The sequence below is a fragment of the Stenotrophomonas sp. Steno-C15 genome, assembly GCF_056393265.1.
Genome location: NZ_JBWJPF010000006.1, coordinates 112,147 through 168,302, shown reverse-complemented (window position 1 = coordinate 168,302; position 56,156 = coordinate 112,147). Strand labels below are relative to the sequence as shown.

Genomic DNA, 56,156 nt, shown 5'->3' with positions numbered 1-56,156 from the left:
ACCGGTCAGAGCAGGCCTTCGCGCTTCACGGCCAGGTAGCGTTCCACCAGCGCGGCCGGCAGGGCATCGGCGGTCACGTCCAGAACCATCACCTTCTCGCTGCGCAGTGCCTCGTGCGCCTTCGCGCGCTGCTGCAGGTACAGCGCCGCGGCGCCGGCCTGCGCGGCGTCCTCCAGCGTATGCACCTCGCCTTCGAGCGCGCCGTCCAGCTCGTGCTCGCGTAGGCTGGCCACGCACACCAGGTGGCGGCGCTGCAGCAGGCGCACCGCGGCCAGGAGGTCCTCGATGTCTTCGTCGCGCACGTTGCTGACCAGCATCACCAGCGCACGGCGTCGCTGGCGCAGGGATACTTCGGTGGCGGCGGCCAGGTAATCGGTGGCTACCGGCTGCGGCTGCAGGTCGTAGCTGGCCCGCAGCAGATGCTCGACGGTGCCCATGCCGCGCTGTGGCTGCACCCACCGACGCTCGCCGCCGACGGCGAACAGGCCAGCCGCATCGCCCTGCCGCAACGCCAGATAGGCGACCACCAGCGAGGCGTTCAAGGCATGGTCGAAGTGCGAGAGTCCGCCTTCGCTGGCCAGCATGCGGCGGCCACTGTCGAGCATCAGCAGCAACTGCTGGTTCTTCTCGTCCTGGTACTCGCGGGAGATCAGCTTGCGTGCGCGGGCGGTGGCCTTCCAGTCGAGCTGGCGCAGGCTGTCGCCGACGCGGTACTCGCGCATCTGGTGGAAGTCAGTGCCTTCACCACGCCGGCGCTTCACGTGGGCGCCCACCAGGCGTGAGGCCTGATCGGCGCTGAACAGCGCGAAGCGGGTCAGCGGCACGAAGTTCGGATAGACGCGGACGTCCAGCAGAGGGGGCAGGGTGCGCTGCTGCCACCACAGGCGCCATGGCGAGCGGATGCGCAGCTGCACGCCCTCGAAGCGGAAGCGTCCGCGCTGCTGCGGCTGCAGGGTGTAGTGCAGCGCGCAGGCATGCCCGGGACGCAGCTGCACGCGCTGGGGCAGCGACTCCAGCGGCCAGCCACCCGGCACCAGATCGAATACCTGCACCCGCATCGGCTCTGTGGTCTGCAGGCGCAGGCCCACCTCGCGGCGCACGCCCAGGGCCAGCGCTTCGGGCAGCTCGCGCTGCACCTGTGGCGACGGTCGCCGGGCCTGCTGCCACAGGTCCAGCAACGCCAGCGTACCGATCACCGTGGCGACCAGTGCCCAGCTCCAGCGCGGCAACGCGCCGGCCAGCACCACGCCTCCCAGCGCAGCCCAGGCCAGCAGCAGGACCAGCAGCAGCGGCGCAGGCCTCATCGGCGCGGTGCTTCCACCTTGGCCAGCAGCGCACCCAGCACATCGTCGGCGTCCTGGCCTTCGATCTGCAGTTCCGGTGCCAGCGCGATACGGTGGCGCAGCGCCGGACGCGCGATGTCGCGCACGTCATCGGGGGTGACGAAGTCACGACCGGCCAGCACGGCCTGCGCGCGCGCAGCACGCACCAGTGCGATGCTGCCGCGCGGTCCAGCGCCCACGGCGATACCGGGCCATTGCCGGGTGGCGGCGACGATGCGCACGGCGTAGTCGATCACCTCGTCATCGACGGTGATCGCGGCCGTGGCCTGCTGCAGCTGCAGCAGTTCTCCGGCGCCCAGTACGCGCGGCACCCGGCTCAGATCGAAATCGCTGGCGGCGCGGCCACGGGTGATGGCCGTGACCATGCGTTTCTCGTCCTCCAGCTGCGGATAGTCGATCAGCACCTTCAACAGGAAGCGATCCAGCTGCGCTTCCGGCAGCGGGTAGGTGCCTTCCTGTTCCAGCGGGTTCTGCGTGGCCAGGGCCATGAACGGGGGCGCCAGGGTGAACGCCTTGCCTTCGATGGTCACCTGGCCCTCCTGCATCACTTCCAGCAGTGCGGACTGGGTCTTGGCCGGTGCCCGGTTGATCTCGTCGGCCAGCAGCAGGTTGGTGAACACCGGCCCGCGACGGATCTTGAAGCTCTCGCTCTTCGGATCGTAGACGGCGTGGCCGCTGACATCGCTGGGCATCAGGTCCGGCGTGAACTGCACGCGGCCATAGTCCAGTTCCAGTGCCTGCGCCAGTGCGCGCACCAGCAGTGTCTTGCCCAGTCCGGGCACGCCTTCGATCAGGACATGGCCGCCAGCGAGAAGGGCAACCAGGATCTGGTCAAGCACGTCAGCCTGGCCGATGAAGGCGTGGCCGACGGCCTGGCGGATGGCGTCGACGCGTTCGATCAGGCGGGCATTGGCGGCCGCCGGACGTTCGGGGACTTCGGTCATAGCAGGGATCTCATCTGGAGCAGCAAGCGGATGCGCTCGCGCAGGGCGGAGGAATCGTGCGGCGGAGGGGGAGTCAGGGCACTGGCAACGCGGCTGCGCGGCCACTGCAGCAGTTCGGCGATGGCCTGTTCGCGTGGCGCGCCTTCCAGCGCAGCAGCGAGTGGCGCGCGCAGGCGCAGGCGATGCACGAACAGGGCATGCACGGCCTGGTACAGGCGCACGCCCTGGCCGAAGCGCAGCAGCAGTTCGCCGCTGGCGCGCACATGTTCCAGCAGCGAGCGGCGCTCGATCACGGGCGATGGCAACAGGCTGCCGAACCGCTGCGAGCGCGCCCACAGCCAGGCCAGCAGTGCCATCAGCAGCGGTACCCACAGCGGCCAGCCCTGGTAGAACAGGCGCACCCACAGTGACGGCGGACGACTGGCATAGACCAGCCACATGGCGCCCTTGCCGTAATTGGGATCGAGCAGGTAGCGGGTCAGATCGCGGTGGGAACGGTCGTGCAGGCCGTCGCTGGTCTGGCCCTTGGCTGCGGCCATCCGCGCGGCCTGCGACTCCACTTCGCTGCGCATGAAATCCATGTCCGCCAGCACGCTCACCCGGCCCTGGCCGTGACGCAGGCGCGCGAACACCAGGTCGTGCCCGCTGCCCCACCGGCGTTCGGTCCGCGCCTCAGCGGCGAAGCCAAGCGTGAAGCGGCGGCCCTGGCAGAATTCCACGTGGCCGGGATCGTCCTGGACATGGAAGGGCTGGCAGTCGCTGCGCTGGTAAAGGCTGTCCACGCCGAGTGCATCCAGCAGCGGCCCCTGTGTGCTGCCGGCATCGTCCTCGGCCGGCGGCGGCGTGCGCAGCAGCAGATGGCCACCGCCGTCGACCCACGCCAACAGCGCCCTGGCGGCCGGCGCCGGCAGCTCGCTGCTGTCCTGCAGCAGCACCACCGTGTCCTGCGGCCCCAGCGCCATCTGCTGCAGGTCCAGCCGCGGCCGCGCATGCACCTCGATGCCATCGGCGCGCAGCGCCTGCCCGAGCACGTACAGCGGGTTGTAACGGGCCTCGCCCTGCGGTGGCAGCGTGACCGTTTCGGTGACCCGCTCATGGGTACGCATGAACAGGATCGCCAGTGGCACGCCGAGCAGCAGCAGCGTCCCCAGCAACAGTGACCAGAACAGGCGCGGGTTCATGCCTGCCACCCGTACTGCTGGCGCAGGGTCGTGGCCAGCGCATCGAAATCGCCGCGGCTGGGCAGGTGACCACCGTAGGCGGCGTATTGCCACATCCGCACGATGCGCGCGAACAGTTCACGGTCGACGCTGTCGGGCATGCGTCGCGAGGCACGCAGGCACTGCGATTCGGTGGCGCCCGGAGGCAGTGCGATGCCGGCACGCTCGCTGACCGTGCGCACGCTGGCCCGGTACAACAGGGCCAGCGCCTGGCGCGGCCGGCCCTGGTCCCACAGCAGACCAGCCTGGGTCGCCACGTCCGGCGGCAGCACCACCGGCAGCTCGACCTGTTCCTCGACCACGTGCGGCGCCGCTGCGGCCCGGCGGCGGCCCGAGCCGCGCAGCCACGGCAGCCACAACCGTGCAGTCAGCACCAGCACCAGAAGGAGGGCACCGAGCAGGCCCCACAGGCCCCATTCGGCCAATCGCGCCAGCCAGGCGATGCTGCTGCTGCGCGACGTGCGTTGGCTCTGGCTGCTGCCGTCGCGTTCCAGTTCCTTGCGTGCGTCCTTTTTCTCTTCCGCCTCTTCGATCGCTTTCCACTGCGTGACCTGGCGGGTCGGGCGCTGCAATGGATCCTCGTAGGCGCGGCTCACGGCCTGGCGGAAGCCCGCGGTATCCACCGGGGTGTCGCCGAAGATCATGGCGGGTGTATCGCCGGGGCTGATCTGCGGTGCCCGGCGCGCGTCGCTCTTGCGGTTGCTCGATGCGTCACCCTCCTGCGCGTGCACCGGCATGGAGGTGAGCGGCAGTGCCAGGCACAGCAGCAGCGCCAGCGACGAGGCAACCGGCAGCAGGCGTTCGCGCAGCCGGCGCAGGGCGATCTCCACGTCCCAGGCTTCCATCTGTGTACGTCGATTCAAGTACAGGCCGAACCCTGCACCGACGTAGAACGGTCCGATCAGTACGGAGGCCAGCCAGCAGGCCAGATTGAATCCCAGCTTCGCCCAGGCGGGCGTGTCCTTGCCGATCATGTCCCAAGCCGCGCGCCAGGAATCGGAGAGCAGCTCGAACGGGATGAACATGAACACCGCGCCGATCGCGCCTGCGACCAGTACGCCCTCGAACACCATGCAGGCGACGGTCAGCACCAGCGCCGGACCCGCCGCGCCGGCTGCGACCGCGCGCCGGCGCGGGCCACGCTGTTCGGCGGTGTTGCCCTCCAGCAGGTTGACCGGCAGGCACAGGCTGCGCAGCACGCTGAAGCGACGCCAGCCCAGGTAGCCCCAGAAACCACGGTTGCCCCACTGCCGCTGTGCCCGCAGGGCGGCCAGGGCGGTGACCGGCTCGCCGAACACACCGCGTGACAGCACATACAGCGGCGCGCGTTCGAACACGGGCTTGCACCACCACATCAGCAGCCAGGCCAGGCCGAATGCGTCCAGCCACCAGCCCAGTGCGTTGGCGATCACGAACAGTGGTGCGCTGGCCAGCAGCCAGTTGCCCCACACCGCACGCGCATGCCGGCGGGTCAGCGCGCTGCCCAGCTCCATCGCTTCCCAGCCGCTGCGTGCGCGCAGCACGACGTCCAGGCGATCAATGCGCATCGCCGCCTCCGCGTCCGCCACGCCACAACCACAGCAGCACGCCGGCCCACAGCACCCCGGCCACACTGAACTTGCCCCACGCCGGCACTTCGGCAATGGACGACCAGAACGCCTCCACGAACGCCGCGACCAGCAACATGAAGGCCACGCCCAGGCACAGCCGGGCACCGATGCGGCCACCTTCGACCAGTGCGTCCAGGCGGCTGCGGCGTCCGGGCGCCAGCAGCTTCATGCCCAGCTGCAGACCGGCGCCGCCTGCGATGACGATGGCGGTGAGCTCGAATGCACCGTGGCCGACCACGAAGCGCCAGAAGGGATCACCATGGCCGATGTGCTGCAGGTGGCCGGCCACCGCGCCGATGATGACGCCGTTGAACAACAGCACCAGCAGCGTGCCCAGCCCGGCCAGCAGGCCACTGGCGAAAGTGCGCAGGGCGATGCTGATGTTGTTCATGATGTAGTGGCCGAACATCATCCAGTCGGTACCGCTGTCGCGGCCCAGGCGTTCGGCAGCCGGGTCGTACATGCGTTCCATTTCGGCGATCTGGCGGTTGTCCATCACCTGGTGGATCAGGTCCGGGTACAGCTGCACCAGCACGAAGCAGCCCACCGCCGGCAGCGCGAACATCGCCAGGGCGGCCCACATGCTGCGTGCCTGGCTGCGCACCAGCAGCGGGAAATCGGCCACCAGGAATTCAAGCGCGCGCCGCCAGCGCGTGGGAGGCGTCCGGTACAGCACGCTGTGGCCCTGCTGCATCAGCTGTTGCAGGCGCTGCACCAACTGCGGGCTGTAGCCCCGCTCACGGGCCAGTGCCAGCTGCTGGCACAGCCGCCGGTAACGCTGTGGAAACGCAGTGTCGTCCAGCGTGGTGGCCGCGGGCTGGCGGCGGCGACGGCGGGAGGCGCCGGCACGCAGCAGCAGCCACTGCTCCAGGTCCAGCCATTCCTGCTGATGGCGGGCGACGAACTGTTCCTGCTTCATCGCCGTCCCAGCAACCAGTTGGCCATCGCATACAGGCGCAGCACGCTGACCTGGCCATGGGTGCCGGTCAATGGTTCGGCGATGGCGGCCAGTTCCTGCTGGCGGAGCGGTGCCAGCCGCGGGGCACGCTCGGCGAAGGCCAGCAGCGCCGCCTGTTCCTCCGGCCGCAGCGGCTGCGGCGGCGCCAGCACGCTGTCGATGGTGGCCGGCGGCGGCAGGTACAGCGCCGGCGCGTGCACCACCACGGTGCCGGCGACCAGATCGCCCAGGCGGCGGCCGTGCGCGTCGAACAGGCTGCTGAGCAGGCCCAGCGCGTAGGCGAACGGCAGCATGTCGACGGTCCGCAGCAGGTTGCGGGTGATCGCCGCCATCCAGCCCACCGGCGCGCCATCACGGGCCAGCACGCGCAGGCCCAGCGCGCGCTTGCCCGGGGTGCGGCCCCACAGCGCCTCGCAGACGATCGGATACGCCCAGTACACCAGGAACATCAGGGCCAGGTAGAGGCCGGTGCCGAATTCCTTCAACAGTGCCAGCGGGATCGACAGCGCGGCAAGAATCGCGAAACGAATGGCCAGATCGACCAGCCAGGCCAGCGCACGTGGCACCGGACCGGCGGCCGGCAGCTGCAGCGGCACGCCTTCCGGCGTCACCACCTCGCGGTAGGTGTCGAGCATCGGTGCGGCCATCAGAGCGACGGCCTTCGTTGTGGGCGCTGGAGTCCTCTCCGGCTGGCAACCACAGGCATGGGTGTCTCGACAGTTCCTGGTCGGGCCCAGACTTTAGCAGAGCGCGCCGGCAGTCGAGGGCCTCAGCCCAGGTATTCGTCCTTCAGCCGGACGTAGTGGTCGGCCGAGTAATGCAGCGACTCGATCTCCCTGTCGCTCAGCATGCGCGCCGGCCGGGCGGGATTGCCCAGCCAGAGTTCGCCTTCGCCGACCACCTTGCCCGGGCCCACCACTGCACCAGCACCGACGAAGCCGTGGCGCTCCACGCGCGCGCCATCGAGGATGCAGGCGCCCATTCCGATCAGGCTGTAATCGCCGATGCTGCAGGCATGGATGATGCAGCCGTGGCCGACTGTCACGCCTTCGCCGATCAGGGTCGGATGGCCGGCCTTGTTGTACGGGCTGTGATGGCTGACGTGGATGATGGTGCCGTCCTGCACGTTGGTGCGGGCGCCGATGCGGACGAAATTGACGTCGCCACGGATGACGGTACCCGGCCAGATCGAAACATCGTCGGCAAGCTCCACGTCACCAATGAGGGTACACGCCGGGTCGACGTATACGCGTGCGCCGAGCACCGGCATCTTGTCGCGGAAAGGGCGCAGCGGGGTCATCGGTGTCTCCGGAAATCAGGGCGATCGCGACGATGATACGCGGGCCGCTGCGCTCGCCGGGCATGGCCCGGCGCCACCGTCGATGCTGCGTTACGCCACGCGTCCGCGCCGTGCACGCTCCAGGTGCACCAGCAGCAGCGAGATCGCGGCCGGCGTCATGCCGGGGATGCGCTGCGCCTGGCCAATGGTCTGCGGACGCACACGTTCCAGCTTCTGCAGCACTTCGACCGACAGGCCACGCACGCTGGCGTAGTCGAAGCCTTCAGCGATCGGCGTGGCTTCGTGCCGCTGCTGGCGCGCGATCTCGTCGCGCTGGCGGTCCAGGTAGCCGGCGTATTTCACGCCGATCTCGACCTGCTCGGCCACCTTGCCATCGGCCACTGCCGGGCCGAGCGAGGGCACCTGCATCAGCTGCGCGTAATCCAGCTCGGGGCGCTTGATCAGGTCGAGCACATTGGTTTCGCGGCTGACAGTCACCCCCAGCGTGTCCTGCACTTCGCGGCCCAGGGCATTGGCCGGGGTCGCCCACAGCGCCCCCAGCCGCGCACGTTCGGCGGCTACGGCAGCTTGCTTGGCCTCGAACGCCATCCAGCGCCGATCATCGACCAGTCCCATGTCGCGGCCAACCGGAGTCAGGCGCTGGTCGGCGTTGTCCTCGCGCAGCTGCAGCCGGTACTCGGCGCGGCTGGTGAACATGCGGTACGGCTCGTTGGTGCCGTGGGTGATCAGATCATCCACCAGCACGCCCAGATACGCTTCGTCGCGGCGCGGGCACCAGCCATCCAGGCCGCGCACCTGGCGGGCCGCATTGAGGCCGGCCAGCAGGCCCTGCGCGGCCGCCTCTTCGTAACCGGTGGTGCCGTTGATCTGGCCAGCGAAGAACAGGCCGTTGACCAGCTTGGTTTCCAGCGAAGCCTTCAACCCGCGCGGATCGAAGAAGTCGTACTCGATGGCGTAGCCGGGGCGGGTGATGTGCGCGTTCTGGAAGCCCCGGATGCTGCGCACCATCTCCAGCTGCACGTCGAACGGCAGCGAGGTGGAGATGCCGTTGGGATAGATTTCGACGATGCCCAGCCCCTCAGGCTCGACGAAGATCTGGTGGCTGGCCTTTTCGGCGAAGCGCACCACCTTGTCCTCGATGGAGGGGCAGTAACGCGGGCCGATGCCTTCGATCTGGCCGCTGTACAGCGGCGAGCGATGCAGGGCGTCACGGATGATCTGGTGGGTCTGCTCGGTGGTATGGGTGATCCAGCAGCTGACCTGCTGCGGATGTTCGTCCACCGAGCCGAGGAAGGACATCACCGGCCGCGGCGTGTCACCGGGCTGCTCGTCCATCATGCTGTAATCCAGCGAGCGGCCGTCGATGCGCGGTGGCGTGCCGGTCTTCAGGCGATCGACCTGGAACGGGCGCTCGCGCAGGCGTGCGGCCAGCGTGGTGGCCGGCGGATCGCCCATGCGGCCGGCGGCGTACTGGGTCGGACCGACGTGGATCTTGCCGGCCAGGAAGGTGCCGGCGGTCAGCACCACCGCCTCCGCATCGAAGCGCAGGCCGGTCTGGGTGATGACGCCGCGCACGGCGTCGCCCTCGATGACCAGATCATCGACGGCCGCCTGGAACACGGTCAGGTTGGCCTGGCCCTCGACGAGGGCGCGGATCGCCATGCGGTACAGGTTGCGGTCGGCCTGGCAGCGGGTGGCGCGCACCGCCGGACCCTTGGAGGCATTGAGCGTGCGCCACTGGATGCCGGCGCGGTCGGCGGCATGCGCCATCGCCCCGCCAAGGGCGTCGATCTCCTTGACCAGATGGCCCTTGCCGATACCGCCGATGGCCGGATTGCAGCTCATCGCGCCCACCGTTTCGATGTTGTGGGTCAGCAGGAGGGTGCGCACGCCGGTGCGGGCCGCGGCCAGCGCGGCCTCGGTGCCGGCGTGGCCACCGCCGATGACGATGACGTCGTAACGATGGAAGGAGTGGGTCATGGGGGCGGAGTCGATGGGGGCGGACGCGGCCGGAGGCGGTGCCGGGGTGGCGATTTTAGCGCCATTCGGCAGGGCGACGCCCGGAGAAGCCAGGGCCGGACGAAATTGACCCTAAAGTTGGCAGGATTTTTGCAGATAACCCAATAGCACCCATCGTGGCTGGCGCCGAAGGCGCCCGTGACCGGAATTGGAACAGGGGCCGGTACAGGCGCACGATGGGGGAGCAGAGGGCCGGCAGTCGGGGGACTGTCCGGCCCTGTTTTTCTTCGCCGAAGGCATCCGCAAAAACAGACGGCCCCGCATTGCGGGGCCGTCTGCCTTCAGAGGTGCCGACATCCGACAGGGCCGGAACAGGGGGGATCCAGATGTTCCTGTCGGATATCGACGTAGAGCTTTCCGCGACGGCCCATACCGCTTCTTGTCACTTTGTGACGCGGGCCGTCACAACCGCTTTAGATTGCCGCTTGGACCGTGTGAAATGCAAGACGGTTCAGCGCTCAAGTGTGCGCTGCGTCGCACGATCCATGTTGCGCCAGGGGGAACCGTTCATCCTGGGCGCACTCGGTGCCGGCGCCGGGCGGGCCGGCGGTGCCGGGCGCTGCACGCTCGGCTGCGGCGGGCGTCGCATCGAGTCCATGTTCCGCCACGGTGAGCCGCCATTGTTCTCGCGCGGCGGACGCGGCGGACGGTTCTCGCCATTGCCCGGCGGGCGCGGTGGCGGGCGGTGATTGTGCGGTGGACGATAGATCGGACGCGAGTAGTACGGGTAGCCATAGCCGCCGTAATAGCCGCCATAGCCTCCGTAGTACGGGCCGTAGTTGTAGGGATAGCCGGCGGGGTAGCGGTACTCCACCGACGGCGCACCGTGGTAGTAGCTGCCGCTGCGGCCACCGCCGACATAGTCGTAGGTGGTGCAGCCGGTCAGGGCCAGCAACAGGCCACCGGCAAGCATCAGGCGCGTTTTCATGTGGGTCCCCCCAGAACGGGTGTGCAGTCAGCTTCGGGCGTGGGCATTGAATCGGCCCTTAATTCCACCACCCAGGATGAATGGCGGCGAAGGCCTGCATGCTGGCATGGCCTGTGCCGGGGTCGCCAGCACGAGGGCATACGTTAATCTTGCGTCATGAGCGATTCACTGTTGCCCCGTGCCGAAGATGTCCTGGCTGCCGCCGCGAGGATCGCGCCGCACGCAAGTGTGACGCCGGTGCTGCGCTCGCGCACCCTCGACACGCTTGCCGGCGCACGCCTGGCCTTCAAGGCCGAGCACCTGCAGCGGGGCGGCGCGTTCAAGTTCCGGGGCGCCTGCAACGCCGTCTGGTCGCTGTCGGACGAGCGCGCCGCACGAGGTGTGGTCACCCATTCATCGGGAAATCATGGCGCGGCCCTGGCGCTGGCGGCACGGACGCGAGGCATTCCCTGCCATGTGGTGGTGCCCGAGGGCGCCGTCGCCGCCAAGCTGGCCAACATCGCGCGCCATGGCGCCACGCTCTGGCGTTGCGCGCCGACCATTGCCGAGCGTGAGGCCACCTGCGCCAGGGTGCAGGCCGACACCGGTGCAACCCTGGTGCACCCGTATGCCGATCCGGCGGTGATGGCAGGGCAGGGCACCGCTGCGCTGGAGCTGCTGCACAGCGACGGGCCGTTCGACGTGCTGGTGGTGCCAGTGGGCGGTGGTGGTCTGGCCAGCGGTACTGCGCTGGCGCTGCAGCTGGCCGGCCCGCAGACCCGGCTGGTGCTGGCCGAACCGGCTGGTGCCGACGATACCGCCCGCTCACTTGCCGCCGGCGAGCGGCAGGGCGCGTTCACCCCCGATACCGTCTGCGATGGCCTGCGCACCCTGATCGGTGCGCCCAACTTCGCGCTGCTGCGTGCTGCCGGTGCGGAGGTCATCGTGGTCGACGACGCCGCCACCCTGGCTGCGATGCGCGTGCTGTGGGAGGTGCTCAAGCAGGTGGTTGAACCGTCTTCGGCGACGGTGCTGGCGGCGGTGCTGTCCCAGCCGGAACGGTTTGCCGGGCAGCGGGTGGGCCTGGTGCTGTCCGGTGGCAACGTCGATCTTCCCGCCCTGCGCTGGGGCATGCCTTGAGCCGCGGCCGGCACCGCGAGCGTACCGGCCTGTTCGGTTGGGCGTGGCGGCTGTTCGTGCTGCTGGTGATCTGGCTGCTGGGCGTGACCGCATGGATCGTCTGGGTGGGAGAGCGTGATCAGGCCGCCCAGGCCGATGCGATCATCGTGCTCGGTGCGGCCGCCTATGACGCCAAGCCGTCGCCGGTCTTCGAGGAGCGCATCCGTCATGGCCTGGACCTGTACGAGGCCCGGTATGCGCCGCTGCTGATCTTCACCGGGGGGTATGGCGGCAGCGGCGCCCGCTTCTCCGAATCGCAGGTGGCGCGGCGCTATGCGCTCAAGCACGGCGTTCCGGACGATGCGATCCTGATTGAAACCGCCTCGCGCAACACCGTGCAGAATCTGATCGAGGCCAAGCGGCTGATGGATCAGCGCAACCTGCACCGGGTGATCATCGTCAGCGATCCGCTGCACATGGCACGCGCGCTGCGCCTGAGCCGGGCGCTGGGCATCGATGCGCTGGCGTCATCGACGCCGAGCACCCGCTTCCGCAGCTTCCACACCAGCTGGCGTTTCCTGCTGCAGGAAATCTATTTCTTCCATCGCGATCTGGTGCGGCCACCGCTGAGTTCGCCGGCCAATACCTGAGCGGCTGCCGCCTGCCTTGGGTGGGTGCCGACCTTGGTCGGCGCATCACCCGTGATCGATCGATCAGGTCTGCTTGCGGCGGATCGGAATGGCCGACACCGGTACCGAGGCCACGTCGTGGCCGCCTTCGCGGATCGGCGCGCCCGGGTCCGGTGCCCAGGCATGGGCATAGATCACTTCCCAACTGCTGGGCAGCGTGCCATCGGCACGGCGCATCGGCTCGTAGGCGGCCGCCGCAGCGGCGAAGCGCCCGCGGCCGGTCAGCGTATGCCGACGGTCCACCCGCGCATTGGTCGCGCCCATCGCCCGCAGTTCGCGCATCAAGGCGGGCAGATCCTCGTAGGTCAGGGTGAACAGGTCGCGGTCCAGCACGGGGTCGCGGAAGCCGGCCATCATCAGCGCGTCGCCGAACTGTGCGATCTGCGCGAAACGGCTGACGTGCGGGCGATCATCGGCAGCAGCGAACGCTTCGTTGAGCTCGATCAGGGTTTCCGGCCCGAAAGTCGAGCACAACAGCAGGCCGCCGGGCTTGAGCACGCGGCGGAAGCCGGCGAACACTGCAGGCAGATCGTCCACCCATTGCAGGCAGAGATTGCTGAAGATCACATCCACACTGTTGTCGGCCAGCGGCAACGCCGCCGCATCGGCGCACAGGCGCTGGAAGGGCTTCCACCAGCCGGCCTGGCGCCTGGCCTGATCGAGCATCGGCAGGGCGATATCCAGCGCGATCACCTGTGCCTTCGGCCAGCGCTTTTTCATCAGTGCGCTGGCATGGCCGGTACCGGCACCGATGTCCAGCACCACCTCGGGCCTGCGTGCCTCCAGGTAGTCCAGCGATTCCACCAGCCGTGACTGCACTTCGCGCTGCAGGGCAGCGGCGGCGTCATAGCTGCTGGCGGCGCGGGAGAACGCACGGCGCACATGGCGGGGATCGAAGTGGGACGGCATTGCAGGATCTCTCAGAACGTACCGGGGTAGGCGCCGCCATCGATCAGCAGGTTCTGCCCGGTGATGTAGCCGGCCTGTGCGCTGCACAGGAAAGCGCAGGACGCGCCGAATTCGTCGGCGGTGCCGAAGCGGCCGGCGGGGATCTGCTGGCGGCGGCGCTCGGCGATCTCTCCGGCATCGCCATCCTTGCCCGCGCTGTGGGCGAAGTTGGCGCGCAGGCGATCAGTGTCGAACTGGCCAGGCAGCAGATTGTTGAGGGTGACGTTGTGGGCGACCGTGCGCCGCGACAGACCGGCGACGAAGCCGGTCAAGCCACTGCGCGCGCCGTTGGACAACGCCAGGGTATCGATCGGCGCCTTCACCGCCGACGAGGTGATGTTGACGATACGGCCGAAGCCGCGTTCGATCATCGCGTCCACGGTGGCGCGGATCAGCGCGATCGGGGCCAGCATGTTGGCGTCCAGTGCAGCGATCCAGTCGTCACGCTCGAAGCTGCGGAAATCGCCCGGCGGCGGCCCGCCCGCGTTGTTGACCAGGATGTCCACCTGCGGGCAGGCGGCCAACGCAGCGGCACGTCCGGCTTCTGTGCTGACGTCGGCAGCGACCGCGTGCACCTCGCCGGCGCCGGGCAGTGCGCGCAGATGCTCGGCGGCGGCCTGCAGGGCTGCCTCGCCGCGCGCAACGATCACCACGTTCACGCCTTCGCGCGCCAGGGCGCGCGCGCATCCCAGGCCCAGCCCCTTGCTTGCACCGCAGACCAGGGCCCAGCGGCCCTTGATACCCAGATCCATGCGTCAGCCCTGCGCAGTTCGAAGGAACGTCATTGTCCGTCATCCGCCGGTGTCAGGCCGGCAACGAAGCGTTGCAGGACGGCGGCCACTTCGTCGGCGTGGCCGAGGAAGGGGGCGTGGCCGCCGTGAGCGATGGTCAGCGCCTGTCCGCCGGGCGCGAGCGCCGCTGCAGCCTGTATGGCGGCCGGTGGCACCAGCCTGTCGCGTTGACCGGCGATCCACAGGCTGGGCTTGCCCAGTGCCGGCAGGGCGCCGCGCAGGTCGGTGCTTTCCAGCAGCTGCAGACCCTCCCGCAGGGCGCGTGCGGTCGGTGCACCGCGTTCCACCAGGCGCTGGCGCAGGGTGCGCAGTTCCTCGCGGGCGTGCGCCGAACCCATTACATCCAGGGCCAGGAATCGTTCCAGCGTGCCACCGAAATCGCCGGCCAGCTCACGGCCGAACTGCTCGAACACGGCCGGCTCCACCGCATGCGGCCAGTCGTCGCCGCGCACGAAGCGGGGCGTGGCAGCGATCATCGCCAGTCCCCGCACTTTCGGCAGGGTCGCCGCGGCATGCAGTGCGAACAGCCCGCCCAGCGACCACCCGCACCACACCGCCGGTGGCGTGGCGGCGGCGATCGCGTTGACCACGAAGGGCAGGCGCAACGGCGTGGTGTCCTCGCGGCTGTGGCCGTGTCCGGGAAGATCGACCAGGTGCAGGGTGAACTGCTGCGCCAGGCGCTGGACCAGCGGCGCGAACACACCGCCCTGCAGGGCCCAGCCGTGGATCAGTACCAGGTCCGGCCCCTGGCCGGCGACTTCGATATGCATGCGGAAACCAGCCGAACCTCAAGCCAGGGCCGGCAACGGCGGTGGCGCGGCCTCGCGCGGCGTGATCGAGAGGCGATCACGCGCGCTGGCGATGGCCTCGACCAGCCCCCGCACCTGGTCTGCCGTGTGCAGGGCAGAGAGGGTGACGCGCAGGCGTGCCTTGCCCTCTGGAACGGTCGGCGGGCGAATCGCTCCGACCAGCCATCCCGCCTGCTCCAGCGCCTTGGACAGCGCCAGTGCGGTGTGGTCATCGCCGCACAGCAGGGGCTGGATCGGTGTCTCCGATGCCATCAGGTCCAGCCCGTGGCGGCGCGCTTCGCCGCGGAACAGTGCGATCAGGTCGACCAGCTTGGTGCGGCGCCAGTTGTCGCGGCGTGCCAGGCGCACTGCTTCCAGTGCCGCCGCCGCCAGCGCCGGCGGCATCGCGGTGGTGTAGATGTAGGGGCGGGCGGTTTCGGCCAGATGCTCGATCAGGTCTTCGCGGCCCAGCACCACCGCGCCGGCGCTGCCCAGCGCCTTGCCCAGGGTGACCAGTTGCAACGGCACGTCGTTCACGCCCAGACCGGCGGCCGCCACCGTGCCCCGGCCATCGCCGACCACGCCAACGCCATGTGCATCGTCCACATAGAACAGTGCCTGCTGCAGGCGCGCGACCAGTGACAGTGCGCGCAGCGGCGCGACGTCGCCGTCCATGCTGAAGACACCATCGGTGGCCAGCATCGCTGCGCCATCGGCTGCGTGCCTGAGCTGGCGCATGGCCCCTTCCGCATCCAGGTGCGGATAGCGGCGCAGGCGTGCGCCCGCCAGCCGCGTGGCATCGAGCAGACTGGCGTGATTGAGCTTGTCCTGCACGCAGACGTCGTTCTCTTCGCTCAGCAGCGCCTGCTGCACCGCCAGGTTGGCGGAAAAACCGCTGCCGAACAGCAGTGCGCGCGGGTAGCCCAGCCACTCGGCCATTTCGCGTTCCAGAGCATCGTGCATCGCGTGGTGGCCGCAGACCAGGTGCGATGCGCCGGCCCCGGCGCCTTCGCGGGCGGCCGCGTCCTGCAATGCATTGACCACGCTGAACTGCTGGGCCAGGCCCAGATAGTCGTTGCTGCAGAAGCCGGTCAGCCAGCGGCCTTCCACTTCCAGGCAGACGCCATCGCGGCGGGTGACCGTGCGCCGTGGGCGGCGACGACCTTGGGCATCGCGCAGCGCGCGCTGGTCCTGGATGCGGGCGGTGAGGTCGGGGCGGGCCATGGCGGCGGGAGGCGGCGACGGGGCGGCTAGGGTAGCGCGTTGCCGCGACGCCTGCTCGGGCCCCGTCTCAGGCTGCGTGAGCGCAGCCGCAGCCGGGTGCAACGCTGCCGATATCGGCATGTACGGTACCGCCGTGGTCGTGGCCCTCGGCGTCCACCTGCACCGCCATCGGCTGCAGGCCCAGCCGCGCGAACAATGCCAGATCGCGCTCGCTTTCCGGGTTGCCGGTGGTCAGCAGCCTGTCGCCATAGAAGATGGAGTTGGCGCCGGCCAGGAAGCACAGCGCCTGCAGTTCGTCGCTCATCGCCTCGCGGCCGGCCGACAGGCGCACCATCGAACGCGGCATGGCAATGCGTGCCACCGCGATCATGCGCACGAACTCGAACGGGTCCAGTTCGGCACTGCCGTGCAGCGGCGTACCGGCCACCTGCACCAGTCTGTTGATCGGCACCGAATCCGGATGGGCCGGCAGCGTGGCCAGGGCCAGCAGCAGTCCCACGCGCTGCGCCCGCGTCTCGCCCATGCCGACGATGCCGCCGCAGCAGGTCTTCAGGCCTGCATCCCGCACGTGTTCCAGCGTGTCCAGGCGGTCCTGGTACTGGCGGGTATGGATGACCGAGTCGTAATAGTCCGGCGCGGTGTCGAGGTTATGGTTGTAGTAGTCCAGGCCGGCGTCCTTCAGTGCCCGTGCCTGGTCGCCACTGAGCATGCCCAGCGTGGCGCAGGTCTCCAGGCCCAGTGCCTTCACCCCGGCGATCATCGCGGCCACTTTCGGGATGTCGCGATCCTTCGGCGACCGCCAGGCCGCGCCCATGCAGAAGCGCGACGCACCGGCAGCCTTGGCCTGGCGCGCCTTGGCCAGCACCGCTTCGGTGTCCATCAGCTTCTGTGCGTTGACGCCGGTGCTGTAGCGCTGGGCCTGCGGGCAGTACGCGCAGTCCTCCGGGCAGCCGCCGGTCTTCACCGACAGCAGCGTGGAGACCTGCACCCGGGCGGGGTCGAAGTGCTCGCGATGGACCGCAGCGGCGCGGAACAACAGGTCGGTGAGGGGGAGTTCGAACAGCGCCTGCAGTTCATCGTGTTGCCAGTCGTGGCGGATGGCAGTGGCCATGGCGGGACCCGGGTACGAGTGGAGCGAGGGCGGCAGTGTGGAGGGGGGTGGAAAGGCTGTCAACTCTGTAGTGTATTTAGTGGTTTACAGTGCGCCGGTTGATCAGGCCGACGCGGATGGCCGCGTTTCACCGCTTCCTGCAAGGCTTGCGGCCACAGTGACTACTGCCCAGCGGAAGCGCTTGCGCGCAGACTCTGTCCCATGACCGATCTCCATCGACTTCGCGGCCGCATCAGCGCGCTGGTCCTCAGTGAGGCCTGGCGCCGCCGCGCCGCACTCTGGGGCGGTGCCGTGGCCGTGGCGCTGGTGGCCATTCTGTTCGCCAAGGCCAGCGACGCGGCGTTCCATCTGTTCCAGCGCATCACCACCCATTCGCCGTGGTGGGCGCTGCTGCTGACGCCAGGCATCTTCGCGCTGCTGGCATGGCTGACCAGCGGTGTACTGAAGCCTACCCGCGGCAGCGGCATTCCCCAGGTCATCGCTGCGCTGGACAAGCCGGATGCCTCGTTCCGCGCGACGAATCTTTCACCGGCGGTATCGGCCGGCAAGCTGCTGCTGACGTCACTGTCGTTGTTGGGCGGTGCTTCGGTCGGCCGCGAAGGTCCGACCGTGCACGTGGGTGCAAGCCTGATGTACCTGTTCGGTCGTTGGTTTGGTTTCAAGGACCCGCGTGAGCTGTCGCACTTCCTGCTGGCGGGCGGCGCCGCAGGCATCGCGGCAGCATTCAATACCCCGTTGGCAGGCATCGTGTTCGCCATCGAGGAACTCAGCGGCCGCTTCGAGCACCGGTTCTCGGGCACGCTGCTGACGGCGGTGATCGTCGGTGGTGTGGTATCGCTGGGTCTGCTGGGCAACTACACCTACTTCGGCCATGTTTCGGCGCGGCTTCCGCTGGGCCAGGGCTGGCTGGCGATCCTGCTGTGCGGTGTGGTGGCGGGATTGCTGGGAGGACTGTTCGCGCGCGCCGTACTGGCGAGCGCGGCAGGCCGTCCGCGCTGGCTGGGGCAACTGCGCCAGCGCCATCCCGTGCTGTTGGCCGCCGGCTGCGGCCTGGTGGTGGTGGCGCTGGCGATGCTGTTTGGTGAAGGTGCGTTCGGCACCGGCTACGAACAGGCACGCAGTCTGGTGCAGGGTCACGCGCTGGTGGGTCATGAGTTCGGGCTGATGAAGCTGCTGGCCAACCTGGCCTCCTATGTGGCCGGTATCCCCGGGGGCCTGTTCTCGCCTGCGCTCGCGGTCGGTGCCGGGTTGGGCCACAACCTGGCCGTGCTGATGCCCGGCGTGGATCCACGCGCGTTCGTGCTGCTCGGCATGTGTGCGTATCTGACCGGCGTCACCCAGGCCCCACTGACCTCCGCCGTCATCTCGCTGGAACTGACGGACAGCGGTGACCTGCTGCTGCCGATTCTGGCCACGGTACTGATTGCCCGCGGGGTATCCGGTCTGGTGTGCCGGGTGCCGATCTATCGTGGCCTGGCCGAGCTGCTGATGGTGCCAGGCCCATCGGCCGATGCCACGTCCGTCGATCCCGGTCGAAAGTAGGTGATCCGCGTACGTGCCCGGCAGATGCTGCCAGGGAGAGGCGACCGGCAGCCACCCTGGCAGGCCATGCAGTAGGGGCATGGTGGGTCATGCCCGTCGGCACACGATGACGGGCATTTCACCGACCCATGTCTGGTCCGTCCGCCGATGGCGTCGCTGCCTGCCATGCGCGAGCCTGCGGCATGCGCATCGTCCACCGCATCGTCGCCGGGCCCCCGTTGCAACGGCTGCTGCGCCTGCTGATTCCACTACGCTGCCTGGTCTGCAATGACCCGGGTCACGACGAGCTGGATCTCTGTCCGGCCTGCTACGCCGGACTGCCGTGGTCGGGTCGCGCCTGCCTGCGCTGCGCGCTGCCGCTGCCGGATGCGGCCCTGATCGTCTGCGGCAGCTGCCGCGAGGAGGCACCACCGCAGCTGGCCACGCACGCGAGCCTGCTGTACCTGCCGCCGGTGGACCAGCTGCTGGTGCGCTACAAGTTCCATCAGGACCTGGCGGCCGGACGCCTGCTCGCGCAGCTGATGCAACGCGCGCCGCCGCCCTGGTCGTGCGCGCCGCTGGTGCCGGTGCCATTGCATGATCGGCGCCTGCGCCAGCGTGGTTACAACCAGGCCGCCGAACTATGCCGGTTGCTGCCGATGCCGGTCTGGCAGGGCCTGTACCGTCGCCGGCATACGGCACCACAGTCCGAACGCACGGCCGAACAGCGCAGGGACAACCTGTTCGACGCCTTCGATGCACATGCGCCGGTGCCGCCGCGGCTGACCGTGGTCGATGATGTGATGACCACCGGCAGCACCGTGATGGAAATCGCTGAGACACTGCGCTGCGTGGGTGCCGCAGAGGTGCGCGTGTGGGTCTGCGCACGGGTTCCGTGATCGCCCTCTTCATCGCCAGGGGCTAGGATGAAGCCGATTCCGGATCGAAGGAGTGGTCATGAATTCCCCCTTGTCTCCCCTGTTGTCGGCGGTCGGTCGCAGCTGGTGGATCCTGCTGCTGTATGGCCTGGTCGCACTCGGCTTCGGCATCATCGCGATCGGCTGGCCGCTGTCGGCGGCGACGGCCCTGGCCTGGACGCTGGGCGTGATGGCCATCATCGAAGGTGTCATCAGCCTGTTCGCGCTGATCAGCGGTGGCAGCGGTGTCTCGCGTGGCTGGCTGGCGCTGTACGCCATCGCCTCGCTCGGCTTCGGCATTCTGGCGGTGATCAATCCGCTGGCCACCGCCAGCGTGCTGGTGCTGTTCCTGGCAGCGTGGCTGCTGGTGGCCGGCATCTACCGCATCGTGTACGCAATCCGCGTGCGCAGGCAGATCCAGGGCGAGTGGTTGCTGATACTCAGTGGTGTGCTGGCGGTGGTGCTGGGCCTGCTGTTTGCGGCCAATCCCTACGCGGGCGTGGCCGTGACCACGCTGTGGATCGGCATCGGCAGCCTGCTGTATGGGCTGCTGCAGGTGCTGGTGGCATTCAAGCTGAGGAAGCTGAAGTGAGGCGGGCGGGTTCGTTTCTGCTGGTCGCGGTGCTGGGCCTGGCCGGTTGCATGCCCGGCGCAACAGCGGATGCGGAGGCTGGCAGGGATCATGCGCCGCGTCCGGGCGTGGATGTGCGTCTGAGCGCAGTCGATGCTGCCGGCAATGGCACACCGGTGCAGTGGCAGGGTGAAACACTCGCGCTGCGCGAGCCGCCGATCGCCGGCAGTGCCGACATTGCCGATGTGCGTTACGTGCTGGACCAGAGCCAGCAGCCTGGCCTGCAGATCCGCTATCGCAAGGAGGCACAGCAGCGCATCCACGATGGCACGGCCGCACTGGTGGGGAAGCGGGTGGCGATCAGCGTGGATGGCCGCTTGCTGACGGTGGCGACGGTGAGTGGTCCGTTCGGCGAATCGATGATGTTGAGTGGCCTGCCCAGCGTGGCCGAGGCGCAGGAACTGGCATGGCACATCACCGGCCAGCGGGTGCCGGCGCCCTGAACCCTGCTCAGCGCTGCCTGGTCGCGAATCTGGCCTCGATTTCCTCCAGCGACCTGCCCTTGGTTTCCGGCAGCCAGAACGCAGCCACCAGGAAGAACACGAATGTGCATGCCGCCCAGAACAGGAACATGCTGGCGTAGCCATAGTGGCCCACGGTCGGCAGGAAGATCGCGGCGATGGTGGTGGACACGAACTGATTGATCAGCAGCGCGATGCTCATGCCATTGGAGCGGATCCGGTTGGGCATCAGCTCGGACAGTGCCAGCCATACGCAGACGCCAGGGCCCACCGCGAAGAAGGCAACGAACACGAGGATGCAGGCGGCCACCGCCCAGCCGTGGGCCGGCGTTGGCACCGGCCCGATCCGCGCCTGCTCGATGCGCAGTGGTGCGTGCGCTGCGCCGGCCGGGTCTGCGAACGGATTCAGGTGCAGGGTGCGGAAGAAGGCGCCGATGACGCTGTCCGGCTGCACGGTGCCGGCACGGTCGATGCGCAGCTCGCGATCGATCAGGTTGTCACTGCGCAGTGCGCGCACGTTGGTGAAATCGCCATAGGCGTAGGAGATGGTCAACTGCATCGGACGGCCTTCGCTGTCGATGCCGTCAGTGAGGCGTTGCCACTGCGCCTCGTCCAATACCAGATGCAGGCCATCGCCGCTGGCTGCGGCCTGCAGCTGCGGCTGCACATCGGCGCGGCCGCGTTCGGCCTGGAAAAACAGGGTGGCGGCGGCCAGCAGCGCCACGCAGATACCGCCGCTGCCGAGCATCAGCAGGAACTTGCGGCCCTTGCGATCCACCAGCAGCAGCGCGACCACGGTCATCACCGCATTGAGCAGCTTGATCGCCACGTCGGCGCCATTGGCCACCGAACCGGACAGGCCCGCCTGGTTGAGGATGTTCACCGCATAGGCGAGCACCGAGTTGATGCCGGTGGCCTGGGTGCAGGCCAGGACCACGCAGGCCAGCACGAACGGCACCACGTAGCGGCGGCTGAGCAGCGGATCACGCCTGCCGTTCGTGCCACTGGAATCCGGTGCCTGGATGCGCGCGAGCGTGGGCTCGACCTCGGCGGCAGGCAGCACCCGCTGCAGGCTGCGACGGGCGTCGTCCACCCGACCACGGCGGACCAGCCAGCGCGGTGACTCCGACAGCCAGAAAATGCCGGCACAGAACACCAGGCCCGGCGTCAGGCAGCTCCAGAAGATGGTCCGCCACGCATGGTCCTTCACGGCGAACAGTTCCTGCGCCTGCTGTGCCAGCGGCAGCGAGCGCACGGTTTCGGCAGCGGCATCCACGGCCTGGGCGTGGTACAGGCCGATCAGCGCCGCCAGCACCAGTCCGATGGTCAGCAGCAGCTGGAACATCGCTGCACCCCGGCCACGCCGCTCCGGACTGAGCACCTCGGCCAGGTACAGGGGTACCACCACTCCGATCAGGCCGCCGCTGATGCCCTGCAGCAGTCGGCCCAGCAGCAGCGGCGTGTAGCCCGAAGCGAGCGCCATGATGGGAATGGAGGCGGTGAACAGAACGCCAGCCAGCAGCATCGCGCCGCGGCGTCCGATCAGATCGGCCACCATGCCGGCAAACAAAGAGGACAGCACACTGCCCAGCAGAACGGCTGCAACGACGAATCCCAGCTGCTGGCTGCTGAGCTGCCAGGCCTGGCTGGCGGTCGCTTCCAGATAGGGCAGGGCACCGGCAATGATGCCGATATCGATGCCGTACAGCAGGCCGCCGAGGCCGCCGATGAAGAGCAGATAGCGTACGGGCCAGCGCGGAGCGGTGCTTGCAGTCATCGGCAGTTCCTGTGGTAGCGCCGGGCCCTGCCCGGCGGCGGTTCTTCGCAGATTGCGTTCTGTGGCGCCGCGCGATGCGTGGCTCTACGGCAGGGATGTTGCTCAGTGCAGCTCGACCACCCGGCCACCCACCACCACCTGCTGCAGGCGCAGTCCAGCGTCCAGCACCACCAGATCGGCGCGGGCGTCGGGCGCGATGCGACCGCGATCGCCCAGGCCCAGGTAGTCGGCCGGGAACGTGGAAACGCGCTGCGAGGCGTCGGCCAGATCCAGCCCCACACGCACCAGGTTGCGCAGTGCCTGGTCCATGGTCAGCGCGCTGCCGGCCAGCGAACCGGTCGCCAGCCGCACGCAACCGCCACACTTGTGCACGCGCTGTTCGCCCAGCGCGTACTCGCCATCCGGCATGCCGGTGGCGGCCGTAGCGTCGGTCACCGCGTACAGGCGCGGAATCGCGCGCGCGGCCAGGCGGATCACGCCGGGATGGATGTGCTGCAGGTCGGGAATGATCTCGGCGTAACGTGCATGGGCGAGCGCCGCCGCCGCGATGCCCGGGCGATAGTGATCGACGCCGGTCATTCCGTTGAACAGATGGGTGAAGCCGGATGCACCCGCCTGCAGAGCGGCTACACCTTCTTCGTAAGTACCCGCGCTGTGGCCGAGCTGCACACGGATGCCCATCGCCGAAAGCGCAGGAATCAGCGCCGTGTGTTCGCCGATCTCCGGCGCCAGCGTCATCACCCGGATCGGTGCCAGCGCATGCAGATGCTGCACCAGCGCCAGCGTCGCCTCGATCGTACGGTTGGGCTGCGCGCCCAGGCGCTGAGGGCTGATGAACGGCCCTTCCAGATGCACGCCGGCGATGCATGCGGCCTCGTCGTCCGGTGCTGCCATGGTGGCGGCCACGCCCTGCAGGGCGTACTCGATCTCGTCCAGGCCGGCGGTCATGGTGGTCGCCAGCAGGGTGGTGGTACCAAAGCGCAGGTGGGTGCGGGCGATGGTGCGGGCAACGTCGCCGCCCTGCATCAGATCAACGCCGGCAGCGCCATGCACATGCAGATCGATGAAACCGGGAAGGATCACCTGCAGCTGCGGGTCATCACCGCCGCTGTGGTCGTCCACCTGCAGCTGGCGCACATGCGAGTCGAAGTGGACATGCCCACGTCGCCACCCCAGCGGGGTGAGGATGCGGCCATGCAGGGAACGGGTGTCGGTCATGCGGGCGGCTCGGCGATGATCACTTCGATGCCCAGCCGCTGCAGGCCCTCGCGGGTTGCGTCGTCGATGCCGGCGTCGGTGATGACGGTATGGATCTGATCCAGGCGGGCGATGCGATGCAGGCTGACACGGCCGAACTTGGAGGCGTCGGTCAGCACGACGATGCGCCGCGCGCGCTCGACCATGCGGTGGTTGAGGCGCGCTTCCGCCTCATCGTGGGTGGTCAGGCCGAACTGCAGGTCCAACCCGTCCACGCCCAGGAACAGGGTGTCGAAGCTGTAGGAATTGAGGCTGGCCTCGGCCTGGCTGCCCTGCAGCGACAACGACTGCTGACGCAGCAGCCCGCCCGTCAGCAGCACATTGATGCCGGCAGCATTGGCCAGTTCCCACGCGATGTTCAGGCCATTGGTCATCACCGTCACATCGCGGCGGCCACGCAGATGGCGGGCCAGCGTCATGGTGGTCGAACCGGAGTCGATGATGATGTTGTCACCGGCCTGCACCAGGTTCGCCGCGCAGGCGCCGATGGACTCCTTCAGGGGCAGATTCAGCGCATCCTTTTCATGGATGTCCTGCTCCTGCGGAGGCGTGCGCACCAGATTGGCGCCACCGTGGGTGCGGTTGGCCAGGCCCTGCGACTCGAAGTGGGTCAGGTCGGCGCGGATCGTCACCGCGGACACGCCGAAGCGCTCGACCAGATCGGCCACCTGCACCGAGCCGTGCTCGATCAGCAGCTGCAGGATCTGTTGCCGGCGGGAGCGGGTGTTGCGCATGGCGGAGTCTCGGGTCTGCTGTGAGGGGTAGAGATTAGCCGTTCGCAGCAATGCCGGCAGCGGATCGTGTGTCCTGACCGCGCTTGCCTGCCTGGTTGGCACTGCAGGCGCGGGCATACTCGCCCAGGCACTGGCCGATGCGGTGCTGCACCAGGGCCGTCGGCGTGTTGGCCAGGCGGCCGTCACGCACGGCGCGGTACTGCTCCGGCAGGTACTGGCTCAGCAGCACCAACGGTGGCGTGTGCTGCTCCAGGTTGGAGAACAGCGTCTGCACGGCGCGCAGCAGTGCCGGCTCGCCCCAGTAGTAGCGGCAGCGGTCACTGAAGGAATAACTGCGCAACAGGCGCAGTGTCGCCTGGTCACCCTGGTAGTAGGGTTGCCAGTACTTCGGCTGCGCCACCATCACCTCCTCCAGCACCTGTGGCAGGCGCGAGCACTGCGCAGCCGGCAGCAGCGCCTGTTCGATCGCTGCCAACGCGAACAGCGCCTCACGATAGGCGAAGGTGGCGGCGGGGCCGACCTTGAGGATCGCGAAATGATCGCGGACCAGCGCATGCAGTCCGCTTTCGCGCTGGTAGTCGGTGGAGTGCGCCTCGAACACGATGCGCGGCTGCTGCTCGAGGAAGTCGGCCAGCGCGTTGGCGGCGACCGGGTCGTACTCGTGCACGCTGCTGTGATCGAAGTCAACGCCCGGCTGCACCACCATCGCGATCACGCGCTGCCAGGCATCGCGCAGTTCGGGGGTATCGAATGCCTGCTGGTGGATGGCCAGGGTCTGCGCGGCGGCTGCCGGTGTGGTCACCTGCAGGCCGCCGGCCAGCGAGGCTTCGCCGCCGGGAACGGGCACTTCGGTGCCGATCACGTACACCGGCGCCGGCAGGCCGAGTCGGGCAGCCGTGCGCTCGGCGATCGTCGCTAGTTCCGACGAACGCGCGGCCACGGTGGCATCAGGCAGCGGCACCGGATCGTCGGCGCAGGACATGCTGCAGTCCAGATGGATCTTGTGGAAGCCGGCGGCCACGTAGGCTTCGATCAGCACGCGCGCGTGGGCCATCGCTTCGGCGGCGGGGCGCTTCTGCCAGGCGTTCGGACCGAGGTGGTCGCCGCCCAGGATCAGCCGCGTGCGCGGAAACCCTTCCTCATCTGCAAGCGTGCCGACATAGTCGCGGTACTGCGGCGGGGTCATGCCGGTGTAGCCGCCGAACTGGTCGACCTGGTTGGAGGTGGCTTCGACCAGCAGCACCGTGTCGTGTGCCAGTGCCACGTGCATGGCCGCGCGCAGCACCTGTTCGTTGCTGCAGCAGACGCTGTACAGGCCCACATTGTGGCCGGCGCGGTGGGAGGCAAGCAGGGTCTGCAACGGGGACATGGTCATGCTCCGGACAATCAGGAAAACGAGGGTTGGCAGGCAAGCAGCGCGGCACCGCGCGCGCCACCGGCATCGCCAAAGCGCGGGGGCACGATCGGCGGCACCTGCACGCCGTTGAACAGATGGGCAGCGATTGCCGCCGGCAGCTGCTGGTACAGCGGGGTGTACTGCGAGAGGCCGCCGCCGAGCACGATCACATGCGGGTCCAGGGCCAGCACCAGCGCAGCGAGGCTGTGGCCGAGCAGGTCGCGGTGGATGTCCAGCGCGCTGCGTGCGCGCGCATCGCCGCCTTCGGCCATCGCGATCACCGCACTGGCATCGACGGCCGCACCGCCCAGGTGGCGTTCGATCATCGCCAGGCCGCTGCCGGATACATAGCGCTCAACGCAGCCCTGCAGGCCGCATGCGCAGTCGATCAACGGCAGGCCGTGACGCTGCAGCAGGTGGCCCGGCACGCTCCAGTGGCCCCACTCCCCGGCCAGGCCGTTGAAGCCGGACAGCAGGCGGCCCTGCAGGCAGAAGCCGCCACCGGCGCCGGTGCCGAGGATCGCGCCGAACATGCTGGGGTAGCCGTCGGCTGCGCCGCCATGGGCTTCGGACAAGGCGAAGCACTGCAGGTCGTTGCCGAAATGGAGCGGACGCTGCAGGCGTGCCTGCAGGTCGGCCGCCACACTGTGGCCGGTCAGCGCCGGCACGTTGGCACTCAGCTGGCGGCCCGTGCGGCGGTCACGCACGCCGGGCAGCGCGATGCCGATGGCCGCATCGTTGCGGCCCAGTGCGGCGTCGGCGTCGGCGACCAGCGCCACCACCGACCGCAGAAAGCCATCGTAGTCACCCTGCGGAGTGGCCACCCGGCGGCGCCAGGTGACCTGCATCGCCGCATCGCACGCCACCAGCTCGATCTTGGTGCCGCCGATATCGATGCCGTAGCAGGCATGGGCGATCAACTCAGCCATGGTGGATGGTGACACCCTTGACCACGCGGTTCACCGTGCCGTCGGGGAACGGATTGTCCGGGGTCAGCCCCAGCGCGGCCGAGCGCTGCAGTGCGAACAGCTGGCCGAAGGCCAGCCACACCGGCGCCAGCCAGGGATCATCCAGAACCGACTCCAGGACGGGTACGGCGAGGGTGTAGTCATCGTCGGCACCGATGTCCGAATGCGGGCCGATGGCCAGCACCTGGCCGGCCACGCCGTCGCGGCGCAGCTCGTCCAGCAGATCCTGCTCGTAGCGGCGTGCAAGCGGCTGCACGCTGCGCAGCACGATCACCAGGGTGCTGCCATCCAGCGTGGATTTCGGGCCGTGGCGGAAACCGAGCGGCGTGTTGGCCAGCGCCAGCACGCGGCCGGCGGTCAGCTCCAGCACCTTCAGCGCGCACTCGCGCGCCAGCGCTTCCAGCGGACCGCTGCCCAGGTAGATGATGCGGTTGAAGGGGCGCTGTGCCAGCGCGGCCACCGGTGCATCCCACTGCGCCTGGCCTTCGCGGGCCAGCGCAGCGAGCTGCGTCAGGCGCGCCACCCGCGTCTGCCACGGTGAACGGTCGAACACGGTCAGCGCGGCCAGCAGCATGCAGGTCAGGCTGCTGGTCATCGCAAAGGCGCGGTCGCAGCTGGCTGACGGCATCAACAGGGTGCAGGTATCGGCACGGCCGGCACCGCGCCGGGCCAGTTCGCCATCAGCGTTGCAGGTGATGTCGAGGAAGCGTGCGTCATCCACGTCGCTGCGCACACGGTCCACCGCTGCCACGCTTTCCGGGCTGGAGCCACTGCGGCCGAACGAAACCAGCAGGGTGGGGCGGTCGCGTTGCAGATACAGCGCCGGATGGGTCAGCAGGCTGGTGGTATGCACCACACGGACGTCAGCGGCCCACTGCGCGTTGATCGCATCGGCCACCATCTCGGCGATGAAGCCGGAACTACCGGCGCCAGTGAACAACACGCGCTGATCGGGATTGTCGAGGCGGTCGCCCAGGAAGGCCTGCAGGCGTTCGCGGGCCTGCAGCAGATCCTGTGCAAGCGCGTCCCACAGTGCTGGCTGCTGGGCGATTTCAGTAGCGGTATCGGCTCCGCCCCGGCGCTGCCAGGCGGACACATCGGAAAGCAGGGTGACGTCCATTCGGAGGTTCCAGTTGGGCCATCGCACGATCTGTGTTTTCTTTCGAAATGTCAAATACCGAAAGCAAAAAGAAAGATAAAGAGCGCTTGGCGTTTCTGACAGACCGCAATCGTCCCAAACGAAAGGAATCGAATAATGCCGTATCGCACCAAGCTTAACAGGGGAGTGCAAGCGATTACACAAAGTACTGCGCCGCATCACCTTTCGTTTCAGTCGAACTTATCTTACTTTTTGCTTTCCATTTGTTGACATCTTTCGAATCCCTGCCCTAGAGTCGGCCCAACCGCTTTCGAAACGCCCGGTGAACGGGTTGGGAGTCCGCGTGGAAATCTGCATTCGTCGCTCGCCGCTGATGCTGGCCCTGTTGCCGGTGCTGCTGCTGGCGTCCATGTCGGCCCACGCCGAACCCATCGGCAACCTGCGCTCGGTCACCGCCAGCAAGGCGGGCACGCCCGCCTGGGACCTGCAAACCGACACCGGCGCGCGTGTGCGCATCGAACTGCCGGCTGCCGACATTGTCCGTGTGCAGGCGGGGCGCAAGGGGGTACTGACCGGAGCCGGCGACAAGGCCGCGCCGATCGTGCTGCCCCAGCCCAGTGCCGACGTGCAGGCACAGCTGGAAGAAGATGCGCAGGAGATCCGTCTGCGCACCGGCGCACTCGTGCTGCACGTACAGCGCCAGCCGCTGCGCCTGCGGTTGGAGCGTCTGGACAATGGCCAGCCCACTGCGTTGTGGCAGGAGCTGCAGCCGCTGGACCTGGATGCTGCACAGAGCGTGCAGGTACTCTCGTCGCAGCCCGACGAAGGATTCTTCGGCGGCGGCCAGCAGAATGGCCGTTACCAGTTCAAGGGACGCGAGCTTGAGGTGTCCTACTCCGGCGGCTGGGAAGAGGGTGATCGACCGAGCCCGGCGCCGATGCTGCTGAGCAGCCGCGGCTGGGGCATGTTGCGCAATACGTGGAGCGACGGCAGCTACGACCTGCGCCAGCCCGATCAGTCCACCCTGCTGCATCGCGAAGATCGTTTCGACGCCTACTACTTCGTCGGTGCCGATCTGCCGGCATTGATCGAGCGCTACACGCAGCTGACCGGCCGTCCCAACATGGTCGCGCGCTGGGCGCTGTCCTATGGCGATGCCGATTGCTACAACGACGGCGACAACGCGAAGAAGCCAGGCACCGTGCCCGAGGGCTGGAGCGATGGCCCGACCGGCACCACGCCTGACGTGGTCGACAGCGTGGCCAAGCAGTACCGGGCACACGACATGCCCGGTGGCTGGATCCTGCCCAACGACGGCTATGGCTGCGGCTACAAGCAGTTGCCCGAGACGGTGAAGGGTCTGGCCGGATACGGCTTCCGCACCGGCCTGTGGACGGAGAACGGTGTCGACAAGATCGCCTGGGAAGTAGGCAAGGCCGGCAGCCGTGTACAGAAGCTGGATGTGGCCTGGACCGGCAAGGGCTATCAGTTCGCGATGGACGCCAACCGCCAGGCGTTCAATGGCATCGTCGACAATTCCGATTCGCGTCCCTTCCTGTGGACGGTGATGGGCTGGGCCGGCATCCAGCGCTACGCGGTTGCCTGGACCGGTGACCAGAGCAGCAGCTGGGATTACATCCGCTGGCACGTGCCGACCCTGGTCGGCTCGGGATTGTCCGGCATGGCCTATGCCAGTGGCGATGTCGATGCGATCTTCGGCGGCAGCGCCGAGACCTACACCCGCGACCTGCAGTGGAAGGCCTTCACTCCGGTACTGATGGGCATGAGTGGCTGGTCGTCGAACGCGCGCAAGCACCCGTGGTGGTACGACGAACCCTACCGCAGCATCAACCGCGATTATCTGAAACTGAAGATGCGGCTGACGCCGTACATGTACGGGCTGGTGCACGACGCCGCGCAGACCGGCGCGCCGCCGGTGCGTGGGTTGATGTGGGATTACCCGCGCGATCCGCACGCGCAGGACGAAACCTACAAGTATCAGTTCCTGCTGGGCCGCGATCTGCTGATCGCACCGGTCTACCGCAGCCAGGCGGCCAGCCGCGGCTGGCGGCGCGACATCCATCTGCCGGCCGGTGGATGGATCGACTACTGGGATGGCCGCCGCGTGCAGGCCGGCGCCGAGGGCCGTCAGCTCGACCGCCAGGTCGACCTTGCCACGCTGCCGGTGTTCGTGCGCGCCGGGGCCATCCTGCCGATGTATCCGTCGATGCTGTTCGATGGCGAGAAGCCGCTGGACGAGGTCACCTTCGATCTCTATCCGCAGGGCGAATCGCAGTACACGCTGTACGAAGACGACGGCAACACCCGCCGCTACCAGCAGGGCGAATCGAGCACGCAGCAGATCCGCGTGCAGGCGCCGGCACAGGGCAGTGGCCCGGTCCAGGTGCAGATCGCGGCCGTGCAGGGCACCTACCAGGGCCAGCTGGCGCAGCGTCGCTACGGCCTGCGCGTGTTGAGCCGGCAGGCCCCGCGCGCAGTGCAGGCCGGCGCCCGTGTGCTGCCCGCGCTCGCCGACGCGGCAGCCTTCAACGGTGCCGACGAAGGCTGGTATTTCGATGCCCGTGAGCGTGGCGGCACCGTCCATGTGCGTACCGCCACGCAGGATATCCGCCAGCCACTGCAGGTGCAGCTGGACTTCGCCGTGACCGCCGCCGCTGCGGACGATGCTTATCCGGCCGCGCCGGTGCTCGGCCGCGAGCTGCCGGCCGACAGCCTGCTGGTGGTCAACCGCCCAGCGGAAGAGCCTGGCCATCCGCTGGAGAACGCGTTCGACGATGACCCGGCCACCTGGTTCCGCAGCGTGCGCAACCAGGCCGTGCGCACCGGCGCCCACGAATGGGTGGTCGGCTTCGGTGAGCGCCGGATGATCGACGGCATCGAGCTGGCGCCACGCAACGACAAGAACTGGAAGCATGGCCAGGTTCGCGACTACGAGGTGTACCTGGGCGACAGCAATGGCGAATGGGGCGAGCCGATCGCCCGGGGCCGGCTGCAGTTGAAGGAAGGAATGCAGCGCATCGACTTCCCCGCACACGCCGGTCGCCTGCTGCGTTTTCGGGTGCTGAGCGTGCAGAACCCCGAAGGTGACGGCGCCAGCAGCACCGACCCGATGGTCACTGCGGCACAGGGCAGCGCCCGCGCGTTCGACGCGTTGCAGCCACGCGATGTCGGCCCGATCGCGCTGTCCACCTTCCACATCCTCGAGCACCAGGAACCGGAGCGACCGGCCCGGCAGCGCTATCTCTCCGAGCTGCCGGTGCCGGCCGCGCTGGCCAGCCAGATGCGCGCCGACCAGGCGTTCCGTGGCGAGGCCGGCATGCGCATGAACGGCCTGCAGTTCCGCCGTGGCCTGGGAGTGGGCGCGAACAGCCGCATCGACCTGCGTCTGCAGGGCGGCTGGCGCCTGCTGCGTGCGGATCTGGGCATCGATGATGCCTGCCGCAGCGCAGGCGGCCTGCAGTTCCAGGTCTGGGGCGACAACCGTCTGCTCTACGACAGCGGCCTGGTGAAGGCGCCCGGCGTGGTCAAGCCGGAGCTGGACATCCGTGGCCTTACCACCCTGAGCCTGCGCACGCTGGGTGCGCAGGGCAGTCAACCCGCCCAGGTCTGTGCCAACTGGGCCAACGCCGTGCTGATCGGCCAGGAGGGCGACTCCGCCAGCATCGTCGCCCCATGACCCCTTCGTAACACCGCTCCTCCCCCGCCCATACCGACTGCGGCCTGCTGGCCGTGGCCCGGGAGCGTTTTGCCCGCTGATCCACATTCGCGCCGCACCCCTGCCAGGAGAGAACCCCGATGTTGCCCGCACGCTATCGCCGCCCCCCCTGTCGCACGATCGCTCCGCTGACGCTGGCCATTGCCGGCGCGCTGCTGTCGGTCGCCCTGCCTGCCGCTGCGCAGGACAGCAAGGACAACGCCACCGACCTGGCCCGCATCGAGGTCACCGGCTCCAACATCCGCCGTACCGATGTGGAAACCGCTTCGCCGGTCCAGGTCATCAGCAAGCAGGACATCCAGAACATGGGTGCGCGTACGCTGCTGCAGGTGCTCGACAACCTGCCGGCTGCCCGCCCGGCGCAGCAGGATTCGCGCTCGCTGTTCACCGGCTCCGACGGTGCCTCGCAGGCCAATCTGCGTGGGTTGGGCGCACAGGGCACGCTGGTGCTGCTGAACGGTCGTCGCCTGTCGTACTACGGCGCACCCGCCGGCTTCCAGACCCAGTTCGTCAACATCGATGCGATCCCGGCTGCCGCCATCGAACGCATGGAAGTGCTCACCGATGGTGCTTCGGCGGTGTACGGCACCGACGCCGTGGCCGGTGTGATCAACGTGATCACCAAACGCAACTTCCAGGGCGCGGAGATCAACTTCACCAACGATACGTCATCGCGCATCGACTCCTACGGTGAGCGCCAGGCCAGCATCACCGCCGGCTTCGGCGACCTGGCCGAGAACCGCTTCAACATCTACGGTGCGGTCAATATGTACCGCCGTGACGCGATCCCGCTGCGTGATTTCTACGACAAGCGTCCCGAGCAGTACTACGTCAACAATCCCAATTACCTGACGAACCTGCGCCTGGGCGTGGGCAGCAAGCCGGGTGAGTTCAACCCGGGCAGTTACTTCGCCTTCGATCCGGTCACCGGCCGCCGCGTGCAGGAGGCCGCACCCGGGTGCAAGAACGTGCTGCAGGGCGAGGCCGCCGGTCCGCGTTGTGTCTGGGAGACCTGGATGAACAACGAGATCGACGCCGGCGCCAAGTCCGAGCGCAACACCGCCTACCTCAATGGCACCTTCCTGGTGGGCGACTCGACCGAAATCTTCGCCGAGGCGACCTACACCGACATCGATCTGCGTGCCAATGGCGGTACACCCCGCAGCTATGGCACCACCACCGGTAACCCGACCAGCTGGTTCTCCCGCGATACCGGCACTACGGTCAACCAGTTCCTGTATCCCTACCTGGGGCCGAACAACGAGTACAACCACGCCAGCCCTGAACTGAAGGCGATGATGGGCGGCGTAGTTGGCCTGCAGTACCTGCTGCAGGATGCCGGCGCCAACTACTTCGGCCAGCGCAACACCGACAAGAGCTACCGCGTGCTGACCGGTGCACGTGGCAACATGGGTGACTGGAACTGGGAAACTGCTTTCGCCACCGCCGGCACGCACTCCACCACCTACCAGACCATCAACGTCAACCTGAAGGGCTTCGAGAAGGCCTTCGGCCCCTACTCGGTGGATCCGGGTACCGGGCGGGTGATCATTTCCGACCATCCGGCATACAAGTTCGGTGAGATCAGCGAAGCCAACGCAGCGCTGATCCGCGAGGCGTTCCCGACCTTCGACATCCAGTCCTGGACGCGCCTGCACACCCTGGACGGCAAGATCGAAGGCCCGCTGTTCCAGCTGCCGGCCGGTGAGATGCGCGCCGCGTTCGGCTTCAATGCCAGCCGCGAAACCTTCTACACGCCGGGCAATGCCGACGCAGCCGCCGGCCTGATCACCCAGCAGGGCGGCTCGTGGTTCGACGGTGCGCGCAACACCTATGCACTGTTCGCCGAAACGGTGGCGCCGATCACCGACAAGCTGGAACTGGATGCCGCGGTCCGCGTGGACAAATACCCGAACTTCAGCGCCAACGTCGCACCGAAGATCGGCTTCAAGTACCAGGCATTCGATCAACTGATGCTGCGCGGCACCTATTCGACCGGCTTCCGTGCGCCGAGCCTGGCCGAGTCCGGCAGCGGTGGCGTGTTCGCCCAGCTCGGTGGCTACCGCGATGAGGTGCGCTGCGCCGAGACCAACGCGATCGCCGACCTGTTGCGGCAGTCGCAGCGCGCCGGTGACGTGGACCTGGGCAAGAGCCTGGCCAACGTCGATTGCAGCCGCACCGTGGCCCGCATGACCCAGCCCAACCAGGACCTGAAGCCGGAGAAGGCCAAGATCGCCACCCTGGGCTTCGTCTACGAGCCGGCCAGCTGGCTGTCGGTGTCGGCCGACTACTGGTTCATCTACCGCAACAACGAGATCGTCGCCCCGGATTTCAGCCGTGATACCGACATCATCTCCTCCACCCGTTCGCCGATCACTGATGCCGATCGTGCAAACCTGGCCCAGCTGGCGGCGATGTGCGCCGACCCGGCCAGCGGTGTGAGCTGCCCCTCGGTCCTGCCCGGCTACAGCGTGGGCAACGTGGCCAGCGTGGTCGGCCAGTACAAGAACCGCGGCAAGACCCTGGTCGACGGCTTCGACGTGGACGCACGCAGCCGCTTCTCGCTGGGCGAGTGGGGCGGGCTGAACGTGGGCCTGGCCGCCACCATCGCCAATCGCAACCGCTACTACATGGATGAGGAAAGCGGCTGGTACTACGGCGACGTGGTGGGCTACTACAACAACCCGCGCCTGCGCGCCACGCTCAACGCCGACTGGACCTACAAGCAGGTGACCACCAGCATGTTCGTCAACTATGTGGGCGGTACCAAGTGGGCCCGTGACCGCGTGGATGAAGTGGATAACAACAAGGAGACCTGCACCGCCGGCTACCTGGCGCTGCAGGCCAGCAAGTGCGACGGCGCGCCGTCCTGGTGGACCGCCAACCTGAGCGTCACCTGGCGCCCCGATGACGCCTGGAACCTGAGCTTCACCGTCAAGAACCTGTTCGACCGGCTGCCGTTCTACGATCCGAACAGCTTCCTGGGTGACTCCAGCGACTACGCGACGATCTTCGGCCGTGGTTACAGTGTGACCGTCGGTTATCGATTCAAGTAAGCAGGTTCGAGTGATCCAGCGCGCCGGTTGCGGCCGGCGCGCTTCCAAGAGGAGAGATGTTTGCCATGAAACGCAGGGAGTTCATCGCGGCCAGTGCCGCCGTCGCCGCCAGCAGCCTGTTGCCACAGACCCCGGCCTGGGCGCGCGGGCGCACGCTCCGCCTGGCCATGATCGGTACCGGCATGCGCGGCCAGGTGCTGTTGAAGGAGCTGGTGCGCCGCGACGATGTCGAGGTCATTGCACTGTGCGACATCGAGCCGATCATGCTGGGTCGTGCCGTGGACATGGTGACCAAGGCCGGCAAGCCTGCGCCGAGGACCTACGGCCAGGATCGCGACAGCAACGCCTGGAAGCGCCTTCTGGAACAGAAGGGCATCGATGGCGTGATCATCGCTACGCCGTGGGAATACCACGCGCCGATGGCGATCGCCGCCATGCAGGCGGGCGTGGCCGTAGGCTGCGAGGTGGTGGCCGGCATCACCCTGCAGGACCACTGGGATGTGCTGAAGACCCAGCTCACGACCGGCACGCCGTACATGCTGCTGGAGAACGTCTGCTACCGCCGCGATGTGATGGCCGCCCTGCAGATGGTGCGACAGGGCCTGTTCGGCGAGCTGGTGCATCTGCAGGCCGGCTACCAGCACGACCTGCGCGGGGTGAAGTTCAACTCCGGTGATCCCAGCCAGCCTTACGACAGCGGCGTGGAGTTCGGTCTCAAGGGCTGGAGCGAGGCACGTTGGCGCACCGAGCATTCGGTGGAGCGCAACGGCGAGCTCTACCCCAGCCACAGCATCGGCCCATGCGCGATGTACACCGGCATCAACCGCGGCAACCGCTTTACCCATATCAACGCTTTCGCGACCAAGGCACGCGGCCTGCACGAGTACACCGTGGCCAAGAGCGGTGGCACCACCCACCCCAGCACCCAAGTGAAGTTCAAGCTGGGTGACATCGTGACCACCACGCTTGCCTGCGAGAACGGTGAGACCATCCTGCTGCAGCACGACACCTCTCTGCCCCGACCGTACTCGATGGGCTTCCGCGTGCAGGGCACCAAGGGTCTGTGGATGGACGTCAACCACTCGATCCACATTGAAGGCCGCAGCCCGCCGCACCAGTGGGAAGAGTTCAAGACCTACCAGGATCAGTACGAGCACCCGCTGTGGAAGCAGCATGCCGACACCGCGGCCAGCGCCGGTCACGGCGGCATGGACTGGTTCGTCATCCATGCGTTCGTCGAGGCACTGAAGGCCAAGGCGCCGATGCCGATCGACATCTACGATGCAGTGACCTGGAGCGCGATCACCCCGCTGTCCGAGCAGTCCATTGCCAATGGCTTCCAGACGCTGGAGTTCCCTGACTTCACCGCTGGCGCGTGGAAGCAGCGCAAGCCGATCTTCGCCTTCGACGGCACGTACTGATCCGTACACCCACGGTAGCGCCGGGCCATGCCCGGCGTTGCTATGTGGACCGGTGTGCTCGCCCCTGTGGCGCTGGGCCTGCCCTCGGCGGCTGCCGGCTTCCAGTTCTTAGCGTGGAAGATCAGCGGCCTGCTGATTCCGGGGCCGTGCTGGTGGGCCAACAACCGGTGGCCTGAGCAGGAAAAGATGGCGCGCCCGGAGGGATTCGAACCCCCGACCAATGGCTTCGGAAGCCACTACTCTATCCGGCTGAGCTACGGGCGCGTTGTAGAACCCACCGGTTGTCCGGTGGTAGGGCGGAATTCTAGCGGAGTCCACGATAAAAATCTGCCCCTGATTGCGCTGCTGGATTTCGAGCACAGAAGAACGGGCAATGTGGAACCGATGGCCGAAGCGCCCGGCCGCTCGCCCATCCGCAGGGAGGCCGACAATGAAGCCCGCTGGATCAGTCGAGAATCGCCTGATGAGATGATGGGACTCACGCTCAAGGTTGCCGGGTCCATGCGACAGGGGCATCGCCATACGCGCTCTGGCCGGTTCCTGAGTGCTCGCAATGCGGCTCGCAGTCGAACCCCGGCCCGGTATGGAGCACTTACCCGGTCGAGATGCCCCCAGCTTGGCCATGTCAGATGGCCTCGCCATCTGCAACTCCAGGCAGTTGGCGCAGCAGGCACCTAGCCGAGAATATAGCGGGCAGGGGATTCTGGAAGGCGCTTCCTCAGCAGGAACACAGTGAGACTCGTAACGGCCAGGCACAACACTGCACCGGATAGTACGAGCGCCAAACCGCTTGTTGACCATGGCCAGGAATCCTTCAATAGCGAAAGAATCGAGGGCAGGAACAACATATGGATCAAGTAAATGGCGTACGAGTTGCGTCCAAGCCAGGTGAGCACGCCGCCCTTGTGCAGGAGCGTCTGCGCATCGGCGAGGCGGATGGCCAATGCGAATAGTGCTCCTGAATACAGGAAATTCGAGACCTTGAGCTGCGAGAATGGGAAAGATCCGCCAATTGTCGCAAGCCAGTATTTACTCTCCAGCAGTCCAGCGGCGAAGGCAAGAAGCACAGCGCCAATGATGATGCGGAGCGGAATCCGTGAAGCATCGCGTCGCCACCCGGCTACCAGTCCGAGATGGTAGAAGGGGTACCAGACAAAGAAGGGCAGAGCATGAGCGGGAAAGCCCGATAGCCTGGTATTGGGTTCGATGGTCTGAAAATAATATGTGTATGCGATTCCCATAAGAGAAATGGAAATAATCACGATCCAGTGCGTTGTGAGACTCTTTAGACTCAGCAGCAAAGGAGTTAGAAGAGTGAACTGGCACAGGACTATTACGAAGTAGCCGATTCCTATTCCCGTTCCGAATACATAGCCTTTGAGCATCGTGATTGGATCTATCCCTTCACGGAACGCTCCAACGCCCAGATAGATCGTGGTCCAGACCAGATACGGCGGCAGTATTCGCAGCAATCGGGAAGAATAGAATTCTCTGATGCAGGTAATCTGCCCCTTCGGAGCAAAGAAACCTGCGGCTGCAAAAAAAAATGGGACTGCGAAGTTGGTCAGCTGTCTGATCCACATTTCCTGGGTGGCGGCGCCGGATCCTGCAGTGCCGCCTGGGAATCCGCTGCACGCATGAATCGTAACGACTGCGGCAATGGCGAGCCCTTTCCAGTTATCCCAATATGCTGATCTCATGAATCATCCTTCAAAGGAACTGCGGGACGTCGCCAGTTGGTCAGTCATGTGGTTGCAATTCAATAACGGACAAAAGGGCTGCAACGCTATCATTCCCCGATGACGTCATGAATCAATGGCGCTATCTGCGCCGCTGCAAGACGTGCAGCCGACATGCTGGGATGATGCGAGTCAAAAAGTATGGCGTTACCGCCGGGCGCGAAGTTGCATATATCGCGTTGGCAAAAGAGCCTTTGAGGGGAATACAATGTTGCCGACTTCGACAGCGTGCTCTCAAGTTCTTTCATCCCTTCGAGTTGGATGACGTGTTCGGCGCTCCCGCCGCGTGCAAGATAAGTTGGCAAGTCAGTGCGCTGGCTGATCATCGGAAACGGTCCAATTACAATGACATGCTTTCCGACACTCCTGAGGAACGACGCCGTTCTGGCAAGCTCGTGCTGCCTGGTCGCCGAGCGTGACACCGGTGATTCGAAGTATGCCGATAGAATTACGACGCCGGTTGACTTGTCATCGGCGAGGCTTTTGGCAACTTGCTTGTTCCAGTCACTGCACTGAGGGCGGTTACTCGTACCCACGCCGTTGGAGCTGGGCGGGCAGGATGAATAGGTGAGCTGCCTGACGGAAAAGCCCTGCTCACTGATAGCTTTCGCCATCTCTACACCATGGCTATCTCCCCACACTGCCACCTTGAGGCCGTTCTTGGGACCAAGCACGCAGGCTGAAGAATAGTCAGGGAGGCCTCCGTCGAAATGGCACCGAGCCCGGTCTGGACTGTAGTCGTTCCTGGCGGCGTCAAACGCGACCGTCGAGGCAGGTAGCCGGCCCGGCCATCCTCCGAGAGAGGAATAGATTGCCGAGACGAACAACAAGATCGCGGTCGAGGAAGCTGCGCCTACGAAAAGCGTTCTGCTGCCGATCTTCGTGCGATCGCGGGTGGGCGATTCAACAAACCGCCACGTGAGCCATGCAAGCAGGGACGACAGAAGGATGACGATTGCCTTGCCCAAGCTGCTTTCGAGCCAGCCCACGTTCCTAAACAGGGTGATTACTGGCCAATGCCAGAGGTACAGGGAGTAGGAAATGTGGCCAATAAAGACCAGCGGCCTTGTGCTGAGCAATCGTCCAGCGAAGCTGCTGGGCCCAGCATAGATCAGCATGGCCGCGCCTGCGGTTGGCGCGATGGCCGCATAGCCGGGGAAGGGAGTCGACTTGTCATAGACAAACACTGGAACCATGGTCAGCGCCAGTCCTATGGCGCCGATCAATCCAGAAGCCCGCGTTGGAGCAGGATTGTCTCGGGTCGAGATGTAGATGGCCAGTGCCGAACCCACCAGAAGCTCCCACGCGCGCGTAGGCAGGAGATAGAAGGCTGCCGAGGGCGATCGCGGTGTGAGATAGATGCAGGCGCCCAGTGAAAGACCGATCGCTATCAGCGTTATCGCCAGTCGATATCGACGCGCATACTTGACGGTCACAAAGAGTGCGAGGGGCGCGATCAGATAAAATTGCTCCTCGACACCCAGCGACCACATGTGCAGGAGCGGCTTGGCCTCGGAGACAGGGGAGAAGTATCCCGACTGCAGCCAGAAATTGATGTTTGCGACAAATAGCAGGGAAGACGCGACGTCGCGTCCGAACGGCTCGAACTCGCTGGGAAGCAGGATGAAAGGTGCGCAGATGATCGTGAAGAACACCACGACTGCAAGAGCAGGAAATATTCTTCTGATGCGCCGTTCGTAGAACGATAGAACACTGTAGGTGTTGTTATCAAAATCTCTCAGCAGGATTCCTGTAATCAGGAAGCCGCTGATCACGAAAAAAATATCCACACCGACGTACCCGCCGGTGATGAGCGGTATGCCTGTGTGATAAAGGAGCACGGGCAGGATAGCGATCGATCTTAGGCCATCGATATCTGCGCGGTACTTTTGCATCTGATTTCCCTGGTCGCCAACTGGGTGTTCTAGGAGAGCTGCTGCGTGAGCCGTCGAGCTTTCGCTCCGTCGGGGGCGGAATCATTCACATCTTTCGTTCTTCGCAGCGCCGGCTGCCAGGCATACAAGCGCAATGCCCAGTGTTGTATACACATTGTTGAGGGCCGATACGGAAAGGCCACTTGCCAGAACGATGAGAATGACGCAGAGCCGCTGATGGCGTTTGGCGTTCTTCATCACACCGATGAGGTAGATGAACGTCAGGGCGGTTACTGCAAGGCCATGATCGTAGATCACCCGCATATTAAAGCTATGCAGGATGACGGAATAGCAACTCCCGTTGCCGCTAAAACTGAAGAGCGATTGATAGTAGGAGAGTGACGAGCACACGTGTGCGGGAAGTGGAGAAATCCTATCGGCACCAAGTAGATAGTCCGTTGTGTCCCAGTTTCTTATCGACTCAAGGAACATCATCAGAAACCGAAATCTATCGATCGACTCGATTCCACCTTGTGAGCGATTCTCGAAAATCAGGAATGCAAACACGACTGCTGCGGTGCCGGCGATCATTCCGCCGACGACTTTTGCAGAGTTACGGGACCTGAAGTCGAACGCGAACAGAACGGCCAAGGCGGCAGCGATTGCAGCGGAGCGAGATCCGGAGAGGATGACCACGGCCAGCAGTGTGCCAGTCTGCAATCCGCTGATCTTTACACCTGAAACATGGGCGCTGAAGTAGACGAGTGACAAGAAGATGATTTCGAAGTTGTTCTCTGTCATCAGAACGGGCCGATCAATTCCGATGACCCGCTTTGCTAGATAGACACTGAAGAACATGAAAAGGCAAAGGTTCAGCAGTCGCCTGAAATCTTCCGATTTCATGGGGCCAGGTGCCCACGCGAACGGTGCGAGCAGGATCAAGTACCAGACGAATTTGTACGCCTGCGCAAAGTCCAACGGATTTGTATTCCGCAAGCCAACGGCAAGCGCCGCACCGGCGACAAGGTAGCCAATCCAGAAGAGCTGCTGAGCAAAGAGCCGATCCTTACGTGCGCCATACACCCACAGCAGGGCAGCAGACGATGCCGCGAAAACCAAGTCCAGCATGGGCTCGCCAACCGTCACGCCGGACAGTCGAGGTAGCCACGCTGTTGTCACGATGAGAATCGTTCCAAGGTAGAGCAGCGAAATTGGATACGGCCGGCGTTTGATGGTGAATGCGCTGGAAATACTCATTCTTGGAATTCACTGCTGCTTGGGCCCTTCTGCTTCAGAGAGCGAATGGCGACAGAGACAATAGAGCGGTAAAGCGATCTTGGTAGCATGAATCGCAACCAATGACGGAGCGCCACCTTGGGCGGCACTTTCGCGACAGTCACACTTTGTACCAGATCCTTCAGGACAACCAGGAAACGATGCTTGGGCTGATAATAGGAGAGCACTGTAGCTCGATATCCGATGATCTCCGCCGGTGTCATCATATGGGCGTGCTGGTTCAACCACTGGGCAGGTGCCGCTGATCCCGCATGGCGCGACGTACGTCCTACCTCGCTGATGTCCGTCCAGACGATCAAGGGTTGCTCCAGCATGCGGAACTTGGTCCCATCCACGTCCACTCTGAGGCAGAAATCAAGGTCTTGACCCTTGCGAAGCTCAGGATTGAACTTGATCCGCTTCGCGAGGCTGCTGTCCATGACGATCGTTGAGGTCTGCACGAACTGATTTGCGATGAACAGATAGCTGGCCATCGACTCATCCTCCCGGATCGGGCGGTCGGGACGTATCCACATGCGCTCGGGAACTCCACGGTCCACCTTGGCGTAAGAATAAAGCGCCGGATAGGGCGACCGACGCAGATACGCGTGGAAGAGCTCCAACTTCTCGGGTACAAAGAAGTCGTCGGAATCAAGAAATGCGATGTAAAGTCCGACTGCGGCCTCGATTCCCGTATTGCGCGCGGCCCCCCCTCCCCCGTTGGGCCGCTGTATTACACGGAAACGCCGATCCGCAAGCTGGTCTACCAACCTGGTCAGCGCGTCGACATCCTTTGATCCATCATCGACGATGATGCATTCGAAATCGGAGAACGTCTGCCCCTGAACCGAAAGCAGCGTCGGGAGAATGGTTGATGAGCGATTGTAGGTGGGAATCACAATCGAAAAGAAGGGGGACATGCGTGTCTCTCATCGGCTGCTACCCGAGCCATGGGAAGTGGAGAAAGCAGAACTGCCGTGCGACTATTTTGAAGCCAGCTTGGAATGATCTGTCAGCGCGATCCACAGCGAGTGAGGCGTTGTAACGGCATATCGGACGAACAACTCCTTCGGTCGCGTGGCCAAGCGATGAACCCACTCCAGGTTGTTGCGTTGCATCCAGGCAGGAGCGCGAGGATAGTCACCGGTCACGTAGTTGAAGCACCCTCCGCAGGTGATGATCCATCGCGGCTTCAGTTTGTCGCGCCAACGAACGCAGAATTCCTGCTCCTTGGGCTTCCCCAGGCCGACCCAGAGGATATCCGCGCCGGAAGCGTTGATTGCGTCGACAACTTCCTGTTCTTCGTCCGGGGTGAAGAACCCATTGCGACGGCCAGAAATCTTCATGCCCTTGTACTGCTCTTGCAGAATGCTGGTGCATGATGAATTGACGCGCTCCTCGGATCCCAGAAGATAGAACCCAAAGCCGGTATTCTCGAATGCCCTCGAAAAATCGTGGAGCATGTCAGTTGTGGCACTGCGCTCAGGGATGGCATTGAGCTTCAATCGCTTGGACAGGGACACCAGAAATCCTCCATCGGCATGAATGATGTCGGCCTCCTGTACAAGTGAGCCAAATCTGCGATCGGTGCGTGCCAATGACAATGCGTGGCCATTAGCATCGAACACCAGCTGCGCAGGGCGCGATCGATGCGCGCAGTCGTAAAGCGCCATGTCCACCAGGTCCTGCCGTGACGCGCAAATGATGTTGAAGTCGCCAAACCGCACGGTATCGAACGTGGGCCGCTTCAGGGGAACTGTCGGTGCCGGGATGCTGGTTGCCATTGCCGCCTTTCGTCGAACTGATTAGTAGAAGTAGGGATTGGATTGCCCGATGGCGAACTTCGCTTGCCTGATCCGGCCTATGACGAAGTCCAGGAACGGGCCGCGGCGCGGCTCCATGATGTGCGTGCGCAGCTGTCGGTACTCCTTCGAAAAGACGATCCGATTGCTGGAATGCCACTGCTTGTGTGCCGAGGAGAAGTGCATGATCGCCGGTGACTCGAGGAATGACATGGACCAGCCAGGTGCGAGCTCTCCAGCCAGTTCCTTGTGCCTGAGCAGCATTGATACCTGGCAGTTGTACGTGGGATCAAGCTCGCGCCACCGTCCCCTGAGCACGGCATTCAATGCGTCCTGGTCCGGCATCCTCAGCAAGTCCGTGTTGGCGCGTAGATACGCCAGAACTTTGTCCTTGGTGCCATCAGCACGCCATTCTGCGCAGTTCAGGAGCAAGACGCCGGAATTGAAATAACGATCACCGTCCGCCAGCCCCAATCGACTTCCATCATAGAAGGGATTGATGACCGCCCCCGCCAGAACACCTTCCAGGTCGATGTTGAACAGGTCGCTAAGACTGTGTCTTACAAGAACGTCGCAGTCGAGGTACAGGACCTTATCCGCGTCGAGCAGTTCTGGAATCAATAGCCGGTAATACATGCCTCTGGAAATGTGCGTCACTTCCAGTAGGTCGCCGAACTGAGCGGGATCAATGACATGGACGGTCACATCACCGGAGCATAGTGCTTTGAGTGCACCCAGAACGCCAGCCTTTGGTTCCTTGTCCACGATGATATCAACCGAGAACTTGGTGCCCGACGCGCAGCTCTTCGCGATTGATTCTACGGCAGGGACTATGAAGTCCACATAGCGCCCATCCGCGCAGAAGCAGTAGCGCTGCGGCTCGTGGGGAATCTGTTTGTCAGCGTTCAAGGACATATTCAGCGATGCGTTTATGGTTCATGACCACATACGCCACCATCAGTGCAGCGTAGACGGCCAGGGTGTGAACAAAGCCGAGGTGAATGAAACCGTTGTAGCCAATGATCAGGAAAACGTATCCGGACAGCGCCGCCACGCAGGCCAGGTAGGGTGCCTGGTTCTTCATGAGCTGATAGAAGGCCATGCGGGTGCGCAGTCCGCAGGCGCTGGCGGCGGCGAAATAGAACAGCATTCCTGCACTCAGCCGTTGGGCCGCCATTGCGACACACGCGCCTTCCACGCCGAAGAATTGGCCGCCGATCCAGACAAAGACAATCAAGCTCAATGCATCGACCAGCGACAATATTCCTCGCTCACGGTAACGCGCCATCGCTTCGAGTGCGGAAGAGCCAAGTGGCGAAGACAGCAGTCGCGGTGGGACAGCGGCCGTCACTATCAGAGTAAGAGAAATCGCGGCATCCCACTTTCCGCTCCAGACATGACGAATGACGAATGGGAACCACACCAACAGGGAAAGGCACAAGGCCCCTGACATCAGCGAAAGCGCGTGGCCGGCCTTGTGCAGCCCTGAGCGAACTCTAGCCGCGTCGTTTCTGATCGCGGAGAAGAGCGGCAAGAGGAGATGATTCAGCGCCATTCCGATCAACTGCACCGCTGCTGCCATCAACTGATAGGAAAAGTAGAACAGCCCGAGAGCCGCTTTGCTCAGGATCAGAGACAGCACGAGGTACTCGCCTCGTGTAGCAACGTTGTTGAGATAGGAGGAAACAATCAACCACTTGCAGCGTTTGAAGAACGCTCGAAGCCTGCTTGCGCCCGGCCATAAGGGGCTTGCAATGCGCGGTTGGCCCCAGCGGTACATGAGAAATGTGACGAGCGCCAAAATCACTTGGGACGCGACAAAGCTGTAGATTCCCGCGCCAGCTGCGGCGAGCCCGGCCATGCTGAGGTTGCTGGCCAGTGCCGATACCGATTCAACTCGGGAAATACGCTTGAAGTTGAACGCGATCGCCGATCTGGCCTTGTATGGGAGTGCGGCGATGTTGAACGGCATGGTGAGCGCGAGCACTACCGTGATCCAAAGAAGCCGCGGATCGTGGTAGTGCTCAGCCATGATTGGCGCCGCCACAAGCAACAGCGCAACGCCGCTCAGATTCAGTATCTGCGCAGAGGCTGTGAGGCTTGGTGCTTGGGATTCAAAATCGTCACGATGCTCCTGCAGTATCTGATAGAGCCCGACTTCCTTGAATCCGGACGCCAGGAGATAGACGATGGAGATGATTGCAATCAGTCCGAAGTCTTCCGGAAACAGGAAGATGCCCATCACCCATTGGGCAATGAACGCAGACGCCCTGCTCGTCAGCACAATGACCAGCAGGTGGGCAAACCCCTTTTTGCCTACTTGGCTCAGATTCACGGGTTGCCCAATGCTTCGTTGAGGTATCGCTTCGAGCGCAGGATTTTACTCTCCAGATCGTCGCTGATGCTCAGGCGCGCGCCATCGCGGACAACCCGAGTGACCGCTGCCCTCACAACGTTGGGATCATTCTCCAGCACCAACAGATCAGAGGCATTGAAATCTCGCATCATGCTGACGATCCTCTCGGAGCGCCAGCCTGAGGAATAGGCGATGCAGGGACGGTCGAACTTCTGGGTGAAGATGACCCCGTGGAAGGAATCGGTCACCACATACGCCGAGTTCTGGATCGAACGCAGGAACTCCAGGGGGCCATAGTCATTTATCAGATGCGACGCCCACGCAGGTTTGTCAAAGTTCTTCTCGCCGTTGACAAAATGAACCTCCAGATTGGGGTCGGACTCCTTCAGCTGGCCAATGATGCGTTCAGCAATGGGGAAGTTTGCGGTGTCCAATGCATAGACCATGATGTATCGACCGGATGCGGCAGCACCTTCCCCATCGGACTTCAGCTCGTTGAAGTCATGGAGGAGCGTCGGGTCGACGACAACTGTCGACTCAATGCCGATCAAGTCGGCGATGATCTGTCGGCTCACCTCATTGCGAACTGCAAGCGCGTCGAAATTCTTCAGATCCGGCGCAGCCCTTGTGATTATCTCGGGCTTCTGCTCGCGCGTACCGAAGCAGGAAGCGTAACTTACCTTGCGTGGACCGCCGTGGTGAAAGCCTTGGAAGAAGTACGAATCGTACTTGGGCATGAACTTCGTATTGAAGGTCTGGTCGCTCCCGGTAAGGATCACGTCGAAGCGCGCCAAGGCGGCATTGATGGCCTCTTTGGAGGACAGTTGCGGAGCCAGCGGAAGCCTTGAACGAAAGGCGTCAAAACGTCGGTATCGCTTGGCCTGCCGAAAGCGCCTCAGGACGGCCTTGAGCGGATTCCCGCCCTTCAGCCCCATTCCTCGCCAGAACGAGGTGTTCCCCACCATATGGGCGGGGTGAGCCGTGGGTACGACAACTTCATGGCCGATACTGCTCAGGTATTGCGCAGTCGCGTATGCCTGCAGCAGGCCGCCATAGTTGTAGTTGAATGAATAGGTCAGAAGCAGCACGTTCATTGCTTGTGCTCCAAGTCCGGGAAGTGAGCAATGTCCGCCAATGGTCGACGCTCTGATCGAGCCACGCTGTACTCGTCCTTGAGTGGCCCAATGGCAACCATCATGATGATGCTCTCCGAGTCCGGGATATATCCCAACTTGCGGATCCCGATGTCCCGCGTGATGGGCGCAGACCAGTTAAGCGGGCACGCTCCGTACCCCTGCGCGTGAATGCCGAGCAGGAAGTTCTGCGCGAACAGGCCGCCATCGATCCAGTGTTGGTAGCGCTCAGTCGGTTCAAGCATCTCGGCGATATCCACTGTCACGATTGCAATGACGGCGGCAGTGTCTCCGAAGCCGCGATTTCCCTTCTGATAGCTCAGTGCCTTTCGCTTCTGCTCTTCGGTCGTAAGAAAATAGAGTCGGCCAGCCTGGCGATTGCACACGCACGGCGCAAACTGGGCCGCCTGAGCTGCCTTCAACAACACCTCTTGTGGCACGGCTCCATCGCCGAAGCCGCGCACTGAGCTGCGGCTGCGCAGGAAAGCTAGATGGATCTCAGAGTCTTGCTGCCGCACTTTCATATGCTTGAGAGCCGAGCCGGAGGGCGCAAATCCTGCATTGCGAGCGCTGACGACCGACTGCGTTACGTGCGAAGGCGAAGGTGTACCCATCTCCGCGTTGAAAGCCATGTAAGTATCAAGGGCGTCTGCGGACAGTTGCACTTCATGTGCGCAGATGCCATCCCGCATGGCCCGCTCCATTTGATCGCCAAGATCCTTGGTCATCTCGGCGCCGAATCCTGGCCGCGGCTGAGGCAACGCTAGACCTTTCTCCACCATATGGTAGTACTTGGTCATGAGGGCGCCACGCGTGGCCGGATGTGTGCGCGTTCTCAGGGTGCCGCTGAATCTGACGAAACGGTAGATGTCATACGAGTAGACTTTCGCGTAGCCATAGGCCACTTTTATAAATTCAGTTAGCTTTTTCATATGGCTGTCGTGCCGATGGCGGAATGAGGGTGGTTTTCACGCAGCATCGCGCGTCACCAGGAATCCGCGGCCTTGGGGGTGAGAGTGGCATTGGCGATTACAATTCAGTCCGAACCGAAAAGGTCGCGCGTGTAGACTTTCTTCGCGACATCCTGAAGTTCGCCAGAAACTCGGTTGGCTACAATTACATCAGCCTTGCGCTTGAACTCAGGCAGGTCGTTGACAACGCGGGAGCGGTAGAATTCTCCATCGCGGAGTGATGGTTCGTAGACTATGACTTCAATTCCTTTCGCCTTGATTCGCTTCATGACGCCTTGAATGGCTGAGGCGCGGAAGTTGTCAGATCCGGCCTTCATGACAAGTCTGTAGATACCAACAGTCTTCGGGGCTTGTCGAATGATGGCATCGGCAATGAAATCCTTGCGCGTGCGATTTGATTCGACAATGGCGTGAATCAGGTTCTGAGGCACGTCGCTGTAATTGGCCAGCAACTGCTTCGTGTCCTTCGGTAGGCAATAGCCGCCATACCCGAACGATGGGTTGTTGTAATGATTGCCGATGCGCTGATCGAGGCTGACCCCTTCGATGATCTGGCGGGTATCAAGGCCGCGGGAGCTGGCATAAGTGTCCAGCTCATTGAAATAGGCGACACGCATGGCCAGGTAAGTATTGGCGAAAAGCTTAATGGCCTCCGCCTCGGTGGCATCGGTAAACAAGGTGGCGATCTCCTTGCGGATGGCGCCCTCTTTCAGCAGTTCTGCGAACTCGGTTGCACGCGCTGAGCGTTCGCCCACGATGATGCGGCTTGGATGAAGGTTGTCATACAGTGCTTTTCCTTCCCGCAGAAATTCGGGGGAAAAGATAATGTTATCGGTTCTGAAGCGGGCCTTCAGGGCGGCCGTGCATCCTACCGGCACAGTCGACTTGATGACCATTATCGCATTCGGATTCGTGGCAACGACATCCTGGATGACGGACTCGACCGAAGACGTGTTGAAGCAATTGCTGTCTGGATCGTAATCGGTCGGAGTTGCGATAATGACGAAGCGTGCGTCTTTGTAGGCGACCTCTCGGTCAAGAGTCGCGCTCAGTTTCAGAGGCTTGTTCGCCAGAAAATCTTCGATCTCCCGGTCTTCGATCGGGGACCGGCGGGAGTTGATGAGCTCGACACGGCCTGCATCGATATCTAACGCGACAACTTCATGGTGTTGCGCCAAGAGCACAGCGTTGGACAGGCCAACGTAGCCTGTTCCGGCAACGGCAATCTTCACTTCAGCATCCTTCTCTGGCGTTGCACTACGTCAGTCGTGCCAACTGGGGGAGGCAGGGTAGACGCGGTGTGGCCGTCGCGCCCCTCGGCGTCGGTCATTCCAAGGTCCTTGTTCATTTATGTATAGGGGCGTTCATTTTGGGGTTGCACAACGCGTGCAGCCCAAAGCGAAGATTGAATCGTACTACAGCGAAGCTGGCCTATCGCTGGACCGAGAAGGCCCGCTGGCGCCCAGGTGGTTAGTCAATTGCACTTGACTTTGTTGCGCAGGGTGTGGTTGTCGTCCCGCTCCCTTCGGGCCAAGGCTTCGCTGTGCCTGGCAATCTAGTACACTGATGCGCTGGCTAGATTTTGCGGTCACCCTGAACACCCAAGCCTTTGATCGAGCAGTGAATCGTGGCCGCGCCACTGCGTCTCCTCATTTTGAAGTGGAAGCGATGACAAGACAGACGGAAGCCCGAGCAATCAAGGACGATGAGATCGATCTCCGAGAGATCCTTGGCACGATTCTCGACCGGAAGTGGTTGATTGCGGCGGTCACGGGGCTCTTCTTCTTGGTGGGGACGTTGTATGCACTGCTCGCCACTCCGGTCTACCAGGCCCAATCGATGGTGCAGGTGGAGTCCAAGATGCCCGGCATCCCCGGGCTTTCCGAGCTCACTTCGATCGGCGTGACAGGTGCGAGCCCGGCAGCAACCACCGAAGTTGCGCTGCTCACCTCACGTAGCGTGATCGGCAAGGCCGTGGATGACCTGCGTCTGGATATCAGCGTGGCTCCGTACCGGTTTCCTTTGCTGGGCGACTATTTTGCGCGCCGCTTCATGCCCGAGAAGTCGGGTGAAGTAGCACCTGCCAAGTTTGGTGCAGAGAGTTACGGATGGGGCGGAGAATTGCTTGACGTCCAGCGGCTCGACGTCCCTGAAGCTCTGATCAATCGGGAGCTGGTGCTGCGTGCTGCCACGGATGGCGCGTTCGTCCTGGAAGATGACGACGGCCGCGTCGTGCTCAAGGGGAAGGCGGGAGAAAGTGCCCAGGGGGGGGGAGTGACCATTGAGGTGGCGCAACTGCGTGCATCGCCTGGTACACGCTTCAGGGTCATCAAGCTCCGTCGCCTGGATGTGATTTCTGGCCTGCAACAGGCTGTGGTTGCCGCCGAGCAGGGCAAGGACTCGGGCATCCTCAAAGTTACATTCGAGAACGAAGATCCCGAACTGGCCGAATCTGTTGTTCAGCGTGTTGCCCAGGCCTATGTGCGTCAGAACGTTGATCGTGGGTCTGCAGAAGCGGCGGCACAGCTTCAGTTTGTGAAGGAGCAACTCCCCATCGTGCGCAAGCAGGTGGAAGAAGCTCAGCAGGCGATGACCAACTACCAGTCACGCGCCAATTCCGTTGACATCACCATGCAGACCAAAGGTCTCCTGGATCAGGAAGTGGCTGTGGAGGGCAGCATCCAGCAGCTGCGCTTGAAGCAGGCCGAGATGGATCGGAGTTTCACGCGAGAGCACCCCGCCTACCGTGCACTGCTGCGCCAGATCAGCGAACTTGAGAGCCGGAAGTCCGGCTTCCAGCGCCAGGTAAGTAGCCTGCCGGATACGCAACAGGAGTTGCTGCGCTTGACCCGCGACCTGCAGGTGAGCAATGAGCTTTACACCGCGCTGTTGAACCAGGCGCAGCAATTGGATGTCGCCCGCGCAGGCACGGTCGGCAACGTGCGCATCGTGGATCCGGCCGTAGTTGATACAACCAATCCGGTGAAGCCGCGTAAGGCCCTGATCATTGCTATTGCTACGCTGCTGGGCGCTTTCCTGTCCACCGCCTTTGTCTTCCTCCAGCGTATGCTCAACCCCGGCATCGAAGACCCAGCCGACATCGAGGCCATGGGCTTGCCGGTCTACGCGGCCATCCCGCTCAGTGCGTCCAGCACGCTGCCAAAGCTGCGCAAGGGCAAGCACGGAACGCGCGTAATCGCCGATGGTCGCCAGCATCTGCTGGCCGTTTCAGCTCCCGCTGATCCGACGGTGGAAGCGCTACGCAGCCTTCGTACCAGCCTGCATTTCGCCATGCTGGAAGCGAAGAACAACATCCTGACCATCTCGGGTCCACGTCCTGGGGTGGGCAAGACCTTCGTTTCGGCCAACTTGGCGGCAGTAATCGCGCAGGCAGGGCAGCGTGTGCTGGTGATCGATGCCGACATGCGCAAAGGCACGCTCCATAACATTCTCGGCGTGTCGCATCAGAACGGTTTGTCGGACGTGCTGGGCGGCAAGCTCAGCGTTGAAGACGTGATCCACCCGGTATCCGGCTTGGAAAGCATGCACTACATGGTGCGTGGCAACATTCCACCGAACCCGGCCGAGCTGCTGATGCACCCACGCTTCGCGCAGCTCCTGCAGGACATGTCGAACAAGTACGACCTGGTGATCGTTGATACGCCGCCAATCCTGGCCGTCACCGATCCGGCGCTGGTGGCGACCCATGCCGGCTCGAGTCTGCTGGTAACCCGCTTTGGCGTGAATCAGGCCAAGGAGATCGAACTGACACTGCAGCGCTTTGAGCAGAACGGCGTGCAGATCAAGGGTGCAATCTTCAACGCCGTCGAGAAGCGTGCCACTGGCTACTACAGCTATGGCTACTATGAATACAAAACCGACGGCAAGGAGTAATTCCCTGCCATCGGAGGGATGAGGAAGCCGACGGCAAGGTGTCGGCCCTCTGTGTGTTTCGTGGGCGAGGATGCTCCGGGCACCATTCACATCAAGGAAGGCCCCGATGCGTGACATTCTCATCTGTGGCGGTGCCGGCTACATCGGTAGCCACATGGCCCAGCACTTGGCCGAGCAAGGGCACCGCGTCACGGTGTTCGACAATCTGTCCACCGGGCATCGCGAAGCCGTCGCCTGGGGGGAGTTGGTTGAGGGCGACTTGCTGGATGCTGCATCGTTGCAGCGGCTGTTTGCCGGCCGTCGCTTCGATGCAGTGATGCACTTCGCCGCACAGTCGTTGGTTGGTGAATCCGTACGTGATCCCTACGCGTACTATGCCAACAATGTCGGCGGAACAATCAACCTGCTGCAGGCAATGCGCAAACATGGCACTGAGCGCATCGTGTTCTCGTCTACGGCAGCGATCTTTGGTGAGCCGTGCTCAGCGCTGATCGATGAAGACCATCGCAAACAGCCCATCAACCCCTACGGCGCCAGCAAGCAAATGGCCGAGCGCGTACTTGCAGACGCTGCTGCCGCATACGGCTTGCGTTCCGTGAGCCTGCGTTACTTCAACGCTGCCGGGGCGCTGCCGGAGCATGGGATCGGGGAGGCGCACCGCTGCGAGACTCATCTGATACCCAATGTGCTGCGTTCGATGCTTGGCCAAGCAGGACGTCTCCAGGTATTCGGACGCGATTACGACACCCCCGACGGCACTTGTGTGCGGGATTACGTCCACGTGCAGGATCTTGCCCGAGCTCATGCGCTGGCACTGGACTACATGGACACGGAGCCCGGTGCACATGCGTTCAACCTTGGTAACGGGCAGGGTTTCTCTGTGCTGGATGTGATCCAGACAGCTGCGACCGTATCCGGCATGCAGGTCCCCTACGACATCGCTGATCGACGTCCAGGTGATCCTGCGCGATTGGTGGCGTCCGGCGAGCGGGCGCGCCGGTTGCTGGGATGGCAACCGACATGGACCGAACTGGCGCCAATCATCGAGAGTGCATGGCGCTGGCATCGTGAGCCTGCAGTGTGGGGCAGGGTCTGAGTTCAGCGCTGTCACGCCGTGCGCATCGGCGTATCATCGGCGAATGATGCAAGACCGCGCCCCCTTTGCCGACATTCCGCGCTGGCGGCATTACTGGAGTCTGATGCGCGCGGATCGTCCGATCGGCACGTTGCTGCTGCTGTGGCCCACCTGGTGGGCGCTGTGGCTGGCGGCAGGCGGCATGCCGCCGCTGTGGACCCTGTTCGTGTTCACCGCGGGTGTCTGGCTGACCCGCTCGGCGGGGTGTGTCATCAATGACTACGCCGATCGCTGGCTCGACCCGCATGTGGAGCGCACCAAGGCCCGTCCGCTGGCGACGGGGGCGATCAGCGGCCGTGCCGCGCTGGTGCTGTTCGCGGTACTGATGCTGGTGGCATTCGGACTGGTGCTGACCCTGAACGGGCTGACCATCGGCATGAGCTTCATCGGCGTGTTCCTGGCCGCCAGCTATCCCTACCTGAAGCGCTATACGCACCTGCCGCAGGTCTATCTGGGCATGTCGTTCGGCTGGGGTATTCCCATGGCATTCGCCGCGGTGCAGGGCGAAGTGCCGCTGCTGGGCTGGCTGCTGTACGCCGGCAACATCCTCTGGTCGACCGCGTATGACACCTGGTACGCCATGGTCGACCGCGAGGACGACCTCAAGATGGGCTCGCGCTCCACGGCGATCCTGTTCGGGGACCTGGATCTGGTGATCCAAGGGGTGCTCTACGCCCTGTTCCTGGCGACCATGGCGCTGGTCGGTGTGCGCGCCGGCCTGGGGAGCTGGTACCTGTCCGGCCTGGCGGTGGCTGCGGCGCTGGTGGTGTACGAATTCTGGATCTGCCGCAACCGCGAGCGGGGGCCATGCTTCAAGGCGTTCCTGCACAACAACTGGGTCGGCGCGGCGCTGTTCGCCGGTATCGCGCTGGATCTGGCGCTGCGCTGACAGGCGCAGCCGGGAAGGGGCGCGTACCGTCCTACGACCAATAGGCGACTGACAGCCCCCGCCGCGAGGCCGAGAATCGAGCCATCGAACCTGGGAGGGTAGGTGATGGCCTCGACGGCAGCAGTGCAGGATGGCTGGATGGCGCGCGCAGCGCTGCGCTCGGCCTCCTGGGCGGAAAAGTGGTTCCCTGATGCCTACGTGTTCGCAGTGCTGGGCGTGGTCATCGTCGCCCTGGCAGCCATCGGCTTCGGTTCCACGCCGCAGACCACGGCCAGTGCCTTTGGCGATGGCTTCTGGAGCCTGATTCCGTTCACCATGCAGATGGCCTTCGTGGTGATCGGCGGTTATGCCGTGGCCACTGCGCCTGTGGTGGCGCGCTTCATCGAACTGCTGGCGCGGGTGCCGCGCACGGGGCGCGGTGCGGTGGTCTATGTAGGCCTGGTCAGCATGCTGGCTTCGCTGCTCAGCTGGGGCTTCTCGCTGGTGTTCGGCGGTCTGCTGGTGCGTGCATTGGCGCGCCGGACCGATCTGCGCATGGACTACCGCGCCGCAGGTGCCTCCGCCTACCTCGGCCTGGGCGCGGTCTGGGCGATGGGCCTGAGTTCTTCGGCTGCGCAGCTGCAGGCGAACCCGGCCAGCATGCCGCCGGGGCTGGTGGAGATCACCGGCGTACTGCCCTTCACTGAAACCATCTTCCTGTGGCAGTCGATCGTGCTGACCGCGGCGTTGATCCTGGTGTCACTGCTGATTGCCTGGTTGACCGCGCCGGCGACTGGCAGTGCGCGCACCGCTGAATCGTTTCCCGGTGCGGCGCAGGCCGAGCCTGAGCCGCTGCAGCGCCGCACGCGCCCCGGCGAATGGCTCGAATACAGCCCGCTGCTGACCGTGCTGCTCTCGTTGCTGGCCTTCGGATGGCTGTTCAACGAGTTCGCCAACAAGCCGGTGGTGACCGCGATCGCCAACCTCAATACCTACAACTTCCTGTTCATCTCGCTCGGCCTGCTGCTGCACTGGCGCCCGCGCAGCTTCCTCAACGCGGTGGCCAAGGCGGTGCCCAGCACGACCGGTGTGCTGATCCAGTTCCCGCTGTATGGCGGCATCGCGATGATCCTCACCCACGCGGCCGGCGCCGATGGGCAGACGCTGGCGCACCGGCTGTCCAGTCTGTTCGTGCACATCGCCAGCACCGATACGTTCGCTCTGGTGATGGGCGTGTACTCGGCGGTCCTGGGCTTCTTCGTTCCCTCCGGCGGCGGCAAGTGGATCATCGAAGCACCGTACGTGATGCAGGCGGCGAACGAACTGAAGGCGCACCTGGGCTGGGCCGTGCAGGTGTACAACGCCGCCGAAGCGCTGCCGAACCTGATCAATCCGTTCTGGATGCTGCCGCTGCTGGGCGTGCTGGGCCTGAAAGCCCGCGACATCGTCGGCTTCACCTTCATCCAGCTGCTGGTGCACATCCCGCTGGTGCTGGGCCTGCTGTGGTTGCTGGGCATGACGCTGGATTACGTGCCGCCTGTGATGCCATGAGGTGCTGCGCCCGCTGCGCGGCCGGGCCGGGCGGGCGCCGCTGAATGGGCCACAGCCTCTGCGGGCATGAGCACATGCCGATCCCGAATGAATCCTTCAGCCGCTTGCGGCACAAGGGGTCACGCCGGTTCATTCACGCGCATGCACATTTCTGTAGCTGCGTCACAACGCATGGTTAACCCACCGCTGCAGACGATGGCCGCAACCACCGCATTCCGCGAGTGGCACTGGAGATACCGCAATGGGCCAGCACAATCAGAACCAGCAGAACCAGCAGAACCAGAAGCAGCAGGATCAGCAGGATCAGCAGGGGCGCGGTCGCGATCAGCAGCAGCAACAGCAGCAGGAACAGCAGCAGCGCGGCCAGCGCAACCAGCAGCAGGGCGGGCAGGACGAGGAAGAGTGACCCTCGCGTCCCTGTCCAGCATCGCCTGAAGCCCCGCCTTGTGCGGGGCTTCTCATTCCAGTGTGCCGATCCGCTCCAGCACGGGCGCCGCCGACATGTCGTTGGGATTGGTACCCGGTACGCCCTGCGGTACGTCCATGCCCATGCTGCGGTAGAGGTCGATCCAATGCCGGGCGATCTTCCCGGTCTGCGGATTGCGGAAGTTCATCGGCTGCAGCGCGAATACATGGTGGGCACGGAAGGCACGTTCGATGAAGTCCGAGCAGTAGTAGCTGTCATCGTTCGGCACGTAGGAGGCGTTGTAGGGCCTTCCAAGCAGGGTACGCGCGGTGGCGACGGCGTCGCCGATGGCAGCGTTGTGCGGTGCGCGCAGGCGGTAGACCACGATCTGCCGCAGCCGGGCGCGCGCGTCCTGCTGGAACGCAGCCAACGTCTGCCGGCGCGAGCCCTTCTCGTCCGCATGCAGCACTTCCCAGCCCTGCGTCGTGGCGGCCACCAGACCCACATGATCGAAACCGGGATGAGCCTGCGTACCGGTCGCATCATCGATGGCAGCGCTCAGGCCACTTTGCCCTGCGGTGACGAACAGCAGGTCGCCCTCCTGGAGATCCACGGCCGTCGCCGCGGCAGCGGGCAACAACAGGGCGAACAACAGCAGGATGCGGCGCATGGAGGGTCCGGCAACGGGAGGAAGCGCCATTGTAGGTTCCTGCACGGCACACGGCCCGTTCAGCCCCGCCGATGCGGTACGGCGCGTACCTCCCAGCCCAATTCCGCATCCCGCAGCTCGCCCGCGGGTACATCTCCCATCAGCACCTGCAATCCCCGTGCGTTGGGCAGGTCCTTCTGTTCGGGGAACCAGCGCCGGTCGGCGGCAACGACGATCAGCAGGCCCTCGTCATCGCCCATCGGTGCGAACTGGGCCGAGGGCGCGCTGATCGGTTGCAGGCCGAAGCGCCCGGCGGCCTGCAGGCGCACCGAATCGACATCGTGGCTGGGCAGACCGACTTCGCTCAGGCAGGTCATCTCACTGCCTTGGAAGGCGCCCTCCTGCGGACTGCACGGAAGCCGGCGCCGGCCGATCAGCTCCAGGATCAGTCCATCCGGGCCGGTGAAGTACACCGACTGCGATTGCCAGCTGCTTTCCAGCGCGAAGTAGTCCAGTCCTGCCGGGTTGCGCTGCAGCGGCGTACGCTCGCGCAGCCAG

Annotated in this window: 46 protein-coding genes and 1 tRNA gene (1 of these 47 running past the window's edge); 14 read left to right on the top strand and 33 right to left on the bottom strand. The window is 64.8% G+C overall.

What is annotated here, in order from left to right:
• Window positions 1–5 precede the first annotated feature (5 nt).
• The 9 genes from AC06FB_RS07570 to AC06FB_RS07530 all read right to left on the bottom strand — a co-directional run bounded on the left by AC06FB_RS07570 (window position 6) and on the right by AC06FB_RS07530 (window position 10,322).
• The gene (locus tag AC06FB_RS07570) at window positions 6–1,304 is read right to left on the bottom strand and encodes a DUF58 domain-containing protein (protein ID WP_459062423.1); all 1,299 of its coding nucleotides are present in this window, start codon (window positions 1,302–1,304) and stop codon (window positions 6–8) included.
• Window positions 1,301–2,287, bottom strand: coding sequence for an AAA family ATPase (locus tag AC06FB_RS07565; RefSeq protein ID WP_053517976.1), 987 nt, complete (start codon window positions 2,285–2,287; stop codon window positions 1,301–1,303). The genes AC06FB_RS07570 and AC06FB_RS07565 overlap by 4 nt, the downstream gene beginning before the upstream one ends.
• The gene (locus AC06FB_RS07560) at window positions 2,284–3,468 is read right to left on the bottom strand and encodes a DUF4350 domain-containing protein (protein WP_459062422.1); all 1,185 of its coding nucleotides are present in this window, start codon (window positions 3,466–3,468) and stop codon (window positions 2,284–2,286) included. Before AC06FB_RS07560 ends, AC06FB_RS07565 begins: the two co-directional genes overlap by 4 nt.
• Complete coding sequence (locus tag AC06FB_RS07555; RefSeq protein WP_478053521.1) at window positions 3,465–5,054, bottom strand: DUF4129 domain-containing protein; 1,590 nt, start codon at window positions 5,052–5,054, stop codon at window positions 3,465–3,467. Before AC06FB_RS07555 ends, AC06FB_RS07560 begins: the two co-directional genes overlap by 4 nt.
• Window positions 5,044–6,036, bottom strand: a complete 993-nt coding sequence (locus tag AC06FB_RS07550) for a stage II sporulation protein M (protein WP_053517980.1) — start codon at window positions 6,034–6,036, stop codon at window positions 5,044–5,046. Before AC06FB_RS07550 ends, AC06FB_RS07555 begins: the two co-directional genes overlap by 11 nt.
• Entirely contained in the window at window positions 6,033–6,722 is a 690-nt protein-coding gene (locus AC06FB_RS07545; protein WP_478053520.1) for an RDD family protein, read from the bottom strand. Before AC06FB_RS07545 ends, AC06FB_RS07550 begins: the two co-directional genes overlap by 4 nt.
• A gap of 122 nt (window positions 6,723–6,844) precedes the next feature.
• Window positions 6,845–7,375, bottom strand: a complete 531-nt coding sequence (locus AC06FB_RS07540; RefSeq protein ID WP_053517982.1) for a gamma carbonic anhydrase family protein — start codon at window positions 7,373–7,375, stop codon at window positions 6,845–6,847.
• Window positions 7,376–7,465: 90 nt separating this feature from the next.
• A complete protein-coding gene (mnmG, locus tag AC06FB_RS07535; RefSeq protein ID WP_478053519.1) occupies window positions 7,466–9,355 on the bottom strand; it encodes a tRNA uridine-5-carboxymethylaminomethyl(34) synthesis enzyme MnmG in 1,890 nt (629 codons plus the stop codon).
• 490 nt (window positions 9,356–9,845) lie between these two features.
• Window positions 9,846–10,322, bottom strand: coding sequence for a hypothetical protein (locus AC06FB_RS07530; protein WP_053517985.1), 477 nt, complete (start codon window positions 10,320–10,322; stop codon window positions 9,846–9,848).
• 156 nt (window positions 10,323–10,478) lie between these two features.
• Here AC06FB_RS07530 and AC06FB_RS07525 point away from each other — a divergent pair, with 156 nt between their 5' ends.
• Together AC06FB_RS07525 and AC06FB_RS07520 are read left to right on the top strand one after the other, a co-directional pair.
• On the top strand, window positions 10,479–11,441 hold the full coding sequence (locus tag AC06FB_RS07525; RefSeq protein WP_478053518.1) for a pyridoxal-phosphate dependent enzyme: 963 nt from the start codon (window positions 10,479–10,481) through the stop codon (window positions 11,439–11,441).
• Window positions 11,438–12,070 (top strand): YdcF family protein, encoded by a 633-nt coding sequence (locus AC06FB_RS07520; RefSeq protein WP_111187213.1) that lies wholly within the window; start codon window positions 11,438–11,440, stop codon window positions 12,068–12,070. The genes AC06FB_RS07525 and AC06FB_RS07520 overlap by 4 nt, the downstream gene beginning before the upstream one ends.
• Before the next feature lie 63 nt (window positions 12,071–12,133).
• Here AC06FB_RS07520 and bioC read toward each other — a convergent pair whose 3' ends face one another.
• The 5 genes from bioC to bioB all read right to left on the bottom strand — a co-directional run bounded on the left by bioC (window position 12,134) and on the right by bioB (window position 16,971).
• Window positions 12,134–13,018 carry a malonyl-ACP O-methyltransferase BioC gene (gene bioC, locus AC06FB_RS07515; protein ID WP_053517990.1) on the bottom strand — a complete coding sequence of 295 codons (885 nt, stop codon included), beginning with the start codon at window positions 13,016–13,018 and terminating at the stop codon, window positions 12,134–12,136.
• 11 nt (window positions 13,019–13,029) lie between these two features.
• Complete coding sequence (locus AC06FB_RS07510; RefSeq protein WP_461289907.1) at window positions 13,030–13,809, bottom strand: SDR family oxidoreductase; 780 nt, start codon at window positions 13,807–13,809, stop codon at window positions 13,030–13,032.
• A gap of 29 nt (window positions 13,810–13,838) precedes the next feature.
• Window positions 13,839–14,618: a pimeloyl-ACP methyl ester esterase BioH gene (bioH, locus tag AC06FB_RS07505; protein WP_262219011.1), complete on the bottom strand. Its 780-nt coding sequence runs from the start codon at window positions 14,616–14,618 to the stop codon at window positions 13,839–13,841.
• Between the two features lie 18 nt (window positions 14,619–14,636).
• Window positions 14,637–15,860 (bottom strand): 8-amino-7-oxononanoate synthase, encoded by a 1,224-nt coding sequence (gene bioF / locus AC06FB_RS07500; RefSeq protein ID WP_478053517.1) that lies wholly within the window; start codon window positions 15,858–15,860, stop codon window positions 14,637–14,639.
• 67 nt (window positions 15,861–15,927) lie between these two features.
• Window positions 15,928–16,971, bottom strand: a complete 1,044-nt coding sequence (gene bioB / locus AC06FB_RS07495; protein ID WP_277381179.1) for a biotin synthase BioB — start codon at window positions 16,969–16,971, stop codon at window positions 15,928–15,930.
• Window positions 16,972–17,172: 201 nt separating this feature from the next.
• On the opposite strand from bioB, the gene AC06FB_RS07490 reads away from it, so the two are divergent.
• The 4 genes from AC06FB_RS07490 to AC06FB_RS07475 all read left to right on the top strand — a co-directional run bounded on the left by AC06FB_RS07490 (window position 17,173) and on the right by AC06FB_RS07475 (window position 20,483).
• Entirely contained in the window at window positions 17,173–18,513 is a 1,341-nt protein-coding gene (locus AC06FB_RS07490) for a chloride channel protein (RefSeq protein WP_065174319.1), read from the top strand.
• Window positions 18,514–18,695: 182 nt separating this feature from the next.
• Window positions 18,696–19,391, top strand: a complete 696-nt coding sequence (locus AC06FB_RS07485; protein ID WP_065174320.1) for a ComF family protein — start codon at window positions 18,696–18,698, stop codon at window positions 19,389–19,391.
• A 58-nt stretch (window positions 19,392–19,449) separates the two neighbouring features.
• Complete coding sequence (locus AC06FB_RS07480) at window positions 19,450–20,001, top strand: HdeD family acid-resistance protein (RefSeq protein WP_253119155.1); 552 nt, start codon at window positions 19,450–19,452, stop codon at window positions 19,999–20,001.
• Entirely contained in the window at window positions 19,998–20,483 is a 486-nt protein-coding gene (locus AC06FB_RS07475; RefSeq protein WP_478053516.1) for a SecDF P1 head subdomain-containing protein, read from the top strand. The genes AC06FB_RS07480 and AC06FB_RS07475 overlap by 4 nt, the downstream gene beginning before the upstream one ends.
• A 7-nt stretch (window positions 20,484–20,490) precedes the next feature.
• Here the strand turns inward: AC06FB_RS07475 and AC06FB_RS07470 are convergent, their stop codons facing one another.
• The 6 genes from AC06FB_RS07470 to AC06FB_RS07445 all read right to left on the bottom strand — a co-directional run bounded on the left by AC06FB_RS07470 (window position 20,491) and on the right by AC06FB_RS07445 (window position 27,753).
• On the bottom strand, window positions 20,491–22,278 hold the full coding sequence (locus AC06FB_RS07470) for an MFS transporter (RefSeq protein WP_478053515.1): 1,788 nt from the start codon (window positions 22,276–22,278) through the stop codon (window positions 20,491–20,493).
• A 102-nt stretch (window positions 22,279–22,380) separates the two neighbouring features.
• A complete protein-coding gene (locus AC06FB_RS07465; RefSeq protein ID WP_197600249.1) occupies window positions 22,381–23,496 on the bottom strand; it encodes an amidohydrolase family protein in 1,116 nt (371 codons plus the stop codon).
• Window positions 23,493–24,386 (bottom strand): DeoR family transcriptional regulator, encoded by an 894-nt coding sequence (locus tag AC06FB_RS07460; RefSeq protein ID WP_346475376.1) that lies wholly within the window; start codon window positions 24,384–24,386, stop codon window positions 23,493–23,495. The genes AC06FB_RS07465 and AC06FB_RS07460 overlap by 4 nt, the downstream gene beginning before the upstream one ends.
• Window positions 24,304–25,638 (bottom strand): D-tagatose-bisphosphate aldolase, class II, non-catalytic subunit, encoded by a 1,335-nt coding sequence (locus tag AC06FB_RS07455; protein WP_253119160.1) that lies wholly within the window; start codon window positions 25,636–25,638, stop codon window positions 24,304–24,306. The genes AC06FB_RS07460 and AC06FB_RS07455 overlap by 83 nt, the downstream gene beginning before the upstream one ends.
• Before the next feature lie 17 nt (window positions 25,639–25,655).
• On the bottom strand, window positions 25,656–26,594 hold the full coding sequence (locus AC06FB_RS07450) for an ROK family protein (protein WP_262219006.1): 939 nt from the start codon (window positions 26,592–26,594) through the stop codon (window positions 25,656–25,658).
• On the bottom strand, window positions 26,587–27,753 hold the full coding sequence (locus AC06FB_RS07445; RefSeq protein WP_478053514.1) for an SIS domain-containing protein: 1,167 nt from the start codon (window positions 27,751–27,753) through the stop codon (window positions 26,587–26,589). Before AC06FB_RS07445 ends, AC06FB_RS07450 begins: the two co-directional genes overlap by 8 nt.
• A gap of 322 nt (window positions 27,754–28,075) precedes the next feature.
• Between AC06FB_RS07445 and AC06FB_RS07440 the strand changes: the two genes are divergently transcribed.
• From AC06FB_RS07440 to AC06FB_RS07430, 3 genes are all read left to right on the top strand, one after another.
• Complete coding sequence (locus AC06FB_RS07440) at window positions 28,076–31,429, top strand: TIM-barrel domain-containing protein (RefSeq protein ID WP_461289908.1); 3,354 nt, start codon at window positions 28,076–28,078, stop codon at window positions 31,427–31,429.
• Between the two features lie 119 nt (window positions 31,430–31,548).
• Window positions 31,549–34,524, top strand: coding sequence for a TonB-dependent receptor domain-containing protein (locus AC06FB_RS07435; protein ID WP_253119162.1), 2,976 nt, complete (start codon window positions 31,549–31,551; stop codon window positions 34,522–34,524).
• A 65-nt stretch (window positions 34,525–34,589) separates the two neighbouring features.
• Complete coding sequence (locus tag AC06FB_RS07430; protein ID WP_478053513.1) at window positions 34,590–35,945, top strand: Gfo/Idh/MocA family protein; 1,356 nt, start codon at window positions 34,590–34,592, stop codon at window positions 35,943–35,945.
• A 187-nt stretch (window positions 35,946–36,132) separates the two neighbouring features.
• On the opposite strand, the gene AC06FB_RS07425 is transcribed toward AC06FB_RS07430, so the two are convergent.
• The 11 genes from AC06FB_RS07425 to AC06FB_RS07375 all read right to left on the bottom strand — a co-directional run bounded on the left by AC06FB_RS07425 (window position 36,133) and on the right by AC06FB_RS07375 (window position 48,327).
• Window positions 36,133–36,209, bottom strand: a tRNA-Arg gene (locus AC06FB_RS07425).
• 410 nt (window positions 36,210–36,619) lie between these two features.
• Window positions 36,620–37,645, bottom strand: coding sequence for an acyltransferase family protein (locus tag AC06FB_RS07420; RefSeq protein ID WP_478053512.1), 1,026 nt, complete (start codon window positions 37,643–37,645; stop codon window positions 36,620–36,622).
• Window positions 37,646–37,734: 89 nt separating this feature from the next.
• Window positions 37,735–39,579: an acyltransferase family protein gene (locus AC06FB_RS07415; RefSeq protein WP_478053511.1), complete on the bottom strand. Its 1,845-nt coding sequence runs from the start codon at window positions 39,577–39,579 to the stop codon at window positions 37,735–37,737.
• A gap of 81 nt (window positions 39,580–39,660) precedes the next feature.
• Window positions 39,661–40,815: a hypothetical protein gene (locus tag AC06FB_RS07410; RefSeq protein ID WP_478053510.1), complete on the bottom strand. Its 1,155-nt coding sequence runs from the start codon at window positions 40,813–40,815 to the stop codon at window positions 39,661–39,663.
• Window positions 40,812–41,753 carry a glycosyltransferase family 2 protein gene (locus tag AC06FB_RS07405; RefSeq protein WP_065181478.1) on the bottom strand — a complete coding sequence of 314 codons (942 nt, stop codon included), beginning with the start codon at window positions 41,751–41,753 and terminating at the stop codon, window positions 40,812–40,814. Before AC06FB_RS07405 ends, AC06FB_RS07410 begins: the two co-directional genes overlap by 4 nt.
• A 63-nt stretch (window positions 41,754–41,816) precedes the next feature.
• Complete coding sequence (locus AC06FB_RS07400) at window positions 41,817–42,617, bottom strand: WecB/TagA/CpsF family glycosyltransferase (RefSeq protein ID WP_065181479.1); 801 nt, start codon at window positions 42,615–42,617, stop codon at window positions 41,817–41,819.
• Window positions 42,618–42,638: 21 nt separating this feature from the next.
• On the bottom strand, window positions 42,639–43,544 hold the full coding sequence (locus AC06FB_RS07395; protein WP_196768729.1) for a glycosyltransferase family 8 protein: 906 nt from the start codon (window positions 43,542–43,544) through the stop codon (window positions 42,639–42,641).
• Window positions 43,534–44,970, bottom strand: a complete 1,437-nt coding sequence (locus AC06FB_RS07390; RefSeq protein ID WP_478053509.1) for an oligosaccharide flippase family protein — start codon at window positions 44,968–44,970, stop codon at window positions 43,534–43,536. The genes AC06FB_RS07395 and AC06FB_RS07390 overlap by 11 nt, the downstream gene beginning before the upstream one ends.
• On the bottom strand, window positions 44,967–46,085 hold the full coding sequence (locus AC06FB_RS07385; protein ID WP_065181482.1) for a polysaccharide pyruvyl transferase family protein: 1,119 nt from the start codon (window positions 46,083–46,085) through the stop codon (window positions 44,967–44,969). Before AC06FB_RS07385 ends, AC06FB_RS07390 begins: the two co-directional genes overlap by 4 nt.
• Window positions 46,082–47,056, bottom strand: a complete 975-nt coding sequence (locus AC06FB_RS07380; RefSeq protein ID WP_081284358.1) for a nitroreductase family protein — start codon at window positions 47,054–47,056, stop codon at window positions 46,082–46,084. The genes AC06FB_RS07385 and AC06FB_RS07380 overlap by 4 nt, the downstream gene beginning before the upstream one ends.
• Before the next feature lie 104 nt (window positions 47,057–47,160).
• Window positions 47,161–48,327 carry a nucleotide sugar dehydrogenase gene (locus AC06FB_RS07375; protein ID WP_065181483.1) on the bottom strand — a complete coding sequence of 389 codons (1,167 nt, stop codon included), beginning with the start codon at window positions 48,325–48,327 and terminating at the stop codon, window positions 47,161–47,163.
• Between the two features lie 436 nt (window positions 48,328–48,763).
• Here AC06FB_RS07375 and AC06FB_RS07370 point away from each other — a divergent pair, with 436 nt between their 5' ends.
• The 5 genes from AC06FB_RS07370 (at window position 48,764) to AC06FB_RS07350 (ending at window position 54,949) form a co-directional block, all read left to right on the top strand.
• On the top strand, window positions 48,764–50,989 hold the full coding sequence (locus tag AC06FB_RS07370) for a polysaccharide biosynthesis tyrosine autokinase (RefSeq protein WP_478053522.1): 2,226 nt from the start codon (window positions 48,764–48,766) through the stop codon (window positions 50,987–50,989).
• Between the two features lie 106 nt (window positions 50,990–51,095).
• Window positions 51,096–52,085 (top strand): UDP-glucose 4-epimerase GalE, encoded by a 990-nt coding sequence (galE, locus tag AC06FB_RS07365; RefSeq protein WP_065181485.1) that lies wholly within the window; start codon window positions 51,096–51,098, stop codon window positions 52,083–52,085.
• Window positions 52,086–52,131: 46 nt separating this feature from the next.
• Window positions 52,132–53,013, top strand: a complete 882-nt coding sequence (ubiA, locus tag AC06FB_RS07360; RefSeq protein ID WP_428992314.1) for a 4-hydroxybenzoate octaprenyltransferase — start codon at window positions 52,132–52,134, stop codon at window positions 53,011–53,013.
• A gap of 105 nt (window positions 53,014–53,118) precedes the next feature.
• Complete coding sequence (locus tag AC06FB_RS07355; RefSeq protein ID WP_180875604.1) at window positions 53,119–54,543, top strand: short-chain fatty acid transporter; 1,425 nt, start codon at window positions 53,119–53,121, stop codon at window positions 54,541–54,543.
• A 241-nt stretch (window positions 54,544–54,784) separates the two neighbouring features.
• Window positions 54,785–54,949 (top strand): hypothetical protein, encoded by a 165-nt coding sequence (locus AC06FB_RS07350; protein WP_180875603.1) that lies wholly within the window; start codon window positions 54,785–54,787, stop codon window positions 54,947–54,949.
• Window positions 54,950–55,001: 52 nt separating this feature from the next.
• On the opposite strand, the gene AC06FB_RS07345 is transcribed toward AC06FB_RS07350, so the two are convergent.
• Window positions 55,002–55,619, bottom strand: coding sequence for a YiiX/YebB-like N1pC/P60 family cysteine hydrolase (locus tag AC06FB_RS07345; protein WP_414487822.1), 618 nt, complete (start codon window positions 55,617–55,619; stop codon window positions 55,002–55,004).
• Between the two features lie 59 nt (window positions 55,620–55,678).
• Window positions 55,679–56,156 carry the 3' portion of a VOC family protein gene (locus tag AC06FB_RS07340; RefSeq protein WP_340044313.1) on the bottom strand. Its footprint extends 206 nt past the window's final position, so the window shows 478 of its 684 coding nt (coding positions 207–684); its start codon lies off the right edge, out of view; the stop codon is at window positions 55,679–55,681.

What these genes read in the sequence shown, in the direction of transcription:
- ubiA (WP_428992314.1), top strand. Translation starts at nt 52,132, where the DNA reads ATGCAAGACCGCGCCCCCTTTGCCGACATTCCGCGCTGGCGGCATTAC.
- bioB (WP_277381179.1), bottom strand. Translation starts at nt 16,971, where the DNA reads ATGGCCACTGCCATCCGCCACGACTGGCAACACGATGAACTGCAGGCG.
- AC06FB_RS07550 (WP_053517980.1), bottom strand. Translation starts at nt 6,036, where the DNA reads ATGAAGCAGGAACAGTTCGTCGCCCGCCATCAGCAGGAATGGCTGGAC.
- AC06FB_RS07405 (WP_065181478.1), bottom strand. Translation starts at nt 41,753, where the DNA reads ATGTCCCCCTTCTTTTCGATTGTGATTCCCACCTACAATCGCTCATCA.
- AC06FB_RS07445 (WP_478053514.1), bottom strand. Translation starts at nt 27,753, where the DNA reads ATGGACGTCACCCTGCTTTCCGATGTGTCCGCCTGGCAGCGCCGGGGC.
- AC06FB_RS07355 (WP_180875604.1), top strand. Translation starts at nt 53,119, where the DNA reads ATGGCCTCGACGGCAGCAGTGCAGGATGGCTGGATGGCGCGCGCAGCG.
- bioH (WP_262219011.1), bottom strand. Translation starts at nt 14,618, where the DNA reads ATGCATATCGAAGTCGCCGGCCAGGGGCCGGACCTGGTACTGATCCAC.
- AC06FB_RS07430 (WP_478053513.1), top strand. Translation starts at nt 34,590, where the DNA reads ATGAAACGCAGGGAGTTCATCGCGGCCAGTGCCGCCGTCGCCGCCAGC.
- AC06FB_RS07460 (WP_346475376.1), bottom strand. Translation starts at nt 24,386, where the DNA reads ATGCCCGCGCCTGCAGTGCCAACCAGGCAGGCAAGCGCGGTCAGGACA.
- AC06FB_RS07450 (WP_262219006.1), bottom strand. Translation starts at nt 26,594, where the DNA reads ATGGCTGAGTTGATCGCCCATGCCTGCTACGGCATCGATATCGGCGGC.
- AC06FB_RS07530 (WP_053517985.1), bottom strand. Translation starts at nt 10,322, where the DNA reads ATGAAAACGCGCCTGATGCTTGCCGGTGGCCTGTTGCTGGCCCTGACC.
- AC06FB_RS07480 (WP_253119155.1), top strand. Translation starts at nt 19,450, where the DNA reads ATGAATTCCCCCTTGTCTCCCCTGTTGTCGGCGGTCGGTCGCAGCTGG.
- AC06FB_RS07545 (WP_478053520.1), bottom strand. Translation starts at nt 6,722, where the DNA reads ATGGCCGCACCGATGCTCGACACCTACCGCGAGGTGGTGACGCCGGAA.
- AC06FB_RS07410 (WP_478053510.1), bottom strand. Translation starts at nt 40,815, where the DNA reads ATGAGTATTTCCAGCGCATTCACCATCAAACGCCGGCCGTATCCAATT.
- AC06FB_RS07560 (WP_459062422.1), bottom strand. Translation starts at nt 3,468, where the DNA reads ATGAACCCGCGCCTGTTCTGGTCACTGTTGCTGGGGACGCTGCTGCTG.
- AC06FB_RS07380 (WP_081284358.1), bottom strand. Translation starts at nt 47,056, where the DNA reads ATGAAAAAGCTAACTGAATTTATAAAAGTGGCCTATGGCTACGCGAAA.
- mnmG (WP_478053519.1), bottom strand. Translation starts at nt 9,355, where the DNA reads ATGACCCACTCCTTCCATCGTTACGACGTCATCGTCATCGGCGGTGGC.
- AC06FB_RS07570 (WP_459062423.1), bottom strand. Translation starts at nt 1,304, where the DNA reads ATGAGGCCTGCGCCGCTGCTGCTGGTCCTGCTGCTGGCCTGGGCTGCG.
- AC06FB_RS07555 (WP_478053521.1), bottom strand. Translation starts at nt 5,054, where the DNA reads ATGCGCATTGATCGCCTGGACGTCGTGCTGCGCGCACGCAGCGGCTGG.
- AC06FB_RS07470 (WP_478053515.1), bottom strand. Translation starts at nt 22,278, where the DNA reads ATGACTGCAAGCACCGCTCCGCGCTGGCCCGTACGCTATCTGCTCTTC.
- AC06FB_RS07350 (WP_180875603.1), top strand. Translation starts at nt 54,785, where the DNA reads ATGGGCCAGCACAATCAGAACCAGCAGAACCAGCAGAACCAGAAGCAG.
- AC06FB_RS07400 (WP_065181479.1), bottom strand. Translation starts at nt 42,617, where the DNA reads ATGGCAACCAGCATCCCGGCACCGACAGTTCCCCTGAAGCGGCCCACG.
- AC06FB_RS07455 (WP_253119160.1), bottom strand. Translation starts at nt 25,638, where the DNA reads ATGTCCCCGTTGCAGACCCTGCTTGCCTCCCACCGCGCCGGCCACAAT.
- AC06FB_RS07485 (WP_065174320.1), top strand. Translation starts at nt 18,696, where the DNA reads ATGCGCATCGTCCACCGCATCGTCGCCGGGCCCCCGTTGCAACGGCTG.
- galE (WP_065181485.1), top strand. Translation starts at nt 51,096, where the DNA reads ATGCGTGACATTCTCATCTGTGGCGGTGCCGGCTACATCGGTAGCCAC.
- AC06FB_RS07525 (WP_478053518.1), top strand. Translation starts at nt 10,479, where the DNA reads ATGAGCGATTCACTGTTGCCCCGTGCCGAAGATGTCCTGGCTGCCGCC.
- AC06FB_RS07345 (WP_414487822.1), bottom strand. Translation starts at nt 55,619, where the DNA reads ATGCGCCGCATCCTGCTGTTGTTCGCCCTGTTGTTGCCCGCTGCCGCG.
- AC06FB_RS07565 (WP_053517976.1), bottom strand. Translation starts at nt 2,287, where the DNA reads ATGACCGAAGTCCCCGAACGTCCGGCGGCCGCCAATGCCCGCCTGATC.
- AC06FB_RS07370 (WP_478053522.1), top strand. Translation starts at nt 48,764, where the DNA reads ATGACAAGACAGACGGAAGCCCGAGCAATCAAGGACGATGAGATCGAT.
- bioC (WP_053517990.1), bottom strand. Translation starts at nt 13,018, where the DNA reads ATGCCGTCCCACTTCGATCCCCGCCATGTGCGCCGTGCGTTCTCCCGC.
- bioF (WP_478053517.1), bottom strand. Translation starts at nt 15,860, where the DNA reads ATGGCCCGCCCCGACCTCACCGCCCGCATCCAGGACCAGCGCGCGCTG.
- AC06FB_RS07490 (WP_065174319.1), top strand. Translation starts at nt 17,173, where the DNA reads ATGACCGATCTCCATCGACTTCGCGGCCGCATCAGCGCGCTGGTCCTC.
- AC06FB_RS07435 (WP_253119162.1), top strand. Translation starts at nt 31,549, where the DNA reads ATGTTGCCCGCACGCTATCGCCGCCCCCCCTGTCGCACGATCGCTCCG.
- AC06FB_RS07510 (WP_461289907.1), bottom strand. Translation starts at nt 13,809, where the DNA reads ATGGATCTGGGTATCAAGGGCCGCTGGGCCCTGGTCTGCGGTGCAAGC.
- AC06FB_RS07465 (WP_197600249.1), bottom strand. Translation starts at nt 23,496, where the DNA reads ATGACCGACACCCGTTCCCTGCATGGCCGCATCCTCACCCCGCTGGGG.
- AC06FB_RS07540 (WP_053517982.1), bottom strand. Translation starts at nt 7,375, where the DNA reads ATGACCCCGCTGCGCCCTTTCCGCGACAAGATGCCGGTGCTCGGCGCA.
- AC06FB_RS07420 (WP_478053512.1), bottom strand. Translation starts at nt 37,645, where the DNA reads ATGAGATCAGCATATTGGGATAACTGGAAAGGGCTCGCCATTGCCGCA.
- AC06FB_RS07385 (WP_065181482.1), bottom strand. Translation starts at nt 46,085, where the DNA reads ATGAACGTGCTGCTTCTGACCTATTCATTCAACTACAACTATGGCGGC.
- AC06FB_RS07415 (WP_478053511.1), bottom strand. Translation starts at nt 39,579, where the DNA reads ATGCAAAAGTACCGCGCAGATATCGATGGCCTAAGATCGATCGCTATC.